The organism is Chitinophaga filiformis, assembly GCF_023100805.1.
Lineage (GTDB): Bacteria > Bacteroidota > Bacteroidia > Chitinophagales > Chitinophagaceae > Chitinophaga > Chitinophaga filiformis_B.
Map to the genome: position 1 here is coordinate 5,405,976 of NZ_CP095855.1, position 57,671 is coordinate 5,463,646.

44 protein-coding genes (2 of these 44 cut by a window edge) are annotated in these 57,671 nt (G+C 45.8%); 23 read left to right on the plus strand and 21 right to left on the minus strand.

Annotated features, from left to right (window positions below; genetic code table 11):
- From MYF79_RS20965 to MYF79_RS20975, 3 genes are all read left to right on the plus strand, one after another.
- A protein-coding gene (locus MYF79_RS20965; RefSeq protein ID WP_247809786.1) for a reprolysin-like metallopeptidase crosses the window boundary here: on the plus strand, positions 1-1,816 show its 3' portion. It extends 1,373 nt beyond the left edge of the window; 1,816 of the gene's 3,189 nt are visible here — the last part of the coding sequence; the start codon falls outside the window, past its left edge; the stop codon is at positions 1,814-1,816.
- Positions 1,817-1,955: 139 nt separating this feature from the next.
- Complete coding sequence (locus MYF79_RS20970) at positions 1,956-2,873, plus strand: SDR family oxidoreductase (protein WP_247809788.1); 918 nt, start codon at positions 1,956-1,958, stop codon at positions 2,871-2,873.
- 2 nt (positions 2,874-2,875) lie between these two features.
- Positions 2,876-3,787, plus strand: coding sequence for a helix-turn-helix domain-containing protein (locus MYF79_RS20975; protein ID WP_247809790.1), 912 nt, complete (start codon positions 2,876-2,878; stop codon positions 3,785-3,787).
- Here the strand turns inward: MYF79_RS20975 and MYF79_RS20980 are convergent.
- On the minus strand, positions 3,767-4,042 hold the full coding sequence (locus MYF79_RS20980) for an aldo/keto reductase (RefSeq protein ID WP_247809792.1): 276 nt from the start codon (positions 4,040-4,042) through the stop codon (positions 3,767-3,769). The genes MYF79_RS20975 and MYF79_RS20980 overlap by 21 nt on opposite strands.
- Before the next feature lie 257 nt (positions 4,043-4,299).
- A complete protein-coding gene (locus MYF79_RS20985; RefSeq protein WP_247809794.1) occupies positions 4,300-4,701 on the minus strand; it encodes a hypothetical protein in 402 nt (133 codons plus the stop codon).
- A 294-nt stretch (positions 4,702-4,995) separates the two neighbouring features.
- On the opposite strand from MYF79_RS20985, the gene MYF79_RS20990 reads away from it, so the two are divergent.
- Positions 4,996-5,358 (plus strand): DUF2200 domain-containing protein, encoded by a 363-nt coding sequence (locus tag MYF79_RS20990; RefSeq protein WP_247809795.1) that lies wholly within the window; start codon positions 4,996-4,998, stop codon positions 5,356-5,358.
- 104 nt (positions 5,359-5,462) lie between these two features.
- Here the strand turns inward: MYF79_RS20990 and MYF79_RS20995 are convergent, their stop codons facing one another.
- Entirely contained in the window at positions 5,463-6,620 is a 1,158-nt protein-coding gene (locus tag MYF79_RS20995) for a glycoside hydrolase family 43 protein (protein WP_247809797.1), read from the minus strand.
- 166 nt (positions 6,621-6,786) lie between these two features.
- Complete coding sequence (locus tag MYF79_RS21000; RefSeq protein ID WP_247809799.1) at positions 6,787-6,933, minus strand: hypothetical protein; 147 nt, start codon at positions 6,931-6,933, stop codon at positions 6,787-6,789.
- A gap of 276 nt (positions 6,934-7,209) precedes the next feature.
- Here MYF79_RS21000 and MYF79_RS21005 point away from each other — a divergent pair, with 276 nt between their 5' ends.
- The 3 genes from MYF79_RS21005 (at position 7,210) to MYF79_RS21015 (ending at position 10,071) form a co-directional block, all read left to right on the plus strand.
- Entirely contained in the window at positions 7,210-8,400 is a 1,191-nt protein-coding gene (locus MYF79_RS21005; protein WP_247809801.1) for a PQQ-dependent sugar dehydrogenase, read from the plus strand.
- 243 nt (positions 8,401-8,643) lie between these two features.
- Positions 8,644-9,681, plus strand: a complete 1,038-nt coding sequence (locus tag MYF79_RS21010) for an adenylate/guanylate cyclase domain-containing protein (protein WP_247809803.1) — start codon at positions 8,644-8,646, stop codon at positions 9,679-9,681.
- A gap of 27 nt (positions 9,682-9,708) precedes the next feature.
- Positions 9,709-10,071: a hypothetical protein gene (locus tag MYF79_RS21015; protein ID WP_247809805.1), complete on the plus strand. Its 363-nt coding sequence runs from the start codon at positions 9,709-9,711 to the stop codon at positions 10,069-10,071.
- Between the two features lie 117 nt (positions 10,072-10,188).
- Here the strand turns inward: MYF79_RS21015 and MYF79_RS21020 are convergent, their stop codons facing one another.
- Both MYF79_RS21020 and MYF79_RS21025 read right to left on the minus strand, forming a co-directional pair.
- Positions 10,189-11,427, minus strand: coding sequence for a hypothetical protein (locus MYF79_RS21020; RefSeq protein WP_247809806.1), 1,239 nt, complete (start codon positions 11,425-11,427; stop codon positions 10,189-10,191).
- A 126-nt stretch (positions 11,428-11,553) separates the two neighbouring features.
- Positions 11,554-12,630: a zinc-dependent alcohol dehydrogenase family protein gene (locus MYF79_RS21025; RefSeq protein WP_247809808.1), complete on the minus strand. Its 1,077-nt coding sequence runs from the start codon at positions 12,628-12,630 to the stop codon at positions 11,554-11,556.
- Between the two features lie 121 nt (positions 12,631-12,751).
- Here MYF79_RS21025 and MYF79_RS21030 point away from each other — a divergent pair, with 121 nt between their 5' ends.
- Positions 12,752-13,138 carry a winged helix-turn-helix transcriptional regulator gene (locus MYF79_RS21030; protein ID WP_247809810.1) on the plus strand — a complete coding sequence of 129 codons (387 nt, stop codon included), beginning with the start codon at positions 12,752-12,754 and terminating at the stop codon, positions 13,136-13,138.
- Positions 13,139-13,172: 34 nt separating this feature from the next.
- Here the strand turns inward: MYF79_RS21030 and MYF79_RS21035 are convergent, their stop codons facing one another.
- Positions 13,173-14,039, minus strand: coding sequence for a helix-turn-helix domain-containing protein (locus tag MYF79_RS21035; protein WP_247809812.1), 867 nt, complete (start codon positions 14,037-14,039; stop codon positions 13,173-13,175).
- Between the two features lie 569 nt (positions 14,040-14,608).
- Between MYF79_RS21035 and MYF79_RS21040 the strand changes: the two genes are divergently transcribed.
- The 10 genes from MYF79_RS21040 to MYF79_RS21085 all read left to right on the plus strand — a co-directional run bounded on the left by MYF79_RS21040 (position 14,609) and on the right by MYF79_RS21085 (position 35,314).
- Positions 14,609-18,715 carry a two-component regulator propeller domain-containing protein gene (locus MYF79_RS21040; RefSeq protein WP_247809813.1) on the plus strand — a complete coding sequence of 1,369 codons (4,107 nt, stop codon included), beginning with the start codon at positions 14,609-14,611 and terminating at the stop codon, positions 18,713-18,715.
- Between the two features lie 521 nt (positions 18,716-19,236).
- Entirely contained in the window at positions 19,237-22,356 is a 3,120-nt protein-coding gene (locus tag MYF79_RS21045) for a SusC/RagA family TonB-linked outer membrane protein (protein WP_247809814.1), read from the plus strand.
- Between the two features lie 17 nt (positions 22,357-22,373).
- A complete protein-coding gene (locus MYF79_RS21050) occupies positions 22,374-23,966 on the plus strand; it encodes a RagB/SusD family nutrient uptake outer membrane protein (RefSeq protein ID WP_247809815.1) in 1,593 nt (530 codons plus the stop codon).
- 52 nt (positions 23,967-24,018) lie between these two features.
- A complete protein-coding gene (locus MYF79_RS21055) occupies positions 24,019-24,873 on the plus strand; it encodes a hypothetical protein (protein WP_247809816.1) in 855 nt (284 codons plus the stop codon).
- 283 nt (positions 24,874-25,156) lie between these two features.
- A complete protein-coding gene (locus MYF79_RS21060; RefSeq protein ID WP_247809817.1) occupies positions 25,157-26,752 on the plus strand; it encodes a GH39 family glycosyl hydrolase in 1,596 nt (531 codons plus the stop codon).
- 469 nt (positions 26,753-27,221) lie between these two features.
- Complete coding sequence (locus tag MYF79_RS21065) at positions 27,222-28,376, plus strand: zinc-dependent alcohol dehydrogenase (RefSeq protein ID WP_247809818.1); 1,155 nt, start codon at positions 27,222-27,224, stop codon at positions 28,374-28,376.
- Between the two features lie 10 nt (positions 28,377-28,386).
- Complete coding sequence (locus MYF79_RS21070; RefSeq protein ID WP_247809819.1) at positions 28,387-28,878, plus strand: hypothetical protein; 492 nt, start codon at positions 28,387-28,389, stop codon at positions 28,876-28,878.
- Positions 28,879-29,160: 282 nt separating this feature from the next.
- Positions 29,161-33,249 carry a T9SS type A sorting domain-containing protein gene (locus tag MYF79_RS21075; protein WP_247809820.1) on the plus strand — a complete coding sequence of 1,363 codons (4,089 nt, stop codon included), beginning with the start codon at positions 29,161-29,163 and terminating at the stop codon, positions 33,247-33,249.
- A 123-nt stretch (positions 33,250-33,372) separates the two neighbouring features.
- On the plus strand, positions 33,373-34,167 hold the full coding sequence (locus MYF79_RS21080; protein WP_247809821.1) for an MOSC domain-containing protein: 795 nt from the start codon (positions 33,373-33,375) through the stop codon (positions 34,165-34,167).
- 175 nt (positions 34,168-34,342) lie between these two features.
- Positions 34,343-35,314 (plus strand): ion channel, encoded by a 972-nt coding sequence (locus MYF79_RS21085; RefSeq protein ID WP_247809822.1) that lies wholly within the window; start codon positions 34,343-34,345, stop codon positions 35,312-35,314.
- A gap of 159 nt (positions 35,315-35,473) precedes the next feature.
- Here the strand turns inward: MYF79_RS21085 and MYF79_RS21090 are convergent, their stop codons facing one another.
- The 3 genes from MYF79_RS21090 to MYF79_RS21100 form a co-directional block, all read right to left on the minus strand.
- The gene (locus tag MYF79_RS21090) at positions 35,474-36,385 is read right to left on the minus strand and encodes an IS3 family transposase (RefSeq protein WP_247809346.1); all 912 of its coding nucleotides are present in this window, start codon (positions 36,383-36,385) and stop codon (positions 35,474-35,476) included.
- A 23-nt stretch (positions 36,386-36,408) separates the two neighbouring features.
- Positions 36,409-36,825: a hypothetical protein gene (locus MYF79_RS21095; protein ID WP_247809347.1), complete on the minus strand. Its 417-nt coding sequence runs from the start codon at positions 36,823-36,825 to the stop codon at positions 36,409-36,411.
- Positions 36,826-37,144: 319 nt separating this feature from the next.
- Positions 37,145-39,562, minus strand: coding sequence for a DUF1963 domain-containing protein (locus MYF79_RS21100; protein WP_247809823.1), 2,418 nt, complete (start codon positions 39,560-39,562; stop codon positions 37,145-37,147).
- A gap of 137 nt (positions 39,563-39,699) precedes the next feature.
- On the opposite strand from MYF79_RS21100, the gene MYF79_RS21105 reads away from it, so the two are divergent.
- Positions 39,700-39,924 (plus strand): hypothetical protein, encoded by a 225-nt coding sequence (locus MYF79_RS21105; protein ID WP_247809824.1) that lies wholly within the window; start codon positions 39,700-39,702, stop codon positions 39,922-39,924.
- 91 nt (positions 39,925-40,015) lie between these two features.
- Here the strand turns inward: MYF79_RS21105 and MYF79_RS21110 are convergent, their stop codons facing one another.
- Entirely contained in the window at positions 40,016-40,213 is a 198-nt protein-coding gene (locus MYF79_RS21110; protein ID WP_247809825.1) for a hypothetical protein, read from the minus strand.
- Between the two features lie 215 nt (positions 40,214-40,428).
- Here MYF79_RS21110 and MYF79_RS21115 point away from each other — a divergent pair, with 215 nt between their 5' ends.
- From MYF79_RS21115 to MYF79_RS21125, 4 genes are all read left to right on the plus strand, one after another.
- Positions 40,429-41,016 carry a DinB family protein gene (locus tag MYF79_RS21115; protein WP_247809826.1) on the plus strand — a complete coding sequence of 196 codons (588 nt, stop codon included), beginning with the start codon at positions 40,429-40,431 and terminating at the stop codon, positions 41,014-41,016.
- A 292-nt stretch (positions 41,017-41,308) separates the two neighbouring features.
- Complete coding sequence (locus MYF79_RS21120) at positions 41,309-42,520, plus strand: alpha/beta hydrolase-fold protein (RefSeq protein ID WP_247809827.1); 1,212 nt, start codon at positions 41,309-41,311, stop codon at positions 42,518-42,520.
- 210 nt (positions 42,521-42,730) lie between these two features.
- On the plus strand, positions 42,731-42,865 hold the full coding sequence (locus MYF79_RS32440) for a hypothetical protein (protein WP_262915990.1): 135 nt from the start codon (positions 42,731-42,733) through the stop codon (positions 42,863-42,865).
- Positions 42,866-43,339: 474 nt separating this feature from the next.
- Complete coding sequence (locus MYF79_RS21125; protein ID WP_247809828.1) at positions 43,340-48,217, plus strand: PKD domain-containing protein; 4,878 nt, start codon at positions 43,340-43,342, stop codon at positions 48,215-48,217.
- Between the two features lie 312 nt (positions 48,218-48,529).
- On the opposite strand, the gene MYF79_RS21130 is transcribed toward MYF79_RS21125, so the two are convergent.
- The 10 genes from MYF79_RS21130 to MYF79_RS21175 form a co-directional block, all read right to left on the minus strand.
- Positions 48,530-49,171: a hypothetical protein gene (locus tag MYF79_RS21130; protein WP_247809829.1), complete on the minus strand. Its 642-nt coding sequence runs from the start codon at positions 49,169-49,171 to the stop codon at positions 48,530-48,532.
- Positions 49,172-49,629: 458 nt separating this feature from the next.
- Positions 49,630-50,001, minus strand: coding sequence for a hypothetical protein (locus MYF79_RS21135; RefSeq protein WP_247809830.1), 372 nt, complete (start codon positions 49,999-50,001; stop codon positions 49,630-49,632).
- Between the two features lie 5 nt (positions 50,002-50,006).
- Positions 50,007-50,696, minus strand: a complete 690-nt coding sequence (locus MYF79_RS21140) for a hypothetical protein (RefSeq protein ID WP_247809831.1) — start codon at positions 50,694-50,696, stop codon at positions 50,007-50,009.
- A gap of 658 nt (positions 50,697-51,354) precedes the next feature.
- Positions 51,355-52,065, minus strand: a complete 711-nt coding sequence (locus MYF79_RS21145; protein ID WP_247809832.1) for a hypothetical protein — start codon at positions 52,063-52,065, stop codon at positions 51,355-51,357.
- 9 nt (positions 52,066-52,074) lie between these two features.
- Positions 52,075-52,998 (minus strand): RHS repeat-associated core domain-containing protein, encoded by a 924-nt coding sequence (locus MYF79_RS21150; RefSeq protein WP_247809833.1) that lies wholly within the window; start codon positions 52,996-52,998, stop codon positions 52,075-52,077.
- A 201-nt stretch (positions 52,999-53,199) separates the two neighbouring features.
- Positions 53,200-53,952 carry a DUF2310 family Zn-ribbon-containing protein gene (locus MYF79_RS21155; protein WP_247809834.1) on the minus strand — a complete coding sequence of 251 codons (753 nt, stop codon included), beginning with the start codon at positions 53,950-53,952 and terminating at the stop codon, positions 53,200-53,202.
- A 3-nt stretch (positions 53,953-53,955) separates the two neighbouring features.
- On the minus strand, positions 53,956-54,870 hold the full coding sequence (locus tag MYF79_RS21160) for an RHS repeat domain-containing protein (RefSeq protein ID WP_247809835.1): 915 nt from the start codon (positions 54,868-54,870) through the stop codon (positions 53,956-53,958).
- Positions 54,871-55,129: 259 nt separating this feature from the next.
- Entirely contained in the window at positions 55,130-55,582 is a 453-nt protein-coding gene (locus tag MYF79_RS21165) for a hypothetical protein (RefSeq protein WP_247809836.1), read from the minus strand.
- A 54-nt stretch (positions 55,583-55,636) separates the two neighbouring features.
- Complete coding sequence (locus MYF79_RS21170) at positions 55,637-56,023, minus strand: hypothetical protein (RefSeq protein WP_247809837.1); 387 nt, start codon at positions 56,021-56,023, stop codon at positions 55,637-55,639.
- 10 nt (positions 56,024-56,033) lie between these two features.
- Positions 56,034-57,671, minus strand: the end of a protein-coding gene (locus MYF79_RS21175) for an RHS repeat-associated core domain-containing protein (RefSeq protein WP_247809838.1). The gene runs 6,822 nt beyond the window's last position; only the last 1,638 of its 8,460 coding nucleotides appear in the window; its start codon lies off the right edge, out of view; the stop codon is at positions 56,034-56,036.

The window sequence follows — 57,671 nt, forward strand, 5'->3', positions numbered from 1 at the left end:
GGAACAAAATGACAACGCGTCCTCCTCTCAAACAGGCAGCAGCAGCGTGGCCAGCGCTACCAAAGCATCTGGCCCCAACTGGATCTCATTTGCCCCCAGCACTTCGCCAACAAGATACTTCCCCAAGCTGGCCACTATTCTGGCTGGTGGTTTAGTATCCGGTCCATTGTCAGGTGGCGATGCAGGAGCCAATACAGAAGCACTGAGCTCTGTTGCAAGAACTTTGCATTTTCGATTAACGGTAAGGGACAATGCTCCATATAGCTCCACGGCGCCAGTTACTATCGGGCAGACCAACTTTGCCGACATGACTGTAACCGTTACCAATTCATCAGGTCCATTCTCGGTAACGGCGCCAAATACCGCAGTGTCCTGGGCCGGCAATTCATCACAAACAATTACCTGGAATGTCGCCAGTACAACCGCATCTCCTGTTAGTTGCGCCAATGTAAAGATTTCCATCTCCACAGACGGAGGTAATACATTCAGCACATTAGTAGCCAGCACGCCTAATGATGGTAGTGAGGCGGTAACTATTCCTAATACGCCCACTACAACGGCAAGAATAAAAATAGAAGCTGTAGGAAATATTTTCTTTGATATTTCCAATACCAACTTTACTATCACATCAGGCTCTTCCTGCGCATCTCCGGCAGGATTGGCTGCATCCGCTGTTACCAATACATCGGCAACCATAGGCTGGACGGCTGTAAGCGGTGCTGCCTCATATGATGTGGATTATAAAGCCAGTTCGTCTTCTACATGGATCAATGCGGCAACAGCAACAACAGCTGTTTCTGCAGGCTTAACCGGCCTTACAGAAGGCACTACCTACGATTACCGCGTAAGAACTAATTGCTCCAGCGGTAGCAGTGCTTATTCAACAGCACAATTCACCACCACAGGAGGCACCTGTAACGCACCCGCCGGTTTGACCAGTTCAGCTGTAACAAGTACGGGAGCTACTGTTGCCTGGACGGCTGTAAGCGGTGCTGTAAGCTATGATGTAGATTACAAGCCTAATTCATCTTCCACATGGACCAATGCTGCAAGCGGCATTACATCCACATCTGTTAATTTAAGCGGATTAACATCAGCTACATTATATGACTGGAGAGTGAGAACAAATTGTTCCGGCGGCAACAGCACATATGCTACTGCACAGTTCACCACCTTAACAGTAAGTGGTTGTGCAAATACACTGGATAATTCAACCAATGGAACGACCAGCGGTGCTGCGACCATTCCATTCAATACGGATGTAACTGGCCTCATCAGCCCAAGCGGCGATATTGACAATTATAAATTTGTGATCAGTAGCCGCGGTACCATTACCATTACATTGGGTACCTTACCTGCCGATTACGACCTGAAACTGCTGAACAGCTCCGGCTCACAGCTCAATATTTCACAGGCAGGCGGCACCAGCAGCGAAAGCATCAGCAGAACCCTCAATCCGGGTACCTACTATGCACAGGTATATGGTTACAGCGGAGCTAACAGCGCTACGTCCTGCTATACATTGCGGGTACAATTAGGTACTGCCAGCCGTGAGTCTGACGTTAATACAGGCGATGTGGCGAAAGTGCTGGTATTCCCGAACCCTGTGAATAATGTGGTGAATGTTAACCTTACAGGTTTCAAAGGAAAATCAGAGGTAAGTATCTTTGATGTGAATGGCCGCGTGGTATTGCGTCGTGAAATGAATCCGGTTAACACGCAACTCGACGTCTCTGCATTGCCTGCAGGTGTTTATATGGTAAGGATTAAGAACGGAGCTAAAGACGTAAGCATGACGAAGATCATTAAACAATAAAAACAATACAGGACAGTATACAAGAAAGCCAGTGCCCAAATGGGCACTGGCTTTTTTTATTCAATAACTGTACGGATTTGGTTACAAGCTCTCCGGATTTGGCTACATCCGTCTTTACTGGCACTGGTATCTTTGACACATGAAAATAGTAGTTACAGGTTCCCTGGGGAACATCAGCAGGCCGCTTAGTACGGCGTTAGTAAAGAAAGGCCATTCCGTAACAGTGATCAGCAGCAATCCTGACAAGCGAAAAGAGATCGAGCAATCAGGTGCAAAGGCCTATATCGGCTCACTGACAGACGCGCAGTTTGTCGCAGAAGCCTTTACGGGTGCAGATGCCGTTTATTGTATGGTGCCCTTTGATTTTTCTGTGGCAGACCAGGACGCGCACATGCAACAGGTCACGGCAAATTATGTAACCGCCATTCAACATGCGGGTATCAGGAAAGTAGTGTTTCTAAGCGGATGGGCAGCGGAAGTGGCCGGGCATGATATGACGGAAGTATACAGACAATTGCCGGGCGTGAATGTATCAGAATTGCGTCCCGCCATATTTTATACCAACTTCTATCAGATGATGGATATGATGCGTGGTAAAGGCATGATGGGACTGGCGATGGGATTGCGCGCCTATGGCATCAGGGCGTTATTTGGAAGAAGAGGCCTGCTGCTGGGGAATTATGGCGACAATGACAGGATCGTGCTGGTGGCTCCCGAAGATATCGCGGCGGCGGCTCTGGAAGAGTTGGAGACGCCGGTTACAGGCATAAAGATAAGATATGTGGCAAGTGAGGAACTGACCTGCAACGAAGTAGCCGCAATATTGGGGGGCGCTATTGGTAAGCCCTGGATGAAATGGATCAGGATCTCAGATAAACAAATGTTGCAGGGTTATAAGATGGCGGGATTGCCGGAGCAACTGGCAGCCAGCCTGGTAAAAATGCAGGCAGCCGTTCATGACGGGAGCATACTCGCCCGGTATGAACGTCAAAGGCCGGTACTGGGCAAGGTGAAGCTAAAGGATTTTGCCAGGGAATTTGCAAAGAGGTATATTTAAGCATGCAACCGCACAGGGTAAAGACGATCACTGAATTTCTGCAGCTGAGGGCGCTGCCTAAAACCCTGCATCCTTTAATCAGCGTGATCGACATTGGCAGTCTTACAGAGATCCCTAAAGGTCCTAAATTGCTGATACCGGATTTCTACATGATCGCATTGAAGAAGGGCTTTTGCGGACAGATTAAAGTGAAGTACGGGCAGCAGGATTTTGATTTTGATGAAGGAGTGCTGTCGTTTATGGCGCCCGGTCAGCGGATAGGCTTTGAACTGGAAGGACCGATACCGGGCCATCCTTCCGGATGGATGTTGCTCGTACATCCGGATTTTTTGTGGAATACATCACTGGCGAAGAAGATCCGGCAATATGAGTTTTTCGACTACGCTGTGAATGAGGCGTTATTCCTGTCGGAGAAAGAGGAGATAACGATCAACCAGATCATTGCCAATATTGAACAGGAGTATCGCACGAATATCGACCAGTTCAGTCATAATATCATCATCGGACACCTGGAGTGCTTATTCAATTATTCAGAACGATTTTATCAACGGCAGTTTCTGACCAGGCGAATGACTAATCATCAGCTCCTAGGACAATTGGAGGATGTGCTGCAAACTTATTTTGACAAAGGATCAGGACTGCCAACCGTGACATATGTCGCAGAGGCACTGCATGTCTCACCAGACTATTTAAGCAGTATGCTGAAGACGCTGACCGGATTGAATACACAGCAGCATATCCATCAGAAATTGATCGGAAAGGCGAAGGAACAATTGTCGACCACCACCCTATCCGTCAGTGAAATTGCGTATCAGCTCGGGTTTGAGCATCCACAGTCATTCAGCAAGTTATTCAAGATAAAAACGAATCTATCACCGGTGGAATTCAGAAGATCATTTCAGGAAGGCAGCTAAATATGACTTTGGCCAGTTCCAGGTTTGCGCCGCGAATACCTTAAGGGCATTTTCTACACAGCATACAGGTCCGGCAGCAAGGCCTTCCCGCAACGCCAGCCCCACTTCTGTCTCATTCCTGTATCGCTCCGCACAGTCGAAATGCCGGAATCCTGCTTGCAATGCATCTTTGGTAGCGCTTATTGTCGTAGCGGCATCGGGGATCAGGGTACCAAACCCTAATGCCGGCATTTGAATGTTGTTATTTGTCTTCATGTTCCTATATTTTTTTACTCATCCGACTAACCAAACAAGTTCATCTATACAGAATACTCTTTTAAAATTCCTCCTTGTCTATCTTTCGGAGCAGGATATGAAGTACGGTAGAAATTTCCGCTACCTGCGGTGATCTACATCACATTTTTTATCTTATGCTATTTTTTAAAGAGATATTGCCGGGCCCTCCGCCTATCTAAAAGATCAAAACGGGGAACAATGCGATTTGCTTCACAATCGCCTGATTGCTATAGTGCTTATTGCACATGAGAATTAACTGGAGTATAAACAGGTGAATAGGTATTATAACTACTGCTGCTTACGCTGATGCTACCGGAAACAGAAAAGGTCCGCTCACTGTTAGTATACATCAAACCTATTCTGGCGGTGGGGTAAACACCAAAATTATTCGATCTCATAAAACTGTAATTCTTGCCAGGACCTGACTGGTAAAATATACCACCATTGTTCTGTAAAACATAAGGCGTTGCGGAAAGACTACCAAAAGCATATACATTGTTACTTACCTGCCGGGTAAGCTGCAGTGCCAAAGGAGCAGACAAATAGCTGCTGCTTCCTCCCTTATACGCGATAAACCCTGTGGAAATACCGGCTGATTTTGTAACAAACCATTTCTTCCGGAGGTAATTGGTATCCATCCGCTGACTGGTATTTCTAAAGACGGGGAATGTGTTATCCTGAACCCCGGAAAATAAAGGGAGCTGAGCCTTTACAGCTAGAGCCGACATTAAAATTGCGGTTAAAAGGATGGCACGTATCATACCATGAAGATAACTATCCTTTTTGTTAATATTGCTAATAAAATCCTAATATTTCATACCTGGATAAACTCAGGGGCGCTAAACGGCCGCACGATCGCCGGGCCTCAGACAATGCCGCTGATTCCCTGTATGGAGACGAATTAAACTATCAGGAAATTTAAAATAAAAGATATGAGCAATACCAGCACACACGATGAGCGTATCGCAAAAATGACCTTCGCCTCAGTCTACCCTATGTATCTGGCAAAAGTGGAAAAGAAAGGCAGAACAAGGGAAGAATTGGACCGGGTGATCACATGGCTGACAGGCTTCGATAATAAAAAGCTGCAGGAACTGATCGAAGCAAAAGCTACTTTTGAAACCTTCTTCCAGGAGGCGTCATTGCACCCTAATGCAAGTCTCATTACCGGCGTAATTTGCGGGTATCGCGTGGAAGACATTGAGAATCCGCTAACCCGGCAGGTCCGGTATCTGGACAAGCTGGTTGATGAGCTGGCAAAAGGTAAAAAAATGGAAAAGATATTACGGGCCTGACTTGCACGTAATTCAGATCAATAAATAAACCCAGCATGAGCTTCTCCCTCGTCGACATCCTAAATTATGGGCAAACGGCTTTCAATACCAAATGCCCATTACTCCTATCTACTTCCTCCAGGCATCGCCTGTGGCGCCGTCGTAGGTCCCTCTACTGTAAGCATACCATCCTTTGAGATCTTCATCCGGTCAATAAAGACAACACGCTTATCGCCGGAAGCCGATGTGCGGGCATGATACACGCATAACATCTCTTTCCCGTCGGGAGAATAGGTAATACTATTATGCCCTGTACCTGTTACCACTCCGCCTTTGTCGACGTTCTTCTGCAGAACAGGATTGTTGGCTGCTTTGGTAAATGGTCCCAGCGGACTTTTGGAAGTAGCATATCCCACCGCATAATTCTTTCCACCGAAATAATTGGCAGAATACATCATGTAGTAGGTATCGCCTTTTTTGAAGGCTACGGAACCTTCTGTCCACCGGCGGTTGACTTCTTTTGAAGTAACCGAGCGGCTTTCCCATTCAGCCTGTTTATCGTCCATTTTAACCGGAGGGCGTAATAAAAGCACCGGTTCACCGATCACTCCACTAAAATCCGGCTTAAGCTCAACGCCGTATACCCAGCTTTCCTCAATGGAATTATACAGCCCATTTTGTTTAGCCCAGGTAGCTACCTCACTCTCCACCGGATGCTTATAGCAACAACGGGAGTAGTACAGGTACATTTTGCCATTTTTATCAAAAAGCACGTTCGCATCAATGACAGGATAACCGGGGTCGAAAACAGGGCGTTTATGTATATCAATGAATGGCCCGATAGGCTTATCTGCCACAGCTACACCAATACGAAAATTCTCTTCTTCATGATGCGGGTTATCCTTCCATTGTGCGCTGTAAAACATATAAAACTTCCCTTTATACTCATACACCTCCGGCGCCCAGTAAGCGCCATCCCAGGCTGCTGTGGAGTCACTCCAGCCATTCCTGTTGGCAGCATAGTATACTTGCCCCTCTTCTTTCCAGTGAACCAGGTCGGCAGAGGAATAAGCTGCAAAGCCATTTCTTGCACCACCTGTTCCATACATATAGTACTTCCCTCCCTTGACATGTAGTACGTATGGATCGCCAAATTCAACAGATACCGGATTCTGGTAAGTCTCTGCCACGGCGGGCTTATGGGTCTGTGCAAATGATGCTGTGCTATTGAGGGCCAAAGTCAGCAAGGAAAATCCGGTCAGGATACGTGGTAATCGTTTCATTATTTACGGGTTTATCGGGGACCAAGCGGTCCTATGGCCGATAAAAATAGAATAATTTTTGATATTGGTTATACTTCAAGCCGTTTATGCTGCCTTTAGGACTGCACCCATTGACTTCTCCATGCCGGCGCATCAAAGGGATCTGCGAAATACTGCGTCTCATGTACTACCCTGCCACATAAACGATCGCATAACTCTCGGCCCTGTACGGCTCTTCGTGATATGGCTCACCAGCGCTTACGAAAAGGTATTCACCGCCATTATCGGGCACGGAGAAGAGCTGGCTATGCCTTGCGAGTGAAAAGGTCTTCATCCTCCCATCGTCCCCACCATTTGAACAATCATTATCAGGACAAAGCTAAAACAAGTTTTCTGAAAAACAGATACGCCTGGTTGCATACCGGCAAATGGCATAAAGTGGATTTGACAATACGCAACGCGGTATGTTATTTCATACGCTTTAAGGAGAATATCCTCCCGATATTTTGGTTACATTTATCATAGTACCGCAAATGATTAAGCACGGAAACTATTCTTGAGTCAGTCCTGATGAAACCCTTTTTAAAATTCAAATCTTAACCCTCAAAGTATGAAAAATCTATCAAGTGTATTTCCCCGCCAGCTGCTGTCTGTAGCCCTTTTGACACTATTAATATTCAGCTGTAAATCGGAGGAAGATAACCTAATAAAAAAGACACCGGCTGTAAGCGCGGCCGCAGCGCCACAGGTATCATTACGCTCGGTAATTAGTTCCGGTTTAAATGCGCCTATGCAGTTCGTGAACGCCGGAGACGGTAGTAAACGCATTTTTATACCGCAGAAAGCCGGGACTATAAGAGTGTATGATTCCACATTTAATTTCATTGGTGTATTTGGCACCGTATCAAACCTCAGCACCAATGGTGAGAGGGGGCTGCTTAGCATGGCCTTCCACCCCAACTATGCGAACAATGGATTTGTCTATGTTTATTATACCAATACCGCTGGCAATCTTGAGCTTGCCAGGTATCATGTCAACAGCGGCAGTCCTAATACAATAGATGCTGCATCAAAAGTCATCGTGTTAACCATTCCGCATCCTACCAATTCAAACCATAATGGTGGCGAACTTCATTTTGGTACAGATGGATATCTGTATCTGTCTACCGGCGATGGCGGTGGTGCCGGTGATGTTCCGAACAACGCACAGAACACTTCAGTGCTGCTGGGTAAGATATTGCGCCTGGCAGTTAACACTTCTGCTACTGCGCCATATTACACAATTCCTCCGGGCAATCCATTCTCCAACGCGGTATATGCTTATGGCTTACGTAACCCTTACCGCTGGAGCTTTGACAGAGCCACTCAGGATATGTGGATAGGTGATGTAGGACAGGATTCCTGGGAAGAAATTAACTTCCGCGCTGCATCTGCCACAGCTGGCGCCAATTATGGATGGCGTTGTTATGAAGGCAATGCCGCATATAACACCGCCGGATGTAATGGAACAACCTATATCTTCCCCGTGCATGCTTATGCAACACAGAACCCTTCAGCAAGTATAACAGGCGGCGTAGTGTACAGAGGAACGGCCTATCCTTCTTTACAGGGCTGTTACCTGGGTGCCGATTTCTATTCCGGTATTTTTTATAAGATTGTACCTGGCGGTTCCGGCGGATGGACAGTTACTACTCAAACACTTTCTCCAACAGGGATTGTTGACTTCGGGGAAACTGAAAGCGGAGAAGTGTATGTTGTATCGCACACAGGGAACAGTGTATACCGTGTTACGGCGAACTAATTATTGCGTTTAGTACATCAGGACTGAATTCAGAGAGGGCCGGCCATATGGTCGGCTCTTTTTGCTCAATAAGCATCCCTTCCCCTATCGCTCCAGTAACGTAACAGTTCCACATGCTGTAGCAGTATTACCAACCTTTGCGAACAGAGCAGCCCCTCCACCCGCCAAATTGCAATAACATCCCGCAGTACCATTTTACCCGAAAAAGGGATATATTGGGTGCACAAACCTTCCGCCGGGACCATGAACAGGAGGACATCCTACAAATTGAAGCAATTGGGAATCATTACAGCCATATGGCTGGTAGTAGGCTTTTTTATTCCGCTATACGACCGCCTGGCTTTGTTCACCACCAATGCAATAGCTCCTTCGCCCAAATACACCATTGCAGAAGCGGTAATTATTAACATGGGGGCGGCCCTGATAGGAGCCATGATAGGTGGCAGCCTGCTTGTCTTCTATGTAAACGTGAAGTTCCGGGATAAGTCTTATGGTTATACTATTGCGACAGTACTAATATCGTTCCTGGCAGTGATTGCCATTGTGAATATAGTACTACGGGTCTTCGGCATTCCTTCTGACCCGCTCAGGATACTGAAGAATTGTATGATCTGGGGCGTCATAGTCGCCATCACCCAACTATTCCTTCAGATCAACAATAAATTTGGGCAGGGCGTTTTCTGGAATATTCTGCGGGGAAAGTATAACACGCCCAAGGAAGAAAGCAGGATCTTCATGTTCCTTGACCTGAATTCCTCTACTACTATTGCAGAAATGCTAGGCGACAAAAAATACCATGCGTTCCTGAAGGATATATTCACGGATATTACTAATCCCATTCTTGACAATAAGGGAGAGATCTATCAATACGTAGGTGATGAGGTCATCGTAGCCTGGAAATATAATGATGGCATTCAGGACAGCAAATGCGTGCAATGTTTCTTTGATATCAAATACCACCTCCAACAGCTGAACAGTAAATATATGCGGCGTTACGGGCTTGCACCTACTTTCAAAGCAGGTATTCATTGCGGCAAGGTGGTAGCTGGTGAAGTGGGCATCATTAAAAGAGATATCACCTACTCGGGCGATGTGCTGAATACCACATCGCGCATACAGAATATGTGCAAGGAATTCAATGAGGAGATCATCGTTTCCGGCGACCTGGCAGCGTCCCTTCGCCTGGCGGGTAACATCGCAGTACAAACCTTAGGTTCCATCAAACTGAAAGGCAAGCAAAAAGAAATGCAACTGGTTGCGTTAAAATCAATCATAGTTTAATACAATTCCATTAGGCAGTCTCTATCTATGAAACATATAATTATCACGCTACTTTTATTTGTCATCTACGCCTGCAAGAGCTACGCACAGCGGCCGAAAAACGGCACTTATACCTATCAGGTCGCCTTTGCTGAATACCAGGGAAGATCTTTGGGCGCTACCGTACTCGTAAAGATTAAAGGAGATTCCATCTATGTTATTCACAATGGTAACAATCTTTCAGGGAAAAAGGGAGAAGTGATCGATTGTGGTATTATCATGCAACATCGTAAAACGGGAGAATGGATTATTGGCCACCATTCCAGTGACAAACTGGCGCCATACGTCGGTGGCTGTTCAGATGGGCCCCGCGTTATAGATTTTGTCCATAAGAAATTCTGGTTATGCTGATAAGGAAGGAGATTCCGCAATCTGACTTGAGATGAGTAAGATACAGCTGAATTCCCTAAAACCACCAGCTGTTACCCGGAAAACAAAGCAACAGCTGGTCGGCTATTAAGATCAGTCCTATTCCAGGGCCTTGGCTACTTTCTGTTGTCTGCCGGTTATACTTTCTCCGTTCAATCCATTGTAAATTGCATTTCTGTAGGCCAGTGCCAATAATCCGGTATTATTCTGACTTACCCCATTGCAGCAGGTGGACAATGTGCAATCCACTATTGAATCATACAACCAGATAAATCCGCCATTGACAGGGTATTGTTTACTGCCCCAGTCTTTAAATCTGGCTTGTATATCATCGGGGCAGGCACCTCCGTTATTGTAGGTATTCGTACACTGTCCGCTCAGCTCATATCCCTCACATTGTGGCGCACTTCCCCACCAGGGCGCTCCTCCAAAAAATACAGCTGTATTGGGCGGGAAAGTGCCGGTGGGAAGTACTATAGTCTGGTTGCAATAGAAAAAGAAGGTCTCACCTCCCAGCATGCTTTGCATTGCTTCATTTGGACTGCTGTACGTTCCCTGGCGTAGCATGCCCGACCAGTCACCATTGCCGTACATCGCAACGCCGGGCTTTGTCACAACATTACTTCCCGGTGCTCCATTCTGCCACCAACCGCTCGATTGCATGGCGCCCAGGCCGGGAATGAGTAATGTGCCGGGATTAATACTTGCTATAACCTGTCCCCATTGTTGAGGATCATTGCCCCTGCCGCCTGAATAGCATTGCAGGTGTATAGCACTGACAAAATTATTGCCTCTTTCACTGATCAGGTTCTGAAAGGTAGTGTCCCATATATCATCATTGTAGAATGGACAGAATGTAACTGAATTGTACCCTATATTCCCTAACATCAATCCGAAATTCACCATGGTGGTGACGTCCATATAATCTTCATTATCGAAATCAATGGCATCAATATCTCCGCCGGCCGCAACCATGGCCTGCTTCAATGCATTGAAATTATCGTATAAGGGATTTCCGGGGCCGGGCACGCCATCTTTTACGAATGATGAGATGTTCTGGAAATCGCTGGTGCCACCGGCGCCAACAGAGAATATAATACCGATCCCCTGGCTTTTCAGCTGTGCCAGACGGGTAGGCAAATCCATTTGCTGCGCTTCCGAATAAACGCCATTCGTTACGAAAGGGGTATTGTTAAAAATAAGGTTCCCTTCTGCATTCACATGGACTGACCAAAGGATGAGTGTAGTATAGTTGCCGGTTTGAATCGCTTCAATGGCACCGTTCTGACCGAAGGCAAATGCTCCTCCGGCATAGATCCTGGTTTGTGTGTTGTTCATAAGAATGGATTTTTGAGGTTTGGTTATTATTGAAAATATTGAGGTATACGCCGAGTCGGGATGTACAATTTACGGAATAATTTAAATATAGCGGCCTGGCCAACCTCAAAACGCCGAAGAGGATATCTACCGGTTGACATGCCGCTGGCTGATGACCACTTTACCAAAATACTTTCCTTCCTGCAGATACCTGAAGGCGTCAGCCGCTTCTTCAAATGGAAATACTTTGTCGATAACAGGATGAAGCTGATTCGCTTCGATCGCAGTATTCATAGCAATGAACTGTGCACGGCTGCCTACAGCTACCACACGAACAGAGGCACAACTCCGGAAGAGCATATTGATATTGATGGTTTGCGCACCAGCATCGAGGCGACCAACAAAATTGATCTGTCCTTCAATAGCGACAGATTGAATAGATTGCTCCAGCGTCCCCCCTGTAACTTCAACTATCTGATCGACTCCACGGCCATTTGTTAATTCCCGTACCCTGTCATGCCAGTCGGGCCTTGTGCGATAATTAATTACGTCATCAGCGCCCAATGCTTTTAACCGTTGTGCTTTCTCTTCCGAAGAAGTGGTGGCAATAACAAATGCCCCCATCATTTTTGCAAATTGAATTGCAAAAAGTGATACGCCTCCCGAACCCAGCGTTAATACTGTCTGCCCCGCCTGCAGTGCCTTACCGCCCGTTAATGCATTCCAGGCTGTAAGCGCGGCACAGGGTAAGGTGGCTGCTTCTTCATATGAAAGATGCGCAGGGATATGAACCACGGCCTCTTCACTCACAATGGCATATTCCGTTAATAATCCATCCAGTGAACCGCCGATCTGTGCAGCATGTTCAAGGGCAAAAGGACCATCGGTCCAGTAGGGGAACATTTGCACCGCCACACGGTCGCCCGGTTTTGTACGTGTAACATTAGCCCCCGTAGCAACTACTTCACCTGCGCCATCAGATACCGCTACGACATCCGGCTTCACAGGCAGTGGATAACTACCTTTGAATATCATCAGGTCACGATAACTAAGCGAGTTGGCATGTATGCGTAGCAGTACCTCTTCAGGTCCGGGTTGTGGTATTGGATGTTCTTTTACCGAGAGCGATTCAAGGCCATCGCCATACTGCACATGATAGCTTTTCATGCGGGCTTCCCGGTTGTATATGACTGTGGCTGCGGATTGTTGCTGCATTGTTTCCATAAAAAATATTTATGCAGCAAATCTAGGGCAGTCAGTATATTTGAGTCAAGTATGCACCTTTTAGTAGCCTACTCACTAATTGTATACTATTGTTGATAATCAGCAACAAAATTTTGCTAAAATGACGAAAATAAAAGCGCCTCAATCTAAATGTCCTGTTGACTATGCCTTTCAACGCATCGGCGGCAAATACAAGGGCCGTATTTTATGGAGTTTGAAAGATGGTGTAAAACGTTATGGACAACTGCGTCGTTTCATTTCCGGCATTACCCCAAAAATGCTCACCCAGGTATTGCGTGAACTGGAGGAAGATGAGCTGATCACACGAAAAGTATACCTCGAAATACCACCGCGTGTTGAATATGCCCTTACCGAAAATGGGTACAAGCTTATTCCATCCATAGAAATGATCAGTCTCTGGGGACAGGCGCAGATGCAACAGCATGGCATACAGGGAATGGAGCTCGCAGAAGAAGAGCAAGGCATTATAACCGATATAGATGAATAACCGATAACATTATTGCAGCTTGGCAGGAACCGCCTTACCGATCCTGCAGGCAGTTCTTTCTGTAACTCCCCGGATTCTCTCCCGTCATCTTTTTAAACAGGCGGTTAAAGTAGGAGATATTCTCGAACCCCAGGCTATATGCCAGGTCTTTGATGGACAGATCCCTTATCAGCATGATCTGTTGTGCCTTCTCAATTTTCTTTTGATTGATGTATTTACCGGGTGTACGACCCATATTCCTGTTGAACAGGCGGATAAAATGATCCTTTGTAAGGAAACATAAAGCAGCCAGATCTTCTATATTAATCGGCTTATCTATATTCGTATGGATATGATGCAGGCATTTCAGTATCCGCTTGTCGAGATCCAGCTTCTTTTCGGAGGCATGGACCAGGAAACGGGAAAAGACCTGCCTGATGATGCCCTGTGCTTCCATTTCAAAAGCAAAGGGCATGGTCTTGTGAATAGCTATATTCTTAATGAGGGTCGTGGAATTGTCATACGAGCAGGGATCATAGACCTGCAGCCTGCGATCCGGATTGATAAGGGCAAGGCGTTGTATCAGCTGTATCGTTAGCGGATCTGCACCTATTTCTACAGGAAAATCTACCATGTCAAAAATACTGGGGCCGCCATCCATTTCCTCATAGATGTGGATATAATACAATGACAGGGGACCTTCACATTCATATCCGTGGTCGATGTAGGAAGGTGTAAGATATAAATGATCCTTCTTCAGTTCATATGTTCTGCCTCCCCGGATTATTTTGGCTGTCCCGCTCTCTATGAGGTGTATCCTTGTAAAAGGACTGCATACATTCTTCCAGTTCCAGTCCGCATTATGGACGGCATGACCAATGTTCAGCAAAATGAAATCCGGGAACTTGCGTTCTCCACTCATGTTCATAGTAGTTACAACAAAAGTAAGATTGAATATCGATAAAGTACAGCTTTTTTGTCGATATAGGACAAAAGGCAAAAAAGGGATATCGGTATTTTTGGAAGATGAAATCATATTTTTTATTAAAAAACCAGGTCCTGCGGGGCCCTGTTCTGTATACCTCATGTTACTACGACGTGGTTGCCTTTTATAAGCGCCTTTACCTGAAGCATGAATGGCCATGGGTCCCGTTAAGTCGCTATATGAATCATTTAAAGGCATACGCAGCATCTGACCATATCCGGGATACCAGATCCGTCAGGCAGGCACTTTAGGGCCAGGTACCAGGCTGAAGAAGGTGATGGGGCTATGTATGCACAAACCTGTCTCCTTAGTATCAAAATAGACAACCCGGATGACTTCACCCACGCTATGAATAGATAGCCTACAACATGAGATAATTTTTCCGGTCAGGCTCCGCACCGGGTGCGTTATGCCGAAACTCCCTGGAACCTAAATATGCGTGTAGATTCCTGAAAAAGTAGTAACTTAAAAGGGAGGGATGGATTTCTTGTGGTAAATCTGCTGTAATGCGTTTTCTTATTTTCGTTTTTGCAAATTTAATATCGCTCGCTGTTTTAGCTCAAAGTGAACAATACGATTTTTCCAAACTTGATATACACAGTGGCCTTTCCAGTAACCAGGTGAACACCATCCTGAAGGATGCAGATGGCTTTTTGTGGTTTGGCACGTCTTCAGGGCTTAATCGTTATGATGGCTATTCCTGCAGGGTATTCCGCAGGCAACCAAATGATAACTCATCTCTCAGCGATAACTTTATCCGCTGGCTCTACCCTCTTCCTGATGGAAAGATGTGGGTATTGACAAAAGGCGCCTCCTGCATTTATGATGCACATACAGAAAAATTCGATACCGCCTGCAACGCGTATCTGCACTCGCTTGGCCTGCCCCCGGGTTTTATAAAAAATATAGTGAAAGGCGGTCAGGGAAGATATTGGTTCCTGTACGAAGATGGCGGATTATATTTATTCTCAGACAGGGACAAAAAAACAAGACTATTCAACCAGGGCCCCTCCCCCGATCCGGCGGCTAAAATAACCGGTGTTCAGGAAACAGAGGATGGAAAACTATGGATGGTATACGAGGACGGCTTTTTGCAGCAGTCTGACATCGCTGGCAATAAAACTGCTTTCTCCAGCACCGTGTTCCGCCAGTTGAACCCGGGGAACAATAGCTACAGCCTGCTATTGGACAATGACGGCGATGTCTGGATCTGGTGCTTCCCATATGGCGCATTTCTCTTTCATCCGAAAGATAATTCGATCAGGCGGTTCAGTGAAAGCTCCTCCCCAACTAAGCTAAGCTCAAACCTCGTTACCCAGATCGTGCAGGACAAAAAAGGCATTATCTGGATTGCAACTGATTACGGAGGAGTTACACTCATTAACAAAAAAGACAATTTCCGCACAAGTTACCTGTTAAATGATCTTAAAGACCCTAAAAGTCTCAGCCAGAATAGCATCAGGGTATTATATAAAGACTATGATGGCGTTATCTGGCTGGGCACCTATAAACAGGGACTTAATTATTTCAATAGCAATACGGTAAGATTTCCCTGTTATCGTCACGAAATATCCAATTTAAACAGCCTCCCATACGATGATGTGAACCGTTTCGTTGAAGACAAACAGGGGAATATCTGGATCGGTACCAATGGCGGCGGATTGATATACTTTGACAGAAGGAACAATACATTCAGACAGTACCTGCATAATCCCAACAACCCGAACAGCCTGAGCAACAACGTAATAGTAAGCCTGTGTATCGATCATAAAGGTATCCTCTGGATCGGAACCTACACCGGTGGTTTAAATAGTTTTGATGGCAATAAATTCACACCGTATAAACACGATAGTAAAGACACTTTCAGTTTATCGGAAGATAATGTATGGGAAATATTTGAAGACAGGGAACAGCGTTTATGGATTGGTACCTTAGGCGGCGGGCTTGACCTGCTGGACAGAACAACGAACCGGTTCCGGCATCATCAGTTTGAGAACGGAACAGGGCCCCTGAGCTCTAACTATATTACTGCCTTCATGGAAGACAGGCATGGTAATCTGTGGGTAGGTACTGACAACGGAATAACCATTTTCGAAAAGAATAAAACTACTTCCACTTTTTTGCGCGCTACAAATGCCAAAAACAGTTTAAGTAACAACAATATCATCTCTATTATAGAGGATAGCAAGGGACAGATCTGGGTGGGAACAAGGGAAGGATTGAACTTATTTGATGAACAGACAGGAAATTTCCAGTCTTTCACTACTGCCGATGGCTTGCCGGATAATATGATATTGAATATTATTGAAGATAACAACAACACGTTATGGATGTCTACGCCCCGGGGCCTGTGTAGTGCTATCCCCGGGCAAAAGGCAAATGCGCCCAGGCTTTTCGTCGTCAACTATGATGAGACGCACAATCTCCAAAACCGGGAGTTCAATGAAAACGCAGCGCTGAAAACCCGTAGCGGAGAATTGCTTTTCGGTGGGCCATCCGGCTTCAACATCATCGATCCGGGAAAAATTGAACAATCTTCTTACCGCCGGAAAATCGTCTTTACAGGCCTTCAGATCTTTAACAACGATATAGCGCCCGGTACCCAGGTCAATGGCCGCATGCTACTCCGGCAGGCACTGCCGCAGGTACATGAAGTGGATCTGAAATATAAGGAGAATGTGTTCTCTATTGAATTTGCCTCACTCGACTTTCCCCACAGTACCCAGGATAAATATGCCTATATGCTGGAAGGGTTTAATACGGACTGGTTGTATGCAAATGGCGACCAGCGGCGGGTTACCTATACCAATATCGACCCGGGGCATTATGTATTCAAGGTAAAGGCCTTAAATAGCGATGGCCAATGGAGTGCCATAAAAACCTTAGCGATAAATATTGAACCGCCCATCTGGCGAACACCACTGGCATATGTTATTTACGTGTTAACAGCTGCCGGCTTATTCCTGCTTGCACGACGCATCATACTGGGCAGAATACACCTTCGTTATGAAATGGAACAGCAGAAGAGGGAAATGGAAAGAGCCCATGCCATTGAACAAATGAAGACGAAATTCTTCACCAACGTGAGCCATGAGTTCCGTACGCCGCTAAGCCTCATTATTTCACCTTTGGATAAGATCATCAAACAGGCTACGGACGACGAGCAGAAAAAGCAATTAAATCTTGTGCAACGGAACGCCAGGCGATTATTGAGCCTCGTTAACCAACTGCTTGATTTCAGAAAGATGGAAGTACAGGAAATTAAACTCCACCCCTCCATCGGCGACATCGTCCCCTTCTGTGAAGACATCAGCCTGTCATTTACAGATATCGCCGAGAAAAAGAAGATCCGGTTTTCTTTCTCTTCCGACATCGACCGGCTTGAGATGTATTTTGACAGGGACAAAATGGAGAAAATCCTGTTTAACCTGCTTTCCAACGCCTTTAAATATACACATGATGGCGGAACAGTCAGTATCAGGTTGCTGTACACCCCACCTGTAAATAACGAAAGTAACGGCACTCTTGCCATAGAAGTAAAAGATACCGGGATCGGCATACCTGCCGATAAACACGAAAGGATCTTTGAACGATTTTTCCAGACAGATCTGCCCGAGAACATGGTGAACCAGGGAACCGGCATCGGCCTGGCAATTACAAAGGAGTTTGTGAAACTTCACTGTGGGGTCATCAACGTCGAAAGCGAGCCGGGCAAGGGCACCTGTTTTACTGTGCTGCTTCCTGCGAAAAAGATCTACGAGCCTCTTACCTGCACCAGTACCGGCCCCCTGCAACCGGAAGATGCAGCAGACCTAATGCATGAGGCAGGTAGTAAGAATGGTAAAAGAAAGACGATCCTGGTCGTAGAAGACAATGAGGACCTGCGCTTTTACCTGAAAGACAACCTGAAAGTACAATACCATGTTGAGGAAGCCACCAATGGAAAGGAAGCCTGGGAGAAATTAAAGGCCCTCAATCCTGACCTGATCGTAAGTGACATTATGATGCCTGTAATGGACGGGATCGAACTGGCCAAAAAGGTGAAAGCTGAAACGCTTACCTCCCATATCCCCATCATTCTGCTTACAGCCAGGGGTAGCGAGGAAAAGCAACTGGAGGGCTTTAACGTCGGGGTAAACGATTACATGACCAAGCCTTTCACTTTTGAGATCCTGGCTTCACGGATCAGGAATTTGCTGATGCAACAAAAAATGCTGCAAAAGCGCTTCCAGAAACAAATCGAAGTAAATCCGGGAGAGGTGACAGTGACACCGGTTGACGAAAAGTTCCTGCGGGAAGCCCTGGAACTGGTAGAAAAAAATATGGATAATGCCGACTTTTCCGTCGAAGATCTGAGCAGCGCTATGTGCATGAACCGTGTCACCTTATATAGAAAGATCCTTTCACTTACCGGTAAGACACCTATAGAATTCATCCGCTCCATTCGCTTGAAAAGAGCAGCCCAGTTGCTGGAAAAAAGCGGCTTGTCTGTTTCTGAAATCGCATATTCCGTCGGTTTCAATAATCCAAAACACTTCTCCCGGTTTTTCAAGGAGGAATTCCAGCGGCTGCCTTCCCAGTATGTCACAAATAAAGGTTCAAAAGACGCTTAAACATTATTCCTATTAACTGTCAAAACAACAGTTAAACAAACATGATCATATATCAGTCCACTTTCTTAAACGCTGTATCAATATTCCGGGGAGCACAGATGAACATGCCCGCCGGTAATAAAAGGACAATGCTAAAAAACCAGCCTCGTTGCCTTAAAACACCTGTAAAACAGGTAATTGCAACAATCGGGACCAACATCTGCAACATTCGCCACCCTACACTTTAAAGTAACAAACATAGCTTTACAATATTAATTAACTCACCAAACGCCTTTATTATGATAATTCCACTGTTGCCACGCAGGCGCTTGCTATTTCTTTTCTTTAATGACTTATTGACATATAAGCCCGCCTATACCGGCCGGCAGGTCAATTTTCTACGATTGATACGACGGTCGCCATTACCTCTTTGATTTTCCGCAATTATCGGGACAATGAAACACTGTGGGCAATGAACAAATCTGGACGCTAGTCCGGACAGCGACCCCGTTCAGACAATTAATCAAGTTAAACAAGCAAGTATGAAGTCAACCAAAATTCGCCTTTACCTATTACTATTGTGGGGGCTTTTTTCCGTGCTGCTGAGCACAAATGCTATTGCGCAAACGGCAAAGATCAACGGCGCCGTTCTCAATCAGCGTACCGCTGCTCCCGTTCAGGGCGCAACAGTTACTGTAAAAAACACTAAACGCCTGGCAACAACAGATGATGCCGGAAAATTTTCTATTGAGGCATCAGCCAACGATATACTTGTCATTAGTTCTGTGGGATATACCTCCCAGGAGCTGAAAGCGGGCGCCGGCAATGTACAGGTGCAGCTGCAGGAATCCATCAGCCAGATGGAGGGAGTGATCGTTATCGGTTACGGTGTTCAGAAGAAAAAGCTGGTTACCGGCGCCAACCTCCAGGTAAAGGGCGACGATATCCAGAAGCAAAGTACCACAAATGCCTTACAGGCATTACAGGGACAGGCACCGGGGGTGCAGCTTACCTCCTATTCCGGCCAACCGGGTTCGGCCATGAATGTGATCATCCGCGGTAAAGGTACGATCGGTAACTTTTCTCCTTTATATGTTGTGGATGGCATTCAGACAGGAGATATCAGTTATCTCAATCCTGCAGACATCGAATCTATTGACGTGCTGAAAGACGCCGCATCTGCTGCCATCTATGGCTCGCAGGCGGCCAATGGGGTGATCCTTGTGACAACAAGAACAGGAAAGAACAACCAGAAAGCGCAGGTTACACTCGATACGTACTACGGCTGGCAGAATGTTGCACACAAGGCCCAGCTGCTGAATGCGAAAGAATATGCCATCCTGATGAATGAAGCAGCTGTCAACTCAGGTAAAGCGCCTTATTTCACTAATGATGTGATCAACAATCTGCCGGTAAACACCAACTGGATGGACCAGATGTTCCAAAAAAATGTGCCTACCCAGAACTACGTATTAGGTGTACAGGGAGGCGGTGCAGGAAGCGCCTATTCGCTGTCATTAGGATATACCAACCAGGGAGGAATTGTAGGCGGCTCCGCCATCTCCAATTATGAACGTTACACGCTCCGGATAAACTCAGAGCACTCCCTCTACCAGAATGTTGTTAAACTGGGTGAGCATCTGACATTCAACTACCTGAATACGCACGGCATTGGCGTTGGAGGTCAGTACAATAACTCATTGCGCGCTGCTTTCCAGGCTACTCCTTTCCTGCCGATGTATGATTCTACCGGCGACTTTTACGCCGGCGATAATTTAGGCTGGTACCCCGGGCACCCGGACAGGGCCTGGGACAATGCACAGGCGAATCCTTATGCGGTGATGTATTACAATAACCAGAACAGGAACAGCAGCCAGGGGCTGTTCGGGGATGTATACCTGCAAATAGAACCTGTTAAAGGCTTAAGGTACCGCACCAGTCTCGGTTTGAATTACAACAGTAATCAGGGCCGTGGATATACCCCTGTGTATCATCTTTCCATCTTCTCATTCAACGATACCTCTAAGGTCAACCAGTCAATGGGCATGAGTAAGACCATCCAGTTCGATAACTTATTAAGCTATGATTTCAATATTGCCGGGGGCCACAGTTTCAGCCTGATGGCCGGCAGCTCTGCCTTAAAAACCGATGGTTCCAACATGAGCGGGTATAACTGGGATCTGCGTGTGCCCGACTTACAGCATGCGTATCTCTCTGTTGCCCAGAATGTAAACCGTGGCGCTCCATATATGGGAGTAAGCGGAGGTCCTTTTCAGAGTGCGCTCGTTTCCTATTTCGGCCGCTTACAATATAACTTCCGGGAGAAATACCTGTTGAGCCTCACCTTCCGCGCCGACGGCTCATCCAATTTCGCACCTGAACATCGCTGGGGACACTTTCCTTCCGTATCGGCAGGATGGGTAGCTACAAGGGAAGGTTTCATGAGCAATGTACATGGCCTGGACTTCTTCAAGCTCCGTGGCAGCTGGGGACGTGTGGGCAACCAGAATGTGGCAGCATATCAATACCTCTCTCCTATCAGCTTTACAAACGCTGCCTATATATTCGGGCCTGCCGAAGGCGCCAGTACACAGGGCGCATATCCCAACCGCTTAGCCAATCCCAATGTTAAATGGGAAACTTCAGAGCAGGTGAACATCGGCTTCGATGCCACCCTCATACAACGGTTGAACGTCACTTTCGATTACTATGTCAAGAAGACTAAAGACTGGTTAATTACCGCCCCCATCCTGGCTACAGCGGGAGCAGATGCACCACTGATCAATGGCGGTGATGTAAAGAATACCGGTGTCGAACTGGCACTGTCCTATCATAATACAATAGGCAGGTCCCTCAATTATTCAATCGGGTTGAACGGAGCCTACAACAAGAACCGGATCGGGAATATTCCTACCAACGATCATATCATTCATGGTAATACCAATGTGCTGTATGCGAATGCCCTTGAGTTCTACAGGGCAGCAAACGGCCATCCAGTTGGCTATTTCTGGGGATTGAAGACCGATGGTATTTTCCAGACCGAAGCGGAAGTTAATTCCTACGTCAACAAAGCCGGTGGACGCGTGCAGCCGAATGCACAACCCGGAGACGTACGATACGTAGACCTGAATGGCGATGGTGTGATCGATGACAAAGATAAAACGCAGATTGGCGATCCAAACCCGCACTTTACGTTCGGTTTTAGCATCGGCCTTGACTACAAAGGATGGGACTTCTCAGTACAGGCTTCCGGTGTTGCCGGCAACCAGATCGTTCAGTCATGGAGAAACCAGTCAGGCGCCAGAGACAATTATTCCGCCGCTATGCTGGAACGCTGGCATGGACCAGGTTCGTCCAACAAATTGCCGAGAGTAACTGAAGACAACCGTAACTGGACGCAGTTCTCTGACCTCTACATTCATAAAGGAGATTTCCTTCGTATCAACACCATTACACTCGGTTATGATTTTTCACAATTGGCGAAAAAGAGCTATCTGGGCAAAGTAAGGCTGTATGGCGCTGTGCTGAATGCATTCACATTCTCAAAGTATAACGGAATGGATCCTGAAGTAGGATACAACGAGGGATTTTCATCTGGTGTTGACCTGGGGTACTATCCAAGGCCAAGAACAATGATGATCGGTGCAAACATTCGTTTTTAGTAAAAATTGAAATGAAAATGAAGAATCTGAAATTATATATACCGCTCCTCGCATTGTTGTCATTGTTTGCGTGTAAGAAAAGCTTTCTTGACACAGAAGATGTGACAACCGCCACAGAGCAGAACTTTTATAAAACACCGGCAGATGCCTATAAAGCTTTGGTAGGCGTATATGACGGCCTGCAACGCGTATGGGCCGGTGGCATCGCATTGCCTGTTGCAGCAGAGATCATGTCTGACAATTTATATGGCGGTGGCGGCGCTTCAGACGGGCTCGGCCTCCAGATGGTAGACGAATTCGACAAGCTGAGGTCACCTTCCGATCAGACGCTATACGGCGACAACTGGGGCAACTATTATAAAGCGATATATCGTGCCAACATGCTGCTGACACATCTTGACCAGGTAAACTGGAAAGGAAAGGAAGACCTGCGTAACATCTATGAAGCAGAGACAAGGTTTATTCGTGCCTACTGCTATTTTGATATGGCAAGATTATGGGGGAATGTCCCTTTGATTACAAAACCTACAACTGATAACGTTCCCCAGGCCACTCCCGACAGTGTTTACAGTCTCATTGCTGAAGACCTGAAGTTCGCTGCCGCAAATCTTCCCGCCACCAGTTATACTGCGCAGGAAGCTTCCACTCATGGAAGAGTGACAAAATGGGCAGCCGAATCCTTGCTGGGACGCGTATTCCTCTACTATACCGGCTATTATAATAAACCAGATCTGCTGGGCGCCGTTTCCAAAGCACAGGCCCTGGCTTACCTGGAAGACGTGATCAGTAACGGCGGCTTTGGCCTGATCAGCAACTTTGCTGAACTCTGGCCTGCTGCATCGCTGAAAAACTATGCAGGAGAAGACAATAAGGAAACCGTCTTTGCCATCAAGTATACGTATACAAGCGACTGGAATGGCAATGTTGACGGCAATCATTGGATGGTACTGTTAGGCATCCGCGTTCAGTCCATTTATCCCTATGGCCTTGGCTGGGGCGCTGGTACCGTTAATGCGAAGCTTTGGAACGCCTACCCCGCCGGCGACACCAGAAAGAGCGCTTCCATTATATCCATTGCTGATGAAGGCCTCGATTTCCAGAACAGGAAAGATCAGCGTGAGTACACAGGCTATTATGTGAAGAAGTATACTCCCATGGCAGATTCTGCCGGCAAAAGCCTTGCGGAAAAAATGGGAGGCACCAGCTTTATGATCAGCCAGTACGAAGATTATGTTTCTATCCGCTACGCCGACGTGCTCCTGATGGCGGCAGAATTGGGTTCGCCCAATGCCCAGCAATATTTTGATGCAGTACGTCAAAGGGCACTTGGCTCCGGCTTTGTTCAGATCCCTGTCAATCCCGCTAATATCCTCAATGAAAGAAGGCTGGAATTTGCCGGTGAAGGGATCCGTTACTGGGACCTGCTGCGCCAGGGAGTAAATGTGGCAGCTTCCGCCATAGCGGAATCGGTGACACTTGAAAGCGGCGGCGTCAATGTAACAAAGACCATCAGCGCCTCCCAGATAACTGCAACAAAGGGACTATCGCAGATACCTTACTCACAGATCACTTTATCCAATGGGACGCTGAAACAAAATGAAGGATGGTAAGAACAGTATCCGTTTTTTAGAGGGACAATGAAAACATTTAAAATATCTACCGATGAAATTCATTAAATATATAGCGCTGTTGATTTTTCCTGCGCTGTTCTATATAGTAGCCTGCACAAAACAAGACTATCACCTGCCTGATATGCCTGACAAATCCACCATCAACATGGAAGTGAAACAGGACCTGACAGTCGATCCGGGGGGCAATACCATATATCTGATCAACCACACAGACCAGATAGAGCCGCTGTGGGACTTTGGCACAGGCAAATCGTCCAGGCAGACAGATACGATACATTTTGCCTTTACGGGCGACTATATCATTAAACGCAGCGCGGTTACCGGCGGAGGCCTGGTGTACCTGGATTCAGTGCTTGTTCATGTAACGAAAGACAACCTTAATTATGTAAACGATCCTTTCTGGAACATGCTGTCGGGAGGACCCGGGCAGGAAAAGACCTGGGTACTCGATATGACGGCCCAGGCATTTGACGGGCCTTTGTTCTTCTATGGTACTGATAATGGTTGGGGAGGTGCATGTACCAAACCGGGAGGCGATTGCTGGAACTGGAATCCGAAATATGCCGACAATAAATGGCTGTTACCCGACGGAGACTATGGTACCATGACCTTCAGCCTGAAAGGTGGTCCGTTTGTTAAGGTGACGCACGCCATGATACCCGAGAGAGGCACCGAAAATGGTACTTATTATCTCGATGTCAACACGAAAAAGCTTACCATATCCGGCGCTACACCGCTTCATGATGCATCCCGCGATGGATGTGTTGGCGCATGGGGAAACATTAAGTTGCTGTCATTGACAGAAAACGCGATGCAGTTCGCAGTATTGAGAACATCCTGCGACGGCCCCTGCCTGTTAGTATATAATTACGTTAAAAAACCATAACCTGTTCAGGAATGAATGGCTGGCTTGCACTGGCTAAAAGAGCTACAGTGTAAGCCACATTCCTGCAACAAAAGCATGCTGTATGGTTCGCTGATAATGGCGTTAGGCTTTAGCATCATCAACAAGGCCAATAATGCTGTAGGAGATCAGGAAACAATGAATGCCTCTTACAGGGCCTTGCAATAGAAGATATACATATGCAGCCGCTTGCTGCAGGTCCTGGCCTTGCTTTAAATGTAGGGCCGGGATTTATTGTAATAACAGAGAAATAGCCTGGTAAAGAATGAAAAAAACTAGTATTGTCTTATTAGCACTTACTTATCTTACAGCAAGTTTTACTTTCGCCCAGAACAAAACCGGCAAGAAAGCTGAAACAGCGGAAAGAACGATCAATATTGACTTTCGTCAGCAAAAGGGCCCCTTGAACACGATGTTCAAAGAATGTGTAGGCGCAGGCAGGGCCAATGAAGGCCTTAGGGCCGACTGGCAACAGCAACTGGCTTATGTAAAAAAAGAATGTGGGTTCCGGTATATACGGATGCATGGCCTTTTAACCGACGACATGGCCGTTTATAAAGAAGATAAAAATGGTAACCCGGAATATAATTTCATGTATATCGATGTACTGTTCGATTTCCTGCAAAGCATCGGTATGAAACCATTCGTTGAACTGGGATTCATGCCCGGATCACTTGCCAGCGGCAATGAAACCATTTTCTGGTGGAGAGGCAATGTAACACCGCCGAAGGACTATGATAAATGGTCCGCCCTGATCCGCGCCCTCGCACAGCATTTTACCGAACGTTACGGCACTGATGAAGTAAAGACCTGGTATTTTGAAGTCTGGAACGAACCAAACCTTTCGCCCGGATTCTGGTCAGGTACACAGCAGGATTATTTTAAGTTGTACCAATACACGGCGCAGGCTATCAAAAAGGTAAATAAGGACTATCGTGTGGGTGGCCCTGCCACTGCCGGCGCGGCCTGGGAAAGTGAATTGATTGATTACTGCCATCAGCATAAGGTAGCAATAGATTTTATAAGCACCCACGCCTATGGCGTAAAACAGGGCTATCTGGATGAATTTGGCAATGCCGGTACAGTGCTCGACAAAAATCCCATGAGTGTAAGCGGCGACGTACTTCAGTCACGCAAAGAGATCGCTGCTTCTCCCATCCCGGACCTTGAACTGCACTATACCGAATGGAGCGCATCCTACACACCCTCCGATCCTATTCACGACAGCTATCACGAAGCCGCATATGTGCTGCAAAAACTGAAGCAGGTGGGCGATGCCGCCAATTCTATGTCGTATTGGGTGTTCACTGACATTTTCGAAGAGGCCGGGCCCAGGTTCACACCTTTTCACGGTGGATTTGGTATGTTGAACATCCAGGGGATCAATAAACCGGTATTTTATGCCTACCAGTTCCTGAACCGGCTGGGAAATGTTGAACTGGTGAATAAGGACTCCGCTTCCTGGGCCTGCAAAGACGCATCCGGCAATACACAGATACTGGCCTGGGATTTCACGAACACCCATCCCGGCGATTCAGTGCATAACCAAAATTATTATATCCGCGACCTGCCATCGAAACCGAAAGGGAAACTAAAAGTTAACCTCTCCAATGTTCCTGATGGTATGTATGCGCTTGAAGTGTACAAAGTGGGTTACCGGAGCAATGATGCGTATTCCGATTATTTACTGATGGGCAAACCTTCGCAGCTTAACAGGCAACAGGTGGAGCAGATAAAAAAACAAAACGACGGATCTCCCTTGTCCCGGGAGATCATTACCATAAAGAACGGTCTTCCTTTCTCAAAAGAGCTGGACATCCGGGAAAACGACGTTTTCTTTCTCGAGCTGAAGGCCCTCTGATATACCTGGTTCAAACAGGTAGTGCGGGCTCACCAAAGTCATTGAGCAGGAAGATCCAGGCTTCCTGTCCGCAAGAGACGGCAATGGTCACAAAGACGATTGCCGTCTTTTTATACATGATGACAGGTATGCGCAACGCTTTCAACCGTATATAACCTGTCCTTCCCGGTATGATGAGGCAATACAGATCTCCGGCCTCATGAGCCATTCCACTATGCCGCCTTACCTGCGGTCACTGACAATCTCTGCATTCATTAGCCTGACATTGCATGCCCCAACAGATCCTTCTTTTGTAGTTTAAAATAGACGATCAGGTCTTGCCGGTGTGACTTATAACCTCACTTTATACCCGGCTCAAACAGCATCTCCCCTGTATACCGGGAACCGGCACATTTTTCGGCTTAACCTGATTACTGTGCGCTGATCTTGTGTACAGTCCGCAAAATATTGTCAACATTAAAAGACGCTTATGCTTGCAATGAATTACAGGGGGCCGTTCAGGGTTCGTGCAGAACAAAAACCGGAGCCGGAAATATTGCACCCCGAAGATGCGATAGTGCGCGTATTACGCTCATGTATATGTGGATCAGATCTTCACCTGTATCATGGGCTTGTACCCGATACACGTGTAGGTTCGACATTCGGACATGAGTTTATTGGCATTGTGGAAGTTGTCGGACCGGGGGTACAAAAACTCAAGGTCGGCGACAAAGTACTGGTCCCCTTTAACATTGCCTGTGGCAAATGTGCTTTCTGTAAACAGGAGTTATATGGCAACTGCCATGAGTCCAACCCTGAGGCCACCGCTGTGGGCGGCATCTACGGTTATTCTCATACCGCCGGCGGCTTTGATGGCGGACAGGCGGAATATGTACGTGTACCTTATGCTGATGTAGGGCCGGTGGTCATTCCGGAAGATATGCATGCTGACGATGCAGTGTTACTGACAGACGTTGTTCCTACCGGTTACCAGGCCGCCGAAATGGGAGGCATTAAGAAGGGTGATACTGTAGTAGTGTTCGGGGCCGGACCGGTAGGAATTATGGCAGCAAAATGCGCATGGCTCTTTGGCGCCGGCAGGGTCATCGTCATTGACCACCTGGAATATCGCCTGGACTTCGTCCGGCAATACGCACAATGCGAAGCATATAACTTCCGCTCGATGGAAGACCCGGTAATTTTCCTCAAAAGAGCAACAGACTGGTTTGGCGCAGATGTTTGTATTGACGCCGTCGGTGGTGATGCTGCAGGCAACGCCATGCAAACAATTACAGGAAGGAAAATGATGTTGCAGGCCGGCTCCGCCACTGCCCTGCACTGGGCCATCAACTCCGTGAAAAAAGGCGGTATCGTCTCAATTGTAGGGGTATATGGGCCAACAGACAACCTGATACCCATCGGCAATGTGGTGAACAAAGGCATCACCATACGTGCAAACCAGGCTTCCGTAAAACGCCTCCTGCCCCGCCTTATCGAGCATGTCAGGTCGGGATACATTGATCCGAAGGCGATCATTTCACATCGTATACCGCTGGAGGAAGTAGCCGATGCTTATCACATCTTTTCAGCAAAGCTGGACGACTGTATTAAACCAATTCTTATTCCACCGTCAGCAAGACAATAAATTGTAAGTTATGGATCTGGAGAACAAGTTTTCGCATATAAAGGGCTGGGGAGTAGATGCAGACCCTAAGAACGAGCCCACCTACCCCATAAAGAAATATACGGGGGATGATCACGAACGATTGAACTGGGAACGACCGGCGCTGCAACCGCTTACCGTAGAGGTGCTTCACTCCAACGAACGTCCGGGATTAAGTGCAGTTTATGGCACCTCCGTACCTCCATCGGGCTTAAGTGGCAATATCAGGCGGTTTGCATTTAAATACAGCGAATCCAGTTATGGTCACTGGCTTCCATTACTAGTGGCCGACCGGGTGAATGTCATAGAGGGGATCGTTGACGATATCAAAAAAGGTCATATACCCAATATTTTTGCAGAAAAAGGCTGGAAAGCGGAGTGGAAATATAACCGTGCAGGTATGATCAGGAAAATTGCCCTGACAGCATTGGCTACCGCTGCCCTTGTGATGTTATGCCGAAAGTCAAAAGCCGCTAAACGCTGACTATCAGCGGAAAGAGGCTGTCCTCAGCAGCAATGAGCAGCCTCTTTTCGTTCATACCATCCCGGTATCGGCTTCATGTAAGACCACCAGGGGCCTTTGATTTATCAAGACATTCTCTGCAAAGCAAGGATCCGCATTGTGTACAGGAACGCGGATATTCCTGATTTCCAGCATTGTAATTAATTCCCAAAAACTTAACCCCCGCTTTGGCAGTTATCTTGTTTTAATATTATCACATATAACATATATTTATACTTCAAGGGAACAATCCCCCGTTGACCTATGCCTAGAAATAACAGAAGCGTTCGACCAACGCTGCAAACTGCTTTGTGCGTAATCCAGCCAGCCATACTGACACCTGTACGCTTTATGTACAGCAACCATGTTCCGATATCCATCAACCGGAAACGCATCTTATATGTGCTGTTTTTCCTGCTGATGAATATCAGGGTATCGGCGCAGATATGGCACCCTACTGAACCGGCGCGCATGTACATTGCCATTGACCCGGTAAACAACAACCATCTTGGTAATACCTTTGCCACCTGGCCATACACGCTGTACGGTCCGAAATTCGTAGCCACTCCCATTCACCAGGAGCCTACAGAATGGTTGTATTACATGGACACCGTCGTTGTGAATCCACCCTGGATGATATATGAGGTGTATGACTACAGTTCTTACATTTATGAGACCGTTACCCTGGAATATATCAATGAGCTCTATCCTGTCACACAGGAGGTATTGTCGCAGCCAACAATGGGCCTGGGCGTTCCATTTTATCCGCTGGATAACTACCATACCAGTACAGGCATGCGTACCGATGATCCGATCAATATACAGTTCTATTATCTGATGGTGCCACCCTGGAACCTGAAAAATTATACAGGAGAAAGGTCTGTTTGTGCCAGTTCAAAACTACGCCTTGTCTCGATCGGCGATAACATGACCAACCCCGAAAACAACGATTATTACGAGGGTTATTATGTACTGGAATACAATGTTGGTCCGGACCTCAGTACAGGATGGAAAGCCATAGATTCCGTATCTGACCGGTATGGTGATGGATTTACCATTACACCCGCTCAGGCGATCCCGGAGGTAGCGAATACCAAACGAAACGTATGGTTCCGGCACAGGCAGAAAGCGGTGTACAACCATGGCGCTACGGTGCTCTATTCCCGCTGGTCACAACCTTCAGATGCTATCGAAATATCGCCTGCACCTCCAACTGTAGAAACTAACCAGATCTTCAAAACAACCGGCTGCTATAACGAAGGCGGAGGCACCATTACGATACCTGGTTCCGCTATCCATACAGGTTTCAGTAGCATACGCTGGACCCTCAGGAAAGGGATTGTCTCAACACCCTGTGACCCTGATCTGTCTAACCCGGGGTCTAACTGTGGCGACCTGCTGGCCCAAAGCAATGGCGCAGTTCCGGTGTCTGGCAGCATTACTATCGACAATGTTCCCAAAGGCACTTACACACTCTGGGTATTCAATCCCGGCGAAACGACCGGTAGCTGTATGACGCCCTATTACATTACTATAGAGGAATACGCTCCCTTAACAGCTGCAGAAAACACCAGCCAGCATAAAAACATCAGCTGCTATGGTGGCAGTGATGGCGCCATCAGTATCAGCGCCGACGGTGCAGATACAAATGCGGCGTATTACTTTGAGCTGCGCTCCGGTAGTACCGTTGTGCGCGCACAGGAGGAAGGTGTCAACAAAAGCATACTATGGGAGCACCTGCCCGCAGGTACCTACCAGGCAATTGTAAGAAATGCCCAATGTACCAACAGCGCACCACCGGTAAATATCGTGTTGCAGGAACCTGTCAGGGTAAGTGGTAACCTGGTCAGTAATGATCCTACCTGCACCTCACCGGGCAATGGCGCTATCTCCATGGCCGCGGCTGCCACCGGCAATTACGAATTTCAACTTTACCAGAATGGCTCGGTCGTAAAGACATCAGGCGTGCTGAATAATACGGGTACCTATACCTTCACAGACCTGCCGGGCGGCACCTATCGCGCGGTAATTATGAACAGCGATGCGCCTCTTTGTACGGGCTGGGACAGTACTGTTACTTTACGGGCACTATCTCCTTTAGGAGTAGCACTCTCCTCCTCCGACTCTGTTAGTTGTTCCGGCGGCAATGACGGACGCCTGCAATTCACGGCGAGTGGGGGTACGGGCCAATATCAGTACACATTGAACGGTATCAGCAACACCACCGGTCTTTTCACAGGTCTTGGCGCAGGTGCTTATACGGTTACTGTCAGCAACCAGGACAACACCTGCAGCGATGCAGTTGCATTAGCCGCCACTGTGTATCAGCGCGCAGCATTGAACGTACAGCTATCCACAACACCCCTCAGCTGCTATGGTCAGGCAGATGCGCTTATCAGCGCCGATGTGAACGGGGGCTCCGGCAATTATAACTATCGCTGGCAACAGCTGAAAAACGGCATATGGACAGACGGCGCCATCTGGTACGGTACAGATACCAGGATCGATGCGCTGGATGCAGGTTCCTATCGCCTAATCCTTACTGATAATAAAGCGACGGGGTGCAGTGTCACTTCTGCAGAAAGTACAATACCCGCGCTTACTGAATTGAAGATCACCAGCGTACAGGTACAGGATGCCGTTTGCCTCGCAGATGGCGCACATATCAGCATGAGCGGCGCTGGTGGCACGCCTGCTTATCTGTATGAATGGTCTACCGACAATGGTAACACTTATCAAACCTTTACACCTGGTACTGCCATTACACGATCTGGCGTTTATAAACTCAGGCTGACAGACGCGCACGGTTGCACCGTCGACGCGGAGAAAAGCTACACAGTTATACTGCCAGACCAGCCTCTGAGCTTTACCTATCAGCTTTCAGATTACCACGGGTACAATGTAGGCTGTGCAGGTGGTAATAACGGCTATATCGATATTACAGCTGCCGGTGGCAATGGCGCCGGCTACCAGGGCTATTTATATGCCATAGATAATGGCAGCTATGGCGCCAATGCACACATTGAAAGTATCAGGGCCGGCATGCATACGGTACAGGTAAAAGACGACCGGAATTGTGTAAGCAGTCAGCAGGTGAATTTCACAGCTCCTGCCAGCACTATCTCGCTGAAAGTGCTTAGCAAAACACACAACGGTTGCGGTGCAGATCCTGCAGGGCAGATCACACTGCAAGCCACCGGAGGCAATCAACCCTATACTTATTCATTGAACGATGGGCCATGGCAAAGCGATGCTACTTTCAGCAAGCTGGTAGCGGGCGATTACAAAGTGGCCGTACAGGATGCAGCAGGTTGTATGAACAGCATTGACATTACACTCACGGCAGCTTTTGAACCGATCGGGATAACAGCAGATATCAGTCCTGTCAGCTGCTTCGGTTTATCTGACGGGGCCATCGCAGTGAATACCAGCGGTGGTTCCGGCCAATATACCTATCACTGGAAAACCATTACAGCAGATAGCCAGGCGAAGAACCTGCCCGCGGGAGATTATCCGCTGGAAATTACCGACAGCAAGGGCTGTAAACAAAGCGCCACCTTTAGCATAACGCAACCAACGCAACTGGTGCTCAACATTGATGCACCGGCCATCTGTGATGGTCTCAGCGATGGTAGCATTACCAGTACAGTTAGCGGCGGTACCCCGCCCTACCAATATGCTTTGGACCAGAGCAGCTGGCTGCCTGCCGGCAACTTTAAAGGTCTCGCCCCCGGCAGCTACCGCATTGATGTACAGGATGCGCACCAATGTACGCAGATGCAGCAGGTAAGCATCGCCAAAAGCAATGTGCAGCCGGAAGTGAATTTCCTTTTATCCAGCCGGATGAACGCCCGCGATACCCTGGCCGTTCGTGAGATCTGCCTGCCTGCGCCGGACGACGTTAAATGGACTTTCCATCCGGACGCCGTGTACCTGGGCATGCAGGGCGATGTACCGCTCATCAGGTTTAATAATCCGGGAACCTATTGGGTGGAGATGAATGCGATGTTCGGACAATGCTCCTATACCTTACGCAAAGAGCTTCAGATAGGCGCCTATGACCCTTCAGCCGGCCCGGCCTATACGCAACCCGTACACGTAATAGATACCGTTCTGCTGTCTCCGAACCCTAACGACGGGCATTTTAATTACAATATTAAACTGAACAGGAAACAACAGATGATCGTGTATGTCTATGACCTGAACGGCGTGATGGCTGAGAAGCGGCAATATGCGCCTACGCTTGAAGTGAACGACTCATTTACGGTGGACGGTACTGCTACCGGCATCTTCATTCTGAGGGTGATTACACAAAGCGAAAGCAGGGATGTAAGATTTATTATATCAAGATAAGCTGGCGTACGCCTGTGATACAGCAATGCATCCGGAGGCAGGCATAGGTCTGCCTGTCTTCAGATGCATTGCTGCATTTATGCTACTCCAACCATCGCATGATTTTTTTGTACCTTTAGGCCTATGCTTACAGTTAGCGATTTATATATTTATCCTGTTAAATCATTAGGAGGATTTTCCCTGCGGGAAGCCCGGCTTACAGATCGTGGTTTTACATACGACAGAAGATGGATGCTGACAGATGAGAACAACCGTTTTCTCTCTCAGCGGGAAGTACCTGCCATGGCATTGTTGCAGGTCAGCCTCGGGGAGGAACACCTGCGCATCACCAATAAAAAAACAGGAGATCTTATCATGATCCCTTTTGCGCCGCTGACAACAACAAGCATCATGGTATCTGTATGGAATGACAATTGTATAGGTCAGCGCGTAAGTGACGAAGCAGATGCCTGGTTTAGCCGTCAGCTGGAGAGGTCCTGCAGATTGGTATACATGCCCGACAGTACGCAAAGGACCGTAGACGCCGCCTATGCCCACAATAAAGAGGTCACCAGTTTTTCTGATGGTTATCCCCTGCTGATCATTGGCCAGGCTTCTCTTGATGATCTGAATAGCAGGCTGGCGTCTCCGCTGCCGATGAATCGTTTCAGACCGAATATCGTATTTACAGGAGGTACTCCATTCCAGGAAGACAACATGAAACAATTCAGTATTGGAGATGTACAGTTCTTCGGTGTTAAACCCTGCGCGCGCTGCGTCATTACGACTATCGACCAGGAAAGCGGTGTTAAGGCAAAAGAACCGCTGAAAACACTTAGTACCTACCGTGCAAAAGATCAGAAAATATATTTTGGCCAGAACCTCTTGTTTAACGGAAGTGGCACTATCCGGGTGGGAGATATGATCACTTTGCCATAGTCGCAAGAACATCCCTTTCCCGAAAGGCTGGACACATTGGATCCAGAAAAGCCTCTTTTCCTATTTTACTACCGGCAAGGGCATTTTTGACAAGTCGGCTACTGCATAAAATGCAGACCGCTTGTTTGAGAATCAATTCTAAGCCTTAGTTTTGCCATATAAAGATTTTGCTTATATGGCTTTACGCATTAATCCATTTTCCAGGATCAATAACGATACTGGTTTTGGCAACAATTCCAACAGTTATGTAGGCCGTTTTATAAACCGGGACGGCACATTTAACCTGCGGAAGGAAGGGCTGCCGGTCTGGGAACGGATGAGCATCTACCATACCCTGCTCAACCTGCCCGCCTGGAAATTTTTCTGTGCCATCATCATCTTTTTCGTGTCTATTAACCTGGGCTATACGCTTATCTACCTGGCAATTGGTGCGAATGAATTTCAGGGTATAATGGGCACATCGAAATGGCAGGTGTTCAAGGAGGTCTATTTTTTCAGTACGGAGACCTTTACCACGGTGGGTTACGGCCGCGTGAACCCTATCGGCGACGGCGTCAACCTGGTAGCATCCATCGAGGCGTTGAACGGCTTCCTGTACCTGGCCGTTTTCACGGGTTTGATCTATGGCCGTTTTTCCAAGCCGAAAGCTTTCCTGAAATTCAGCGACCATGCGGTGATAGCCCCCTACAAAGACAAAACAGGCCTGATGTTCCGCTTTGCGTCCTTCAAGGATATGCACACGCTTACCGATGTGGAAGTCAGGGCTAATATAGCGCTGCTGGTACAGGAGGATGATAAGCCACTATACCGGTTCTTCGAACTGACACTGGAACGTAGCCATATCCAGAACCTGCCCATGAACTGGACGGTGGTGCATCCCATTGACGAGAACAGCCCTCTGCTGGGTTTAAATGAAGAAGATATCAAAACAGCGGATGTAGAGATCTATGTGCTGGTGAGAGGATTTGACGATGTGTTTTCCAACTTTGTGCTGAAGCGGACCTCCTATACATGGGAGGAAATACAGTTCAACCGGCGCTTTGTGCCTATGTACCGCGAAACAGGTAATACAACGGTCCTGGAGCTACAGAAACTGAATATGACCGTTCCGGCCGATGTAAAAAAAGAGGCAGAGCGCCTGGGATGACAGGCGATGCAATTTTGCACCACTATAAATCCGTTTTTTGCCGCTTTTTCCCCGTCTTGATTGTCTTATCCTGGTATAGGTTTACACTTTTGGTGAGATAATCCGTTTGAATTTTACAATATTAAAAGATAATCCTAAAAAGGTTGTTTTCTTTAGATTTTAGTCCTGGATCAGGTTGACAGTATCTGCTGTTAATCCTGATTTTGGACCATCTTTTTTCTTGGTTCGCCATCTCCTTACTAATTCCCCTTGTTTTGTATGTGCCTGATTCGGAGTCAGATAGTCGCAGCTTGTATGAGGCCTTTGTTCATTGTAGATGCGGATAGTCTCTGCTACTATAGCAGCCGCGGCTTCATAGTTTTTAAATAACCGGTCCAGGCCAAATTCTAACTTTAATATTCCATTTACTCGCTCAGCAATGGCATTTTCATACGGGTTGCCCTTCTCGGCCATACTAATGCCGACGTGACTATCATTAAGTAATTCTATGTAGTTTTTACTACAATATTGTGACCCTCTGTCAGAGTGGTGAATCAGGCTATATTTGATGGGATTCTTTATATCCGATAAAGCCATTTTTAAGGCCTCAATAGGCCCTTCGGCCTCCAGTGATGGATGTAAGCAATAACCGACGATTTTTCTTGAATAAGCATCAGTTATCAGGCTCAAATAACAGAACCGGGAGCCTACCAAAGGAAGGTAAGTAATATCACTAACCCACACCTGGTTAGCCTGACTAAGCTTCAGCTCTTTAATCAGATTAGGATATTTTTTGAAGGGATGATTAGAATCGGTAGTCCGTATTTTCTTACGTTTTCTTTTACGGACAAGCATTCCATTTTCAGCCAACAGATTGAAAAATCGATCCCTGCCTAATTTAATTTTATGATGTTGAAGAGTTTGTGAAAGCATTCTATGAAGTTTTCTGGCGCCCAGTCGCTTTTGTGAAGCTCTGATTTGCTCCGCTTTGTCAAGAACGATGGCCATTTCCAGGCCAAATTGATGATCGCTGTTTTTCCGCTTATAAAAAGCTTGTCTGCTTTTACCAAACAGTCCGCAAACATTACCCAAATCCTTGTCCGGATAATGTTCTTTTACTCTGCAGACGGCTTGGTACCAGGCTTTTTTTGGATCTCAATATTAAATTGTTCTTCAGCAACTTCGATCATTGTCTGAAAAGCAAATGCCTTTAAATTGGCATGTTCCAGCTTTTTACGGAGTTCTTCATTTTGCTTTCTTAAAGCATCAAACTCCTTTTTTTCCTGTTCTGTCATGGCCGTAGATATTATGGGTTTTTCCAAAGTCGTTTGCCTAAGTTCGGAAGAAAAAAGAGAGTACCAATAAGCTATTTGTGGTTTAGTGATCTTATAACGAGCTGCGACCTGGCTCATGCTTTGGTCTCCGGCCATGTAATCGGCTACGACTTTGTTCATGAACGACTGCTCATATTGGAACTGTGGTCCCAGGCGTCCCTTGCGTCCACCTTTGTTCTGATTGTTTGAATTTTGCATGTTTTACACTTTTTAAGGTGTAAACCTATTTCAGGACCTGACAGATACCGCTTTTATACCGCTAATCTTACGTTAATCTTACGTTCGTGAACGTAGTATTAACGTAAGATTAGCGGTATAAAAGCGGTATAAAAGCGGTATCAAGACGGTATACGAATGTTGTCTTAGTCCTGAAAAACTTTACAGTTTCCATGGTGGTGTTCAGGATTGACTTTGCAGGTACGCAAATTAAGCTTACACGGCTATTTTTTGCTGCCTGACCTTCTTTTTGGCGATCCCTCTTCGTACCTGTGCACTGCCAATACGGATTATTACCTCATCAACTGCTCTCCAGTCCACAATACACATTGGAGAAATCCTTCTTTTCCAGGTCACTTTTATGGATCACAAAGTAAATTTCACCGGCATCCCAGAACTGAAAACCCGGATTATTATCTGAGCCAACCCTCAGGAGCACCATCCATTCCTCCGGCTTGCCTTTTTTCGCATTTGCGGCCTCCATTTCCGGCGTATCATGCTGCTTGAAGACGTGGGAGTTCATACTATGCATTGGATTGACAGAAGAGGCTTTAAATCCGTTTTTCAGTTTTTCGGTCTCTTCGTACATATCTTCCATATCTGCAAGTGCCGGATAGCGCATGCGGGTATTGTACATAACAGGTATATCAGGGTATTTCCCGGCCTTAACCCGGAAAGGCCTGTATATACCCTGATCATCATAGATGAATGCCGGTTCTATATCCAGGTCTTTTGCTGATTGCAGCTGGCTGATATCACCATCATAATAAAGTACTTCCGGCCCCATCTCCTCCTGATCCTGCAGGTCCCGGACAAAGAAATAAAGCATGCCGGTCCGCGGCAGGTAATCCTGCAGCGGCGCAATGGCGGCACAATTGATCTGGGCAATGAACTGCAGCCCTCTTTCCTGTGCATAAGCGTCGATGAAAGAAGGATAACTCAGCCCCGGGGGCAGGTCGGGCAAACCACCGAAACGATGGTTCCCCTTTTCGGTATAAGTATCTTCTACTGTTGTTTCCAGGGCTATTGATCTGCGGGTATACCTGGCCAGGCCATCCCTGAACCTGTCCAAGCCTGCGGCCCTGATCCCGTCTTCCAGCAATTGCAGTAAGGCCGGGTCATATCTCGCATAGAAACGGCTATCATCATATGGAATGGTTCCCCGACCATCTGCGCCTTTGTAGCTATAATCGAGCAGCGACATTTTCTTTGCCAGTTCCAGGTTCAGTTGAGGGATGTTTTCCACTCCTGCAGGCAGGTGTTGCAGCGGGTTGTTTTCAATATTCAGGTACCGGAGCCGGGCTACCTGTTCCGGCACTGAAATAAGCCTGTTGTTCTCCAGCACCAATGTTTCCAGGCTCTCTGCCAGGGTGGGATGAACGGATTGCAGCTGGTTGTTGCCGAGATAAAGTTTCTTTAATACAGGCAGTTGCCATATGGCAGGAGGAATACTTTCTACCCTGCTATCGGCCAGGCGGATGGTTTCCAGCTTTTTCAGGTCACCCAGCCAATCCGGCAGCCTATCCAATGCAATTACACCGGTCAGCGAGAGGTCTTTCAATTCCGTCAGCCGGCGGATTGTCCGGGGCACTTCCTTAAAACCAGCTGCCTGTTTATTATCCCGAAAATCAATTGACAATACTTGCAACCGGGTGAGTGGATGAATGAGCGCTTCCAATATACCGGGGTCAGGGTCAGTAAGCGAGAGGCGATGTACAATTCCGGGGTCGGCCGTACGCAGCTCTTCCGGGCTCAGGAAGCGGTAGTGCTCCCAGGAGAGATTGTCTATACGCAGGCTTGCGGCCACCTTCACCGGATATTTGTTAAAATGTCCAATGATGAACAGCCACCCGTTTTCCAGGACGACATCTGCCGTAAGTTCCTGAGAGTATTGAAACCCGCCTTTCCAGACATAGGTCAGGGTGGTGTTGTTCCTTTCCTGCTCAAAATGGAATTTGCCGGTAGGTATACCCGATTGATAGATCCCCCTGAAATAGAACTCAAGGTATACCCTCTTGCCGCTATAACTATTGATGATATCACTTTCCTGCGGATCCATATAGTCAGGCGCCTGTCCTTCAATTCTGACATACAGTTCACCGCCTCCTTCAGAGATGTACGCCCGGCTTTCGGCGTTCAGTGTAAATGTATGCGGGCCGATCAGCCAGTACTCCCCGCCTTCAGCAGGAATATTCTCTCCGTCATTTTCTGCATTATCTGTATTCACCCGGTATTCCGGGGAGGTAATATCTGTAGCAGCACCTTTCGCAGGAGTCCTGGCAGGTTCGTCAAAGTATTGGAGGCTTTGCCAGATCTGCTCAAACAGGGGTTCATAAAATTCACGGGAGGCAACAGTACAATCGGCGGTAATGATATATCCATATTCATCGCTGACTGGTACCAGGCCAAAATAATAGAAAATTCCTTCCGGGGATTGTGCCGTCCTGATATCGGACTTGCGCCCTGCAACCGGCAGCGTTCTATCAGCTATTACCTCAACGGTACCACGCTCTTCGAGACAGCTTTCCCGAAAGCGTGCAGTAAGGTCATTGCCTTCATAGTAATCATAGAAGCTGAGCTCCTCCATACTGATGGAGACATAGGACAAACATTTATCGCCCTCCCTGTGCTCGGCCGTGATGCTTTGCCCGAAGGTCAGGATATGCTCATATATGGACGGAAAACTAAGGCTGCATTTATCGGTTATCGTTGATTGCATAGGGCGGATCATTTGTAAATACCGGCATCAAGTATACTATTTTTTGAATGAATATGCTACAAAAAAGACCAGATCAGCCGTTTTGAGCCTGTGCTGAAATCTGATATATTATTTTATTTTTGCCTCAAATAAATGAAATGGAAGATTTTGTAATTGTAGTGAATCGCATAGAAGAGTTGCAGTCAGTGGAGGACCGTCAGGAGCTGGAGCTGATATTTGAGAAAGCGAAACGGACGATAGTGGGAGGTATGGATGTAATACTGATGAGGGAAAACAGTAGCGGCAAACGGGAAAAATTCCAGACTATCTCCAATGAACGTGATTTTGAGGATTACAGGAAACAGGTGTTCCGTTTCCTGTAAGATGATCTATAAATGACATTTACAATGCCGGCAATTATTGCTGAGGCTAAAATGCAAAACGCCGGAGCGATGATCTCCGGCGCTTTTGTTTCTAATAAGGTTTGGCCTGCCTTATCATATAGCGATACCTGAAAGAATCATGGTAAGCTCCGCATACCAGACCGCCGCGTATTACCTGTGTACTATCTTTCCTGGTAACCGGGTAGCTATCGTCGTCGTAAATATATTCGTAGGTTGTTACAGTAGAATTATCAAAATCATTATTGTATCTACCTACTGTCTTTGCCACGTTGTTGGCAGAAAAACCGAAATTAGGATCATATGGCCTGATAATGAAAAACGCAGCCTGTCTTGAGCCATAGTTTACCTTATCAATTTTAGACGCCAGAACAGGGCATGAACAATACCGGTTTAACAAATTGAACCTTTACCGATACTTTTTGAACGCCTGCCTATCATCTGCCGCCGGCCCTCACATCTACCTTTGAGTAATAATTTAATCTTATGGAAAAGATCATGAAAGGAGTGTTACCAAAAGGTACAGCGTCTACGCAAATGTCTGCATCGGAAAGTAATGACACCGGTGCTTATTTCAGCAGATATTTCCTGGCATTGGCCGATTATAATATCTGGGCAAATAACATAGCTATTGGATGGCTGCAACAAACAGATGATCAGCAATGGGAGCAATCTGTCAGCAGTAGTTTCGGCAGCATCCGGCAAACGGCGCTCCACATTGCCAGCGCAGAAAAGATCTGGATTGACTACTGGAAAAAAGAACCTGATCCGGTCTTTTTATCTGCTGTATTTACAGGCACAAAAAGTGAGCTGATAGATATCTGGAGAAAATCATCTGCCGGTTTGAAAGATTTTATTGAGGGATGTCCTGAAGAATACTATCTGCAGGAAGTTATTTTTAAATGGCCCCGCGGCGGAGAAGGCCGGATGGAGTTTGCGCAAACTGTAGGTCACGTCATGAACCATTCTACCTATCATCGCGGGCAATTGGTAAACATATTGCGCCAGGTCGGTTTTACACAGCTGGCTTCCACTGATCTGGCTACTTACTATCGTGTGATCAGTCAAAAATGATTGGAACATCGCTTAAAGAACTACCCTACGCAATCAGGTACACGAATAAAACCAGGGTGTATCCTACTTTTTGATACGCCCTGGTTATCTTATCCGTTTGCATTGGAAGATGAGCATTATCATATTCTTAATCCATTGCATTCCCTGCTCCCTTTGCTGATTCCTGTAACATTATTTATTGCGAAGCATCAGCCGGGGTACTGCAGCCATGTTTCATCCCATTTAAACACAGTTATGTCACATATTTAACAGATATTCCGCGAATCTGTCGACCTTGTTGCATAAAAAAGTCATGAGAACACTGATCTTTCTTCTCCTGCTACTGCCCCTTGCAATATCAGCCCAGACGGAGAAAAAACTCATTTCCTTCGGACAGCCGGACAGTATCTACTCTGCTGTACTGAAAGAGAAAAGGCCGCTTTGGATATATAGTCCCAATGTTGATACGGCATATTTCGAGAAGCCCTCCTACCCTGTCTTATATGTACTGGATGGAGATGACCATTTTGCATCACTGCAGACCGTCATACAGCAACTGAGCCTTAATGGCAATACTGCGCTGCCGCAAATGATCATTGTTGGCATCGTTAATACGAATGGTAATCGTATGCGGGATCTCACGCCTACTCCGGATCCGAAAATGCCCGGTTCTGGCGGAGGTGAACAGTTTACATCCTTCCTGGAAAAAGAACTGCTTCCCTACATTGACAGCAAGTATCCCACCGCCCCTTTCAAGATGCTTTCGGGGCACTCTCTGGGAGGATTAATGGTGGTGAATACACTCATACATCATCCTGATCTGTTTAATGCTTACATCGCTTCCGATCCGACCATATTCTGGAACGATAGCCGGATACTCTCAACCATGGATAGTTTGCTGGAACACCAGGACTTCAGCAACAAACGATTCTACCTGGCCATCGCACATACCATGAACCAGGCCCTGGACACCATTCAGGTCAGAAGAGACAATGCAATGGGCTCTATACATACAAGTGCCATCCTGCAACTGGCAGAGAAACTGAAAACGCACCCGGGCAATCATCTCAACTGGTCTTATAAGTATTATGACAATGACTATCATAATTCCATTCCCTTCATTGCCCAGTATGATGGCCTGCGATCTTTCTTCCGGCTGTATACGTTCCCTACATACCTTTACCCCGACAACTCCGACGCAGATTCCCTGCGAACGCTGATCACAGCGCATTATAAAGCACTCAGTAAAGATATGGGATACCCTGTTCGTCCCTATGAATGGGAGTTTAATCAGCTGGGCTATCACCATCTCTCCATGAAGAATTATGCAAAATCACAGCTGTTCTTCCAGCTCAATATTGAATACTTTCCAAAGAGTTATAACACCTACGACAGCATGGGCGACTACTACATGCAAACAGGCGATTCTGCAAAGGCAGTCAGTTACTGGAAGCAATCGCTTGCTGTCAAATTTGTGCCGCGTGTCCAGGAAAAGGTGCAGCATGTTGCATTATCTACTAGATAATTATGCTGTATAAAAAGATAGTGGGGCGATACTATTTTATAAAAAAACAGTAAATTAGGGTAGACCCATTATCCGCGGATAATACCATAGACCTGTATATGACCTGTAATCTAAACCCGTAAACTTCTTATAACCCATCAATTTCCAACAAGGGATAGCTGAAAACCTTCAGAAAAGAGTAGGCATTTATTTCCTCCTAAATGACCGTTTATGAAAAAGAAAGCCAAAAAGAAACTGAACATCAGTAAAATGAAAATTGCCAGACTGAGTGAAACAGCAGAAAAGAAAATGCAGGCTGCTACCATTCCGCCTAACACATTCTGGTGTACCACAACAGGATTGTAATACTACTGATATACCCGTACTATGCTAAAAGCCGGTTGGATCTGAATCCTACCGGGCTGCGCCAAGTGACTACAGGGTAATAACGATCAGCGAAAATCATGATTAAAGAGCATGTATCAAAAGACCCGATACATGCTCTTTTTATTTTTAGGGAACCAGGCAGCAGACATACTGTTGAGCATCGTTCTTCACAGGGGCACTTGATTAGTTCATGCTAATCTCCTTTCTTATGAGTGTGATCCTGGCGGCAATTCCCAGGTCTTCATATTATACGAAAACAACATAATAAAGTATATTCACCTGGGTGGTAACCTTCATGTATGCACTCGACGTGCAATACCTCAGGGAGATTGGATTGGGCTTACTATGTCTGCATCTTGTGAGAGGAGTAGTCCGTTAGTCCAGATCTGTAACATTCGGTTAACAACTGGGATTTAGAATTTTTCGTTACTTTACCGGCGCCAACACTCAATTATGTTCTCAAATGCCAGGGCAACCCCAACCGTTGCTCTCACCTATGCTGTATTTCTCATCCTGCTTTTGCTGAGCTTTTCTGTTCATGCACAGCTAAAAGCCGACTTCACCCCCAGCAAGACAAGTGATTGTGAAAGCCTGATCACCAGGTTCAATGATAATTCTACCGGTAACCCTGTTTCCTGGCAATGGAATTTCGGTAACGGTTTTACCTCTACGCAGCAAAGCCCCAGTGCCTCCTATACCACTGCCGGCACCTTTACGGTAACGCTGACGGTGAAGGATGCTGCAGGCAATACCAGCACTGCAACGAAGACGGTGACCGTATGGGAAAAGCCCAAACCGGATTTTACCGCCAGCCCTGCGAAGGGCTGTATCCCATTTGACGTCACCTTTACTGACAAATCGAATCCCGTAAGTGGTACCATCGCCACCTACAGCTGGGATTTCGGGGATGGCGCTATCGGTTCAGGCAATCCTGTTGTACATACCTATAATAATGTGTTGTCGCCCACCGTTACGCTTACCGTCACCACCAGTAACGGTTGTACCGCATCCAAACAGGTTGGCAATATTGTGGATGCTGCGGCCTCTCTGAATGCGGGTTTCAATGTATCTGACAAATTCCTGTGCACTGCGCCCGGGGCATTGACCGTTACCAATACATCCACCGGTCCCGGTAACCTGAGCTATAAATGGGATTTTGGCGATGGCGGCACCGCTACGGGCGCTAATCCTGGTCCGCATAACTACACCAGCAAAGGCGTTTACAAAATAACCCTCACTGTTAACAGCGATAAGAGTTGTACCGCCACACAGACCTCCGGAGATATCAATGTGGCTAACTTTAAAACAGACCTCCAGCTGCCCGCCAGCACTTGTGAGAACAGTAACGCTACTTTCAATGCGGTGACCAGTCCGCAGCCCAACAACATTACCTGGAGCGTTGACAAAGGTTACGTCTATGGTTCCGGCAACACCGCCTCTTACTACCCGGCGGGCGCCGGCACTGTAAAGGTGACCATGACGGCCGACTATGGCTCCTGCCAGGAGACGGTGACAAAGGATTTTGTGGTAAACCCAATGCCACAGGCTAGTTTTGAGACCAACCAGAAAGCTATCTGCGATGTGCCGGCCACCGTGCAGTTCACAGACAAATCGCAGGGCGCCACCAGCTGGCGCTGGGACTTTGGTAACGGGCAGTCATCAACGCAACCCAATCCATCCGTCACGTACAATAGCCTGGGCACTTTCAATATAACACTGATAGCCAGCAATTCATTCGGTTGCTCCAGCACGGCGGGATATTACCTGTATGTAGCAAAACCGGAGATCCAGGCGTATGCGAGCGTTAATGAAGGTTGTGAAGGACTGACCCCCACTTTTAGCAGCTCCGTAAGTACCGGCGACGCCATCGTTGGCTATGAATGGGATTTTGGTGATGGCAGTCCGAGATCGACCGATGCTACGCCAACACATACGTATAACAAGGAAGGTACATACCCGGTAAAGCTAACCTATGTTACAACAAATGGCTGTAAAGGAACGGTGAGCCTGTATCCCAGCACCGTTATCGAGGTACGCAGAAAGCCGAAGCCTGATTTCTCATCTCCTGAAGCCCCCCAGATCTGCGGCAATAACTGGGTACATTTCAATAGTACTACAGATGTTGGCAATGCCTGGTCATGGAACTTCGGCGACTATACCAGTGCCCCCGGGTCCAATACGGTCCATAGTTACAGAGATCCGGGTACCTATACCGTGACGCTGACAGTTTCCAATTTCGGTTGCAGTGAGACAGTCACCAAAACGGCATATATCACAGCGGTGAACCCGTTCCCACGCTTCAGTGCGCAAAATATTGACTGCGATCACCGTACGGAGATCGGCTTTGATGAACATTCGCTAGGCACCGTTACAAAGTGGAAATGGGACTGGGGAGATGGAAAGGAGAATACTTACACCGCCAAAACCACCCCTGCCAGGCACAAATACGATAAAACGGGTGCATACCTTGTAAAGCTGACCGTTACAGATGGCACCTGTACCAGTACCGACTCCATGAGCATTAATGTGTATGCACCGACGCCTGTTACCATTACGGCAGACAAAACAACGCTGTGTAGCAATGAAACGCTCAAGCCCAGCGTAACATCTATTGAAAGAGGCATTTATGGTAGCTATACCTGGTATTCTTCAGACGGCACTTTACCCTACTGGGATTATTATTACGACTACCAGAGCGTGAAGTTCGTCAACCTGAAACCCGGCAAGGATACGATCCGCTTTGTGGCATACAATGTACAGGGATGCCCCGATACCAGCAACAGGGTTATTGTGAACGTACACGGGCCAGTGGCTAAATTCCTCTCACCGGATGTACTGGAATGCCGTGGAACTGAACTGACCTTCACCGACCAGACAGATGTTTCCCATGGAAAGCCGATAAAGACCTGGTCATGGGATTTCGGCGACGGCACTCCTGCAAAGGTTTTTACCGCTCCGCCTTTCAAATACACATACAACAGGTCGGGTTATTTCATGCCACAGCTGACAGTTACAGACCAGGATGGCTGTACCGGAACAGCCAGCGGCAACGTACTGCAGGTAAACGGTCCCAATGCTGATTTTATGCCGAGTGCCATGTTGATCCCTCCCGGTGGTGATGTATGGTTCTATAACTATACTTCAGAAACGGGCGGCTATGCTACTTATGAATGGGACTTCGGAGACAACACCACTTCTACAGACAACAGCCCGTATAAGGTCTATCCCGATAAGGGTATCTACACCGTAAAACTCCTGGTAAAGGATGACAACGGCTGTAAAGACAGCGCGCAGAAACAGATCAAGGTATCCAGCGTCAGCGCAAACTTTACCGTAACCACCACGTTTGTGAACAATAGTGGTTGTCCGCCGGTACTGGCCCGTTTCACCAATTCTTCCATTAATTATACCAGTTCCTACTGGGATTTTGGCGATGGCAGTTTTGCCACTATCGACAATCCTTCCCATACCTACACCTATGCAGGCAAGTATAAAGTGAAGCTAAAAGTGGTGGGTGATGCCGGTACGGAAGATGAGTACGAGCAGGAAGTGGAAGTAAAAGGCCCCTATGCCACTATCGCTACTTCTTCCAATGGCGGCTGTTTAACAAAAGAGATCGAATTCAAGGTATCTGCATCGGCAGCTGCTGTCAATTTCGCCTGGGACTTTACAGATGGTATTGTCCTGGAAACAACTGATTCTACTATTAAACATACTTTTAAAGAGCCCGGCATTTACAAGCCCCGGCTCATCCTCTCAGACCAGGCAGGTTGTAAAGGCACTGCCTTCCTGAAAGATCCTATTGTAATAGACAAACTGGATGTGCAACTAACTGCTGATCCTACATTTGTGTGTGATGAGGGTTGGATCGCTTTTACGCCAAAGTTCAACAGTTATTCGATTGACGAGCTGAAACAGGAAGCAAAATACAAATGGACATATGACGCTGGCTTATCAGCAGAAAATGATACCACTGCCACTCCCCGCTTCTACCTGGATAAAATAAAGGGATATGATTTCAGCCTTACCACGACCACGGCTTTCGGTTGTACGCAAACAGTCAGCAAAACGGTGCACGCTTATGCCAAACCTGTATTGACCATCAGCGCTCCTCCGCAAGCCTGCCAGGATGCGCCGGTCAGCTTTAGCGGAACAGTAGGCAAGGTGAATGATGTCAGCTGGAAATGGGATTTTGGCAATGGCAACACCGGCAACGTGCAGCAGCCTGCCGACCAGGTATACAGCCAGACCGGCGCTGCAGAAGTGGGACTTATCGTTACCAGTACTGATGGCTGTAGTGATACTGCCAGTCATAGCATCAATATACTCCCCAAACCGTTGATCAATGCCACTGCGGGGGCTGAGTTCATATGCCTGGGCAACAGCACCACGCTGAAGGCCGGTGGTGGTACTATCTACGAATGGACACCAGCCCTGGGCCTGAACAATCCGCAGGCGCCGGAACCGGTAGCCGCTCCGGAAACAAGCACTGACTACCAGGTAAGCGTAACAGATGTCAATGGTTGTAAGAATACCGACGAAGTAAGCATCCGCGTAGTACAACCATTCAGGATACAGGCCACACCAGATACGATACTGTGCCTGGGGCAGATATTGCCTTTATGGGCAACCGGTGCAGACCACTATGTATGGAAAGGAGATGGTCTGGATAATACCACTAGCCCCTATCCGCGTGCCAGCATCAACGCAGAAGGCGACTATACATATGAGGTAACCGGTTACGACGCAGAGGGCTGCTTTACACATGACACATCGCTGATAGTAGGTGTACGCCCTTCGCCAACTATAGACGCAGGACCAGATCACACAGCGATGGCGGGCGAGCCTGTAACGCTGATCGTACAGGGCAGCGCCGATATTGTTAAATGGAACTGGTCGCCGCCGGAATACCTGAGTTGTACTACCTGTCCCAGACCAGTAGCCCTGCCTAATCTGTCCACCAATTATTTCGTGGAAGTAGAGAACGGTTACGGCTGCAAGGCAATAGATGCAGTGACGGTACACGTCACCTGTAACAAGGGCGCTGTATTCCTGCCGAATGCCTTCACACCTAATAAAGATGGAAAGAATGAATGGTTCTATCCATTAGGGCGTGGTATAAAACAGGTATTATGGATGCGCGTTTATGACAGATGGGGCAGCCTGGTATATGAAAGGTCACATTTCCAGATCAATACGCCTACCGCAGGCTGGGACGGCACCTGGAAGAACCAGGTAGCGCCTATTGGAACTTATGTGTATGCGATGGAAGCGGAGTGTGAGGAAGGAACGAAGTTTTTGTTCCGGGGTGTGGTGACGGTGGTGAGGTAGTGGCGGTGCCTCTCAAAGCAGCATATTTTCATCACAAATTTCAAAAACTCGTTGAACACCGAGCGAAATATATTGTTAGGGATCACATTCAACTTTGATCCTTTATTCGGAGGAGTATAAAAGAACATTACACAGGTGGGCTTAGCTAACAAAATGACATTATATCCATCAACCTGGATTCCCCAATTCAGACAAAGACCTTGGCTCAACTATCTGTTATTTTTAGTGACCGATTAAAACTCAATCTTTAAAAACCTGACACACATTATGTAACACTACCCAGCAGGCCACGCCAAGTCTAAATTGAACACACTAGTTTCTTCTTTTATACTTTTCTATTTCTAATTTCAAAAGATCTGTGAAAGACTTTTCCCGAAAGGGAATACGATAATCTGTTTTACAAGGATTAAAATGCTCTTTATTTTTTAGCCCGACAACTAATTTCTCAATTTGAGATATGCTACTTATTCTTTCAATTATATACAGTCTTAACGACACGGGTGAATGAAGATCTTCCCATAATGTTGGTTGCAGATCAAAGCATTCATCAAAAATGAAATAAGGTATATGCAAAGTATCACTAGAAAAATCAATACTATTGATACTATCTACATATGGTTGCAGCTGAATTGACCTATCGAAGTATTGCCCTCCCAAAGAGTCTCTGTAGCCACTAAAAAGGCTAGATGATTCATATTTAATATTTGTACTTCTTTCGTTTTCTTTACAAGCAGATAACAGTAAGAACAAAAATACTACGCATACATTTCGACCCCTATTTGAGAATCCTGCCATTAGCTTTAACTTTAGTCTTTCCATTATTATATTCAATCGTTGATGATCCAAGCTCTTTTGCAGCCCGTTCATTAGCGTCTTTTTCCAAATCACTCTTCTTGGGATCCATGCCATTTTTAATGTTCTCTGCAATTCCTTCGCTAACTTTATTGACTGCATTCTGAAACGTTTTCCCAAACTGCGCTTGTCGACCTTCCCTAAATGGTTACTTAATTCAAAGACCTTATTGCCTTGTATGAACTTAATTTAAACCTGAATCTAATCCACGTAAATTTACAACAGTAGAAGGCTGCGCATCCTCCTAATTGGTAACCAATGAATTAACGCCTAAACGACTGGAACCATACAGGTGTACCTCTGACCTTAACAATTTGCCGCCATTGACGTCAGAATCTCCCTTTTCATAGACGGCCGCCGTTCCTCCGCGATGCTAAAGCTAGACATGCTTACCATAAATAACAACGTCCAACGTTAGCTGGACGTTATTATTTATTATATAAAAGACTCAAAAAAATCATTTAGTTATGAGCTCTCATTATCGTGAGGAACCTAATCAATAATTTTACTTTTATAAACTAGTTTCCTATCTATTATTAGTTGACCAAAATATACTACTTCTACCAATTTGGCTGATGTCCGCTTGTATCTATCACAATTTTTAACCCATTCATACCAACTGTATCTAGCTTATGATAATGATTCTTCCAAAGGGAAATGATTAGTGTATCTCCTGCTACCCTCATATCACTAATATAACTCGATTCACAAATCAATTTGTGGGTTTTATCAGTTTTCAAATCAATAAAGCAAGGAGAAAAGCCCGTGATTAAACTATAGTGGTATATTTCAACTTCTGACTTTGCATCTAAACTGATATTCTTAATTACAATTCTTTTATTATAATCTGGCTTCTGATCAGCATCGATAAAAAAGTTACAACTAGTTAGCAGAATAACAAAAAAACAAGAAAAATAAAAATTTGCTTTCATAATTTCTAAGGTCTATAACCATAATAACCAAAAAATATTGCGCTAGCTGACAAAGTATGTTCACCGTAAAATGGCCATCCTGCGTTATAACCATTTCCATGGTTCTGACTCTGATTATACTTACCCGCCTTCCGCATAACCACCTTGTAGTTAAAATCCCTGCCAAAAGTGGGAGGACCAGCAGAATGTATATTCATACCAAATAGCACATTGCCAAGTACTCGCAAGCTGGTATATGTGTTATTTACATAAGATACTCCGCTGTATTTATTCATGCCGAAACTCACTTTGATATCTAATATCTCGCCATTAGCAGAATATTTAGCCAAATCCATAAGCATTGCAGCGCCTGGCTCCCATGCAGTCATCTTATAAACAAATTCCCGATTTAGTTTATTAAGCAATTGTTGCCCATTGAGTATCGCCTTCAAATTGATATTATAACCATCTTTTGACAATTGCGAAGGTATATGATTATCAATACGTTCACCATATGCGGGCGTTGTAAAGGTACCCGTTACATCATCCGTATTCATAAAATCAAACCCTAGGAGGGTTTCTCCAATTTTTACTCCACTCTTACGCCCCATCCTTTCCAAAATTGATTTATCAGACTTCTTATCTTCTAAAAAACCTTTCCAATTATTATAATCTACACTCTTTACCCGAACAATATCTCTACCCTTATCTTTCATGTTAACATGAAGGACTCGATTATTCCGATCAACAATTGTTGTGGTATCACCATGCGGATCAGAAAACAGTATAGGACCATTCTCAAATGCCGAATATGGGCTGAAAGAAATATTAGGTTTCGGATCAAGATTCCATCTCCTTCCAATCCTAGAGTCATATTCCCAAAACTCCGCAGTATAACTATTACCTTCTCCTTTTATCTAATAACTCCTTTCTTGCCCATTAAACCCATAGCGGTAACCGCCTACGCAACTTCCCTTCTACAGATCACCTGCACTTTTTTTTTCAAAGAACAGGTTCCAATATATAGTTTCTCATTTCATGTATACGCCAGTTACTTGTTTCGGATAGTTTTGGGCTTTGTTTTGTTACGCAAACTCACCCACAAGTAATTGCCACATCTGCTTCCTATTCGTCAGGCCGAAGATTTACCGCTAGCTTCCTTCACATTCCTCCTCACGGAGGACACCCTTGCCTTAGGTTAACGCATCCCACTATCAAGGTGCGTTCGGGATTTTCACGCTAGAGTTTGCACCCATGCCGAGCGCAAACAAAGAAGTGGTTGTCTCAGTATGTGAGACAACCACTTCTTCAAAATAAATCTTCTAGACTATTATCTGACTTCGCGAACTAATTGCATCTAGCTACTATAAAATTCTATTTTTTACGGACCGTATCTACGGCTATCAGCGGTACGATTTCATTAAATATTACTCTTTTTTTGATATTAGAATCAATACAACTCATCCTAATATACAATTTGGCATTACGTCGATCTCCCAAAGAAGACTTGTATCTATATACTTTATAAGGGGCATATTCATCATCATTATAAGTATCAATTCGCTTATAAGAAATTCCATCAGTTGAGAGCTCAATTTGCATATCTTCAAAAACTCTGTCTGCAAATAAGATGTCTGAACGTAGACTATCGCCGTTAGAGTATTCACGCGCAAAATGTCCAACACAGGGCGTACCATGTTCCCCAATGAGGTGATGTAGACTGTCGTACTTTCTATAAAATGCGACATTTCGAGCGCTGTTCCTAAATGCATATTTTTTCAAACTTCCATCTGCATAGGTTGAGAGTTCCTCACCCCACACGGCTCCGTTACGAAAGGATATAATACCAATAATGGCATCACGTGACATTGTAACAACCTGTCCACTAAGCTTCTTTTCAATAATAGTATTGAAGGATATTATGTTTTCACTATTACCTTTATAAGAAGCTTCAAAAAGTATCATACCACCATACCCTTGAGGTATGAAAAATTCCTTTATCGGTAGAGTCGCCTTGTTGTTACTTTGACAAGACAACTGGAAGAAAATAGAAAGCAGAAAAAGCATTTTTTTACAATTTTCCATATCAATTATTTATCTATATTCACTTGGCGGAAGGTCATGTCTTTCAATTGTATCTTCGGGCACGCCTGAAGACGGAACCCAAGTATTTGAGCTATCTCTAAATACTCCCCCACAACTCTCACAATAAGTATCTGATTTTTTAACATCTTTTGGAATAACTACTTCAACAAATCCTATTCCTTTATTGCCGAGATCATATTTGCTTATATACCTCTTGAACATTTCAAGTCCAGCTTCCAGCTTCCCTAAATTGGATCCCTTGCCAATTAACTCTATAAGTCCCTTCCTTATTGTTCCGATATCTCGTACCTCAAATGCATTCCCTGTCATTCCAAGGCCATCTGCAATACCATCTGCAGACTCCATACTCCCGTCCACACGCTTTGCAGATGGCTCAAATTGACTCTGAGAACTTGCCCCTGGAATGCCATCTGCTTTTGCTGATGATGTAAACATTATACCACCTTCACGCTCCGGGCTTTTATGGGGAGAGAAGAAGTCAGCCGCCTTATCCATCCAGTTGGGCTCTCGAGGAATAAATACGGTTAAAGTCTTTCTTACAAGCGCCCCATCTGTTAATTTTCTAGTTAAATTTATAGTGTATTGGTCACCAATTCCGTACTTGCCAACTTCATTGTAATATGTGTGAATTCCATTCATGCCACTATAAAAATGCCTCCCCGACCTTAAGGATTCCATTTCATAAAACGTTGAATTAACAAGCTTATTATTCTCACCATACTCGATATCTATTTGGAAATACCGTTCTTCTGATCCATCAAGATCGGTTGCCCAAACCGGTTTATTTCCAGCAAATTGATACGGTGTATACCAAGGATAACTCTTCGTCAACGGGTCTACCGACAAGAACCTCCCCACTCTCGGATCATACACCCGCATCCCATAATCCTGCTGATTCCCTTCACCCTTCACCTCATTATCATTCTCCTTCCCATTAAACCCATAGCGATAACCTCTTATTTTTACGTTCCATTATGGGGGCTACCAACAAAAACAGCTGGCGAAAATCTCGTCCAGCTGTTTAGCATTTTATCGAACGTTCGGACCAATTGGAACCATTACATCCTAAAAATATTACCAATACTTCAAATAGTCGCCTACATTTCAATTATTCTACTCATCACCAACTTTTGTGTTGGATATAATGCGGCAATCATCGCAAAGTAAATCAAACTCTCCAAACATTTTTTCCGGGAGCTTCCAGTCACCATCGCAACACGGACATTTTTCATCAACCCGATTATTTCTATCATTAAAAAGATAGAAATAACACTTCTTCCCCGTCAACTTCTCAATTTTCTTACAAATTTCCAACCCTTGTTTTGATAAGGGACTATCGACTGAAGAAAGATAACTATAAAATCTTTCCTCCTCTATATCTCCGCGCCGCCAAGTGCCATAAATTGCACCATAATTATCTTCCCAAAAATTGATATCGTTATATGACTCACCATCTGTATAAGTATACGGGAACTCGTACAAGGGAATGGATTCAAAACTGTTAAAAGATCGTAAAGGTGATTGACCTCCCCAATAGAGAATAAATGCGGTCGATTTTGAAAAGTCATATATAGGCTCTTCACCGTCTGACAACACTTTGAATGAAAAGCTTAATCCATAACCTTCGCCTAACCTAGTAAGCCAATTATTCACATACTTGTTGTTATACTCAGTCAATAATGACCGAATAGAAGGCGTGTATGCATACAGCTTTACAGCATCATTTTGAAAAATATATACGTCGTTGCTAAGCGAAATCTGGCCGTTCCGTTTTAGGATACTTATAAAGGTGGAAGCATCTTCCAAAAAAGATTCCTTTTCATCTTTCAGGAGCTTTCCCTTGAAGGATAGTTCACAAGTCACCATAATTTACGTTGTTTTATTTTCCTTTAACTTTTTCTCCATTTCTCTGGTCATTATTTCAGCCTGTTCCTTCTCCCACTCCTTTAACGCCTTATTATATTCCTCGGCCTTCATTCTGAGGTCCCTGTACCTGGAAGGAGAAAGAGGTACTACAGTCTTGAAATGATGGTTGCCGTATTTTTGTATTTTGCTAGCCTCTGATCCAGCTCCTCCTTCCCAATTGCCTTTTCCATATTTCCTATTCATTAACCTTTTTGCAAACGCTTTACCGTCCTCATTGGCCCTCGGTCGGTAGCCTTCAACCCAGTCGGGAATATCATCTTTCTGTTTTTGCCCCTGCAGTTCCTTTCCTGACTTTTTCGTTTTATACTCTCCTGTATACGGAGTCTCACCTTCTTCAGGCTTATCATACTCACCTTCCCTATATGGCGTAGCATTAACCCTGCCAAAAGGTTGCCCTCGGTTAACTAGATATTCAATGTTAGCTTCAGGAATGCTCACAACACCTGGATCAGACAAGTCTATTGGCATACCTTCCGGTGCCCGCAAACCCGAAATAGGAGTAGTAGGCGCGGTAGGGCTTTGAGGCATTACTATGGGCGGCAATGGAATTGTAGGTGGTGGAGTGTAAGGAATCGTTACTGTATTAGGCACTTTTAACGTATTAGCCCACTCCCAAGGCAACGCAAGCCATCCCTCTAATCCATCCAAATCAATTAATTGAATTGGATTATTACTTGCAAACTGATAAGGTGTTAACATAGCATACTTGCTAGTAAGAGGATCCACACTCAAAAACCTCCCCAGCCTCGGATCATAGATTCTAAATCCATAATCCTGCTGATTCCCCTCACCCTTCACCTCATTATCATTCTCCTTCCCATTAAACCCATAGCGATAACTATCTAAAAGTACAGTCAATACGGCTATGAATGAGGCATAAAATATAATAAAAGGAACTCCAAGAATAGCGGAGCTGATTCATTTCATCAAATTATCAACCGGACATTCATATAGTCAACCCATTGGTCTTTATAGCTTTAACCGTCACAAATCAGCTTTAATTGCCAGACTCCTTACTCCACCGTAATCAATATTAAATTAGTAGATCTGCCTTTAAATATGTTCCTTCTTTATTGCGAATGCCTGGCGAAGCGAATTATTTCAAGCATTACTCATTTTATCTAATGTCCACCGAACTTGCAATAATCTTCAAGTCAGACATATTTATATTCTGCCTAATACTTGATAAAGCCCCCTCTGCCTTGGTGTAGTATGCCGATACACTCATCGCACCTACCACAAATTGTTTTTCCCCTGATTGAATAATAAAGAAGTTGTTATATACGCTTTTCTTATGAAAACCTATACGCAGCTTCTGAATCTCAATGTCAGACATTTTACTAACAGAAATACCAGCTAGTGAAGTAGGGATATTTAAATAGAAAACATCAAGAAATTCAATTTCTATGTATTTAAAAGTATCGGGGATATCACTCTCTCCTCTAAGAACAAGTACTCGATGCCCATCCATATAATCCCACAATTCAAATTTTTGTTCTGATTCATAAATTAGCATAACTTCTTCGTTTAATTTCCTAAGACTGATGAATTGAATCGATACAACTGCCATAGATTCGGAAGGCGTAATACATCTCTGTATCCATTTTCTCAAGAATCTTGTTCATCATACAGTTACTATCGGTTGAATTCTAGATGGTTTTAACTCAGCTCTTATACTGGACGATGATGGTGTAGTATTTACGTAATAGGCAGATAATGTCGACCCTATAATCACATATTCAATACCCTCGGACTCAATAACAAACCCTTTACTCCCTTGTTTCTGTTCCTGGAATTGAAGTGAAAAAAAATCTCCCGTTCCTTGTGGCAGTTCTTTTATTGTTATTCCACGCAAGCAGGTAGGAATATCCAGATAGACAACATCAACAAATTTGATATCGACATACTTAAATTTTTTATTAGCTACGGCTCCCCCCCTTAATAGTAATACCATAGAGTCTCTTACAAAATCGCAAATATTGAAGGTAGAAGTAGATTCGAATATAATCATACTCAGTATTTTATAGCCCTAATCTTAAATTTACTTTTTTCGTTATATCTTCTCCCATATGGTAAAAAGATGTCTTAGTCCTTAACGCGTCGTTTCTTAGGACTGTTTGCAGTTCCCATTGGGTTATGGTCCCTCCTCCTGGCAACCTGAAGTTTATACTTTTCTTCATTTTAAATAACTTTTTTGCGTCCATTTCAACTATTTGGCCCTGCCATTTGTGGAAAAAAGACAAATTAAAATGAATTGATGGCGCCTTAGTCGCTTCCTGTAAGAAGCGGTCCTCGTAGCCTTGCATTGTAGTAATTCCCCAATCCTTCCACGTTGAAAGACCTCTCTCCGCTGCAAAATCATCTAAGAATTCGCGCACACCCAACGCTAATCCTCTAAATTGCGAGTTGCTGTTAGCACCTGCCGCTCTCATCCCCTCAGAAAACGTTTCACTCGCCAATGACATGCTCAACTTTCCTGCGCTTTTTTTCCCCATGATGCCAATTGCACCTTTAGTAAGAGAACCTGCCTCGCGAAGAATTTCACCACCGAAAACGTCAAGACCTAAACTTAAAGATGCCATTGCGTAATTCCCTCTCATATATTGCATCCCGGCCGTATACCCTGGAATTACACCGAATGTTGTCTCATATGCATCAGCGGTCTTGTCCACTGCTTCCAATATAGCGTCTGCTTTTGCACTTGCTTCCACTCTTTCAATCGCTTGCTCCGCGGTTTGTGGCTGATGAAAGCTAATACCTATTCTTGCCTTTATCAAGTCCCATATTGAATTTGCATCACCACCTTCCAGTCCATCAATATCGATATTTTTTAAAGGACTGTTACTAGAGAACTGGTATGGCGTAAGTTCGGGATACTTTTTTGCAATAGGATCCACACTCAAAAACTTCCCTAACCTCGGGTCATACACCCGCATCCCATAATCCTGCTGATTCCCTTCTCCCTTCACCTCATTATCATTCTCCTTCCCATTAAACCCATAACGATAGCCACCCGCATTATACCCCCTACCTGGCATCTGCATACCAAACGGATAATACTCATTCGCCGAAAGCAAATCAACATCATATCGCAGGCTCGCCCCTTGTCCAGCCAGCACTTTCTTATCAGACACCGTAGCAAGTACATTACCCAAATGATTACTTAACTCAAAGACCTTCTTGCCGCGTATAAAACTGGCTATTTCTCCGGAGCCCAGACCCGGTAAAGAGACTGTACTTAAGGCCCCTGCGTTCAACTCCAGCTCCGGCCTTAAAACTCCTAATCTATTACTACCATACAAATGGCTTTCTGAGAGCCGGACATTGCCATCAGGCGTAAGCGTATAAACGCTCATTACATTTCCTGTAGCATCCCGTACATACCAGGTCGTTGTATCATGAACAGTCTTACTGATACGATTACCGCTCACATCATAACTGTAATGGATCGTATCATTGCCCGATTTTACAATATTAGCAATTTTACCATATAATGTCCAGTCAATTTTCTCAATCTTGCCGGTAACATCTTTTACGAGATTACCGATGCTGTCATATGCATAGTTGCCAGGCAACTGTTTATCAATATCACTCTCATAATTAGCAACATTTACAGCATCATCAACGTAATCCAGCTTGTTTGTGCCAGGGCGATATGC

Coding starts and splice junctions, on each gene's coding strand:
- MYF79_RS21030 (WP_247809810.1), top strand. CDS start 12,752: ATGACGAAAATAAAAGCGCCTCAATCTAAATGTCCTGTTGACTATGCC.
- MYF79_RS21080 (WP_247809821.1), top strand. CDS start 33,373: ATGCTTACAGTTAGCGATTTATATATTTATCCTGTTAAATCATTAGGA.
- MYF79_RS21075 (WP_247809820.1), top strand. CDS start 29,161: ATGCCTAGAAATAACAGAAGCGTTCGACCAACGCTGCAAACTGCTTTG.
- MYF79_RS21040 (WP_247809813.1), top strand. CDS start 14,609: ATGCGTTTTCTTATTTTCGTTTTTGCAAATTTAATATCGCTCGCTGTT.
- MYF79_RS21025 (WP_247809808.1), bottom strand. CDS start 12,630: ATGGAAACAATGCAGCAACAATCCGCAGCCACAGTCATATACAACCGG.
- MYF79_RS21055 (WP_247809816.1), top strand. CDS start 24,019: ATGAAATTCATTAAATATATAGCGCTGTTGATTTTTCCTGCGCTGTTC.
- MYF79_RS21010 (WP_247809803.1), top strand. CDS start 8,644: ATGAACAGGAGGACATCCTACAAATTGAAGCAATTGGGAATCATTACA.
- MYF79_RS32440 (WP_262915990.1), top strand. CDS start 42,731: ATGAAAAAGAAAGCCAAAAAGAAACTGAACATCAGTAAAATGAAAATT.
- MYF79_RS21165 (WP_247809836.1), bottom strand. CDS start 55,582: ATGGCAGTTGTATCGATTCAATTCATCAGTCTTAGGAAATTAAACGAA.
- MYF79_RS21130 (WP_247809829.1), bottom strand. CDS start 49,171: ATGCAGTCAATAAAGTTAGCGAAGGAATTGCAGAGAACATTAAAAATG.
- MYF79_RS20970 (WP_247809788.1), top strand. CDS start 1,956: ATGAAAATAGTAGTTACAGGTTCCCTGGGGAACATCAGCAGGCCGCTT.
- MYF79_RS21105 (WP_247809824.1), top strand. CDS start 39,700: ATGGAAGATTTTGTAATTGTAGTGAATCGCATAGAAGAGTTGCAGTCA.
- MYF79_RS20990 (WP_247809795.1), top strand. CDS start 4,996: ATGAGCAATACCAGCACACACGATGAGCGTATCGCAAAAATGACCTTC.
- MYF79_RS21020 (WP_247809806.1), bottom strand. CDS start 11,427: ATGAACAACACACAAACCAGGATCTATGCCGGAGGAGCATTTGCCTTC.
- MYF79_RS21095 (WP_247809347.1), bottom strand. CDS start 36,825: ATGCAAAATTCAAACAATCAGAACAAAGGTGGACGCAAGGGACGCCTG.
- MYF79_RS21155 (WP_247809834.1), bottom strand. CDS start 53,952: ATGGTGACTTGTGAACTATCCTTCAAGGGAAAGCTCCTGAAAGATGAA.
- MYF79_RS21060 (WP_247809817.1), top strand. CDS start 25,157: ATGAAAAAAACTAGTATTGTCTTATTAGCACTTACTTATCTTACAGCA.
- MYF79_RS20980 (WP_247809792.1), bottom strand. CDS start 4,042: ATGAAGACAAATAACAACATTCAAATGCCGGCATTAGGGTTTGGTACC.
- MYF79_RS21015 (WP_247809805.1), top strand. CDS start 9,709: ATGAAACATATAATTATCACGCTACTTTTATTTGTCATCTACGCCTGC.
- MYF79_RS21145 (WP_247809832.1), bottom strand. CDS start 52,065: ATGGAAAATTGTAAAAAAATGCTTTTTCTGCTTTCTATTTTCTTCCAG.
- MYF79_RS21045 (WP_247809814.1), top strand. CDS start 19,237: ATGAAGTCAACCAAAATTCGCCTTTACCTATTACTATTGTGGGGGCTT.
- MYF79_RS21100 (WP_247809823.1), bottom strand. CDS start 39,562: ATGCAATCAACGATAACCGATAAATGCAGCCTTAGTTTTCCGTCCATA.
- MYF79_RS21035 (WP_247809812.1), bottom strand. CDS start 14,039: ATGAGTGGAGAACGCAAGTTCCCGGATTTCATTTTGCTGAACATTGGT.
- MYF79_RS21115 (WP_247809826.1), top strand. CDS start 40,429: ATGGAAAAGATCATGAAAGGAGTGTTACCAAAAGGTACAGCGTCTACG.
- MYF79_RS20975 (WP_247809790.1), top strand. CDS start 2,876: ATGCAACCGCACAGGGTAAAGACGATCACTGAATTTCTGCAGCTGAGG.
- MYF79_RS20985 (WP_247809794.1), bottom strand. CDS start 4,701: ATGGATACCAATTACCTCCGGAAGAAATGGTTTGTTACAAAATCAGCC.
- MYF79_RS21125 (WP_247809828.1), top strand. CDS start 43,340: ATGTTCTCAAATGCCAGGGCAACCCCAACCGTTGCTCTCACCTATGCT.
- MYF79_RS21065 (WP_247809818.1), top strand. CDS start 27,222: ATGCTTGCAATGAATTACAGGGGGCCGTTCAGGGTTCGTGCAGAACAA.
- MYF79_RS21085 (WP_247809822.1), top strand. CDS start 34,343: ATGGCTTTACGCATTAATCCATTTTCCAGGATCAATAACGATACTGGT.
- MYF79_RS21140 (WP_247809831.1), bottom strand. CDS start 50,696: ATGAAAGATAAGGGTAGAGATATTGTTCGGGTAAAGAGTGTAGATTAT.
- MYF79_RS21120 (WP_247809827.1), top strand. CDS start 41,309: ATGAGAACACTGATCTTTCTTCTCCTGCTACTGCCCCTTGCAATATCA.
- MYF79_RS20995 (WP_247809797.1), bottom strand. CDS start 6,620: ATGAAACGATTACCACGTATCCTGACCGGATTTTCCTTGCTGACTTTG.
- MYF79_RS21000 (WP_247809799.1), bottom strand. CDS start 6,933: ATGAAGACCTTTTCACTCGCAAGGCATAGCCAGCTCTTCTCCGTGCCC.
- MYF79_RS21050 (WP_247809815.1), top strand. CDS start 22,374: ATGAAGAATCTGAAATTATATATACCGCTCCTCGCATTGTTGTCATTG.
- MYF79_RS21135 (WP_247809830.1), bottom strand. CDS start 50,001: ATGAAAGCAAATTTTTATTTTTCTTGTTTTTTTGTTATTCTGCTAACT.
- MYF79_RS21070 (WP_247809819.1), top strand. CDS start 28,387: ATGGATCTGGAGAACAAGTTTTCGCATATAAAGGGCTGGGGAGTAGAT.
- MYF79_RS21170 (WP_247809837.1), bottom strand. CDS start 56,023: ATGATTATATTCGAATCTACTTCTACCTTCAATATTTGCGATTTTGTA.
- MYF79_RS21005 (WP_247809801.1), top strand. CDS start 7,210: ATGAAAAATCTATCAAGTGTATTTCCCCGCCAGCTGCTGTCTGTAGCC.